The sequence below is a fragment of the Polaribacter sp. L3A8 genome (assembly GCF_009796785.1).
Classification (GTDB): Bacteria; Bacteroidota; Bacteroidia; order Flavobacteriales; family Flavobacteriaceae; genus Polaribacter.
Map to the genome: position 1 here is coordinate 3,673,604 of NZ_CP047026.1, position 57,671 is coordinate 3,731,274.

General features: G+C 31.2%; 48 protein-coding genes (2 of these 48 running past the window's edge). 39 read left to right on the forward strand and 9 right to left on the reverse strand.

Features of this window, described 5'->3' with window-relative positions:
* The 24 genes from GQR92_RS15210 to GQR92_RS15325 all read left to right on the forward strand — a co-directional run.
* Positions 1-4,635, forward strand: partial view of a LamG-like jellyroll fold domain-containing protein gene (locus tag GQR92_RS15210; protein ID WP_158841005.1) — the 3' portion only. It extends 3,975 nt beyond the left edge of the window; only the last 4,635 of its 8,610 coding nucleotides appear in the window; its start codon lies beyond the left edge, outside the window; it ends in the stop codon at positions 4,633-4,635.
* A gap of 7 nt (positions 4,636-4,642) precedes the next feature.
* Positions 4,643-10,519, forward strand: coding sequence for an MBG domain-containing protein (locus tag GQR92_RS15215; protein WP_158841007.1), 5,877 nt, complete (start codon positions 4,643-4,645; stop codon positions 10,517-10,519).
* A gap of 118 nt (positions 10,520-10,637) precedes the next feature.
* On the forward strand, positions 10,638-10,991 hold the full coding sequence (locus GQR92_RS18270; protein ID WP_158841009.1) for a hypothetical protein: 354 nt from the start codon (positions 10,638-10,640) through the stop codon (positions 10,989-10,991).
* Between the two features lie 341 nt (positions 10,992-11,332).
* On the forward strand, positions 11,333-11,893 hold the full coding sequence (locus tag GQR92_RS15225; protein WP_158841011.1) for a helix-turn-helix domain-containing protein: 561 nt from the start codon (positions 11,333-11,335) through the stop codon (positions 11,891-11,893).
* An 82-nt stretch (positions 11,894-11,975) separates the two neighbouring features.
* Positions 11,976-12,320 (forward strand): cupin domain-containing protein, encoded by a 345-nt coding sequence (locus GQR92_RS15230; protein WP_158841013.1) that lies wholly within the window; start codon positions 11,976-11,978, stop codon positions 12,318-12,320.
* A 116-nt stretch (positions 12,321-12,436) separates the two neighbouring features.
* Entirely contained in the window at positions 12,437-13,753 is a 1,317-nt protein-coding gene (locus tag GQR92_RS15235; RefSeq protein ID WP_158841015.1) for an APC family permease, read from the forward strand.
* A 358-nt stretch (positions 13,754-14,111) separates the two neighbouring features.
* The gene (locus GQR92_RS15240; protein WP_158841017.1) at positions 14,112-14,555 is read left to right on the forward strand and encodes a universal stress protein; all 444 of its coding nucleotides are present in this window, start codon (positions 14,112-14,114) and stop codon (positions 14,553-14,555) included.
* Between the two features lie 411 nt (positions 14,556-14,966).
* On the forward strand, positions 14,967-17,438 hold the full coding sequence (locus tag GQR92_RS15245; protein WP_158841019.1) for a plasma-membrane proton-efflux P-type ATPase: 2,472 nt from the start codon (positions 14,967-14,969) through the stop codon (positions 17,436-17,438).
* A gap of 596 nt (positions 17,439-18,034) precedes the next feature.
* Positions 18,035-18,475 carry a hypothetical protein gene (locus GQR92_RS15250; RefSeq protein ID WP_158841021.1) on the forward strand — a complete coding sequence of 147 codons (441 nt, stop codon included), beginning with the start codon at positions 18,035-18,037 and terminating at the stop codon, positions 18,473-18,475.
* Positions 18,476-18,917: 442 nt separating this feature from the next.
* Entirely contained in the window at positions 18,918-19,166 is a 249-nt protein-coding gene (locus GQR92_RS15255; RefSeq protein WP_158841023.1) for a hypothetical protein, read from the forward strand.
* A 102-nt stretch (positions 19,167-19,268) separates the two neighbouring features.
* On the forward strand, positions 19,269-19,478 hold the full coding sequence (locus GQR92_RS15260; protein ID WP_158841025.1) for a hypothetical protein: 210 nt from the start codon (positions 19,269-19,271) through the stop codon (positions 19,476-19,478).
* Positions 19,479-19,488: 10 nt separating this feature from the next.
* Positions 19,489-20,349, forward strand: coding sequence for a hypothetical protein (locus GQR92_RS15265; RefSeq protein ID WP_158841027.1), 861 nt, complete (start codon positions 19,489-19,491; stop codon positions 20,347-20,349).
* Positions 20,350-20,655: 306 nt separating this feature from the next.
* Positions 20,656-20,892 (forward strand): SHOCT domain-containing protein, encoded by a 237-nt coding sequence (locus tag GQR92_RS15270; protein ID WP_158841029.1) that lies wholly within the window; start codon positions 20,656-20,658, stop codon positions 20,890-20,892.
* A gap of 481 nt (positions 20,893-21,373) precedes the next feature.
* Entirely contained in the window at positions 21,374-21,760 is a 387-nt protein-coding gene (locus GQR92_RS15275) for a DUF302 domain-containing protein (RefSeq protein WP_158841031.1), read from the forward strand.
* Positions 21,761-22,070: 310 nt separating this feature from the next.
* Complete coding sequence (nhaA, locus tag GQR92_RS15280; protein WP_158841033.1) at positions 22,071-23,342, forward strand: Na+/H+ antiporter NhaA; 1,272 nt, start codon at positions 22,071-22,073, stop codon at positions 23,340-23,342.
* Between the two features lie 371 nt (positions 23,343-23,713).
* On the forward strand, positions 23,714-24,130 hold the full coding sequence (locus GQR92_RS15285; RefSeq protein ID WP_158841035.1) for an OsmC family peroxiredoxin: 417 nt from the start codon (positions 23,714-23,716) through the stop codon (positions 24,128-24,130).
* A 137-nt stretch (positions 24,131-24,267) separates the two neighbouring features.
* Entirely contained in the window at positions 24,268-24,735 is a 468-nt protein-coding gene (locus GQR92_RS15290; RefSeq protein WP_368074164.1) for a DUF6789 family protein, read from the forward strand.
* 566 nt (positions 24,736-25,301) lie between these two features.
* On the forward strand, positions 25,302-26,285 hold the full coding sequence (locus GQR92_RS15295; RefSeq protein WP_158841039.1) for an NADP-dependent oxidoreductase: 984 nt from the start codon (positions 25,302-25,304) through the stop codon (positions 26,283-26,285).
* A 264-nt stretch (positions 26,286-26,549) separates the two neighbouring features.
* The gene (locus GQR92_RS15300; RefSeq protein WP_158841041.1) at positions 26,550-28,286 is read left to right on the forward strand and encodes a thiamine pyrophosphate-dependent enzyme; all 1,737 of its coding nucleotides are present in this window, start codon (positions 26,550-26,552) and stop codon (positions 28,284-28,286) included.
* Between the two features lie 139 nt (positions 28,287-28,425).
* Complete coding sequence (locus tag GQR92_RS15305; protein WP_199269148.1) at positions 28,426-29,028, forward strand: YceI family protein; 603 nt, start codon at positions 28,426-28,428, stop codon at positions 29,026-29,028.
* A 186-nt stretch (positions 29,029-29,214) separates the two neighbouring features.
* Positions 29,215-30,054 carry a formate/nitrite transporter family protein gene (locus tag GQR92_RS15310; RefSeq protein ID WP_158841043.1) on the forward strand — a complete coding sequence of 280 codons (840 nt, stop codon included), beginning with the start codon at positions 29,215-29,217 and terminating at the stop codon, positions 30,052-30,054.
* 28 nt (positions 30,055-30,082) lie between these two features.
* Positions 30,083-31,054 (forward strand): FtsH protease activity modulator HflK, encoded by a 972-nt coding sequence (gene hflK, locus GQR92_RS15315; RefSeq protein WP_158841045.1) that lies wholly within the window; start codon positions 30,083-30,085, stop codon positions 31,052-31,054.
* 11 nt (positions 31,055-31,065) lie between these two features.
* On the forward strand, positions 31,066-32,010 hold the full coding sequence (hflC, locus tag GQR92_RS15320) for a protease modulator HflC (RefSeq protein WP_158841047.1): 945 nt from the start codon (positions 31,066-31,068) through the stop codon (positions 32,008-32,010).
* 214 nt (positions 32,011-32,224) lie between these two features.
* Positions 32,225-32,893, forward strand: a complete 669-nt coding sequence (locus tag GQR92_RS15325; protein WP_158841049.1) for a tRNA1(Val) (adenine(37)-N6)-methyltransferase — start codon at positions 32,225-32,227, stop codon at positions 32,891-32,893.
* Positions 32,894-32,974: 81 nt separating this feature from the next.
* Here the strand turns inward: GQR92_RS15325 and GQR92_RS15330 are convergent, their stop codons facing one another.
* The gene (locus GQR92_RS15330; protein ID WP_158841051.1) at positions 32,975-34,342 is read right to left on the reverse strand and encodes a saccharopine dehydrogenase family protein; all 1,368 of its coding nucleotides are present in this window, start codon (positions 34,340-34,342) and stop codon (positions 32,975-32,977) included.
* A gap of 70 nt (positions 34,343-34,412) precedes the next feature.
* Between GQR92_RS15330 and GQR92_RS15335 the strand changes: the two genes are divergently transcribed.
* From GQR92_RS15335 to GQR92_RS15355, 5 genes are all read left to right on the forward strand, one after another.
* Entirely contained in the window at positions 34,413-34,814 is a 402-nt protein-coding gene (locus tag GQR92_RS15335) for a DUF423 domain-containing protein (RefSeq protein ID WP_158841053.1), read from the forward strand.
* A 71-nt stretch (positions 34,815-34,885) separates the two neighbouring features.
* On the forward strand, positions 34,886-36,496 hold the full coding sequence (pckA, locus tag GQR92_RS15340; protein WP_158841055.1) for a phosphoenolpyruvate carboxykinase (ATP): 1,611 nt from the start codon (positions 34,886-34,888) through the stop codon (positions 36,494-36,496).
* Positions 36,497-36,651: 155 nt separating this feature from the next.
* Positions 36,652-36,984 carry a YtxH domain-containing protein gene (locus GQR92_RS15345; protein WP_158841057.1) on the forward strand — a complete coding sequence of 111 codons (333 nt, stop codon included), beginning with the start codon at positions 36,652-36,654 and terminating at the stop codon, positions 36,982-36,984.
* Positions 36,985-36,987: 3 nt separating this feature from the next.
* Positions 36,988-37,335 carry a hypothetical protein gene (locus GQR92_RS15350; protein ID WP_158841058.1) on the forward strand — a complete coding sequence of 116 codons (348 nt, stop codon included), beginning with the start codon at positions 36,988-36,990 and terminating at the stop codon, positions 37,333-37,335.
* A gap of 26 nt (positions 37,336-37,361) precedes the next feature.
* Positions 37,362-37,562 (forward strand): DUF6327 family protein, encoded by a 201-nt coding sequence (locus tag GQR92_RS15355; protein ID WP_158841059.1) that lies wholly within the window; start codon positions 37,362-37,364, stop codon positions 37,560-37,562.
* Between the two features lie 8 nt (positions 37,563-37,570).
* Here the strand turns inward: GQR92_RS15355 and GQR92_RS15360 are convergent, their stop codons facing one another.
* The gene (locus GQR92_RS15360) at positions 37,571-38,596 is read right to left on the reverse strand and encodes a helix-turn-helix domain-containing protein (RefSeq protein WP_158841060.1); all 1,026 of its coding nucleotides are present in this window, start codon (positions 38,594-38,596) and stop codon (positions 37,571-37,573) included.
* Positions 38,597-38,924: 328 nt separating this feature from the next.
* Between GQR92_RS15360 and GQR92_RS15365 the strand changes: the two genes are divergently transcribed.
* Positions 38,925-39,371, forward strand: a complete 447-nt coding sequence (locus GQR92_RS15365; RefSeq protein WP_199269149.1) for a ferritin-like domain-containing protein — start codon at positions 38,925-38,927, stop codon at positions 39,369-39,371.
* 185 nt (positions 39,372-39,556) lie between these two features.
* Complete coding sequence (locus GQR92_RS15370; protein WP_105047484.1) at positions 39,557-39,718, forward strand: DUF1328 family protein; 162 nt, start codon at positions 39,557-39,559, stop codon at positions 39,716-39,718.
* Between the two features lie 102 nt (positions 39,719-39,820).
* Here the strand turns inward: GQR92_RS15370 and GQR92_RS15375 are convergent, their stop codons facing one another.
* The 4 genes from GQR92_RS15375 to GQR92_RS15390 all read right to left on the reverse strand — a co-directional run bounded on the left by GQR92_RS15375 (position 39,821) and on the right by GQR92_RS15390 (position 46,883).
* A complete protein-coding gene (locus GQR92_RS15375; protein WP_158841061.1) occupies positions 39,821-42,205 on the reverse strand; it encodes a sodium-translocating pyrophosphatase in 2,385 nt (794 codons plus the stop codon).
* A 289-nt stretch (positions 42,206-42,494) separates the two neighbouring features.
* Positions 42,495-43,028, reverse strand: coding sequence for an inorganic diphosphatase (locus tag GQR92_RS15380; RefSeq protein WP_158842201.1), 534 nt, complete (start codon positions 43,026-43,028; stop codon positions 42,495-42,497).
* 141 nt (positions 43,029-43,169) lie between these two features.
* On the reverse strand, positions 43,170-45,677 hold the full coding sequence (locus GQR92_RS15385; RefSeq protein WP_158841062.1) for a DUF5686 and carboxypeptidase-like regulatory domain-containing protein: 2,508 nt from the start codon (positions 45,675-45,677) through the stop codon (positions 43,170-43,172).
* Positions 45,678-45,902: 225 nt separating this feature from the next.
* Positions 45,903-46,883, reverse strand: coding sequence for a pyruvate dehydrogenase complex E1 component subunit beta (locus tag GQR92_RS15390; protein WP_158841063.1), 981 nt, complete (start codon positions 46,881-46,883; stop codon positions 45,903-45,905).
* A gap of 425 nt (positions 46,884-47,308) precedes the next feature.
* On the opposite strand from GQR92_RS15390, the gene GQR92_RS15395 reads away from it, so the two are divergent.
* From GQR92_RS15395 to GQR92_RS15415, 5 genes are all read left to right on the forward strand, one after another.
* Entirely contained in the window at positions 47,309-48,055 is a 747-nt protein-coding gene (locus GQR92_RS15395; RefSeq protein WP_158841065.1) for an electron transfer flavoprotein subunit beta/FixA family protein, read from the forward strand.
* A gap of 103 nt (positions 48,056-48,158) precedes the next feature.
* A complete protein-coding gene (locus GQR92_RS15400) occupies positions 48,159-49,115 on the forward strand; it encodes an electron transfer flavoprotein subunit alpha/FixB family protein (protein WP_158841067.1) in 957 nt (318 codons plus the stop codon).
* Positions 49,116-49,442: 327 nt separating this feature from the next.
* Positions 49,443-50,054 (forward strand): bifunctional nuclease family protein, encoded by a 612-nt coding sequence (locus tag GQR92_RS15405; protein WP_158841069.1) that lies wholly within the window; start codon positions 49,443-49,445, stop codon positions 50,052-50,054.
* A gap of 17 nt (positions 50,055-50,071) precedes the next feature.
* Complete coding sequence (locus GQR92_RS15410) at positions 50,072-51,517, forward strand: NupC/NupG family nucleoside CNT transporter (RefSeq protein ID WP_158841071.1); 1,446 nt, start codon at positions 50,072-50,074, stop codon at positions 51,515-51,517.
* A 165-nt stretch (positions 51,518-51,682) separates the two neighbouring features.
* On the forward strand, positions 51,683-52,507 hold the full coding sequence (locus tag GQR92_RS15415) for a thymidylate synthase (protein WP_158841073.1): 825 nt from the start codon (positions 51,683-51,685) through the stop codon (positions 52,505-52,507).
* A 77-nt stretch (positions 52,508-52,584) separates the two neighbouring features.
* Here GQR92_RS15415 and GQR92_RS15420 read toward each other — a convergent pair whose 3' ends face one another.
* Positions 52,585-52,881 (reverse strand): isoamylase early set domain-containing protein, encoded by a 297-nt coding sequence (locus GQR92_RS15420; protein WP_158841075.1) that lies wholly within the window; start codon positions 52,879-52,881, stop codon positions 52,585-52,587.
* A 300-nt stretch (positions 52,882-53,181) separates the two neighbouring features.
* On the opposite strand from GQR92_RS15420, the gene GQR92_RS15425 reads away from it, so the two are divergent.
* Positions 53,182-53,676 carry a dihydrofolate reductase gene (locus GQR92_RS15425; RefSeq protein ID WP_158841077.1) on the forward strand — a complete coding sequence of 165 codons (495 nt, stop codon included), beginning with the start codon at positions 53,182-53,184 and terminating at the stop codon, positions 53,674-53,676.
* On the opposite strand, the gene GQR92_RS15430 is transcribed toward GQR92_RS15425, so the two are convergent.
* Positions 53,669-54,103, reverse strand: a complete 435-nt coding sequence (locus GQR92_RS15430) for a DUF6146 family protein (RefSeq protein ID WP_158841079.1) — start codon at positions 54,101-54,103, stop codon at positions 53,669-53,671. The genes GQR92_RS15425 and GQR92_RS15430 overlap by 8 nt on opposite strands.
* A gap of 230 nt (positions 54,104-54,333) precedes the next feature.
* Between GQR92_RS15430 and GQR92_RS15435 the strand changes: the two genes are divergently transcribed.
* Both GQR92_RS15435 and GQR92_RS15440 read left to right on the forward strand, forming a co-directional pair.
* Positions 54,334-54,891 (forward strand): DNA-3-methyladenine glycosylase I, encoded by a 558-nt coding sequence (locus tag GQR92_RS15435; RefSeq protein ID WP_158841081.1) that lies wholly within the window; start codon positions 54,334-54,336, stop codon positions 54,889-54,891.
* An 89-nt stretch (positions 54,892-54,980) separates the two neighbouring features.
* A complete protein-coding gene (locus tag GQR92_RS15440; RefSeq protein WP_158841082.1) occupies positions 54,981-57,020 on the forward strand; it encodes a dipeptidyl-peptidase 3 family protein in 2,040 nt (679 codons plus the stop codon).
* Positions 57,021-57,132: 112 nt separating this feature from the next.
* Here the strand turns inward: GQR92_RS15440 and GQR92_RS15445 are convergent, their stop codons facing one another.
* On the reverse strand, positions 57,133-57,671 hold the 3' portion of the coding sequence (locus GQR92_RS15445) for a PorP/SprF family type IX secretion system membrane protein (protein WP_158841083.1). Its footprint extends 424 nt past the window's final position; 539 of the gene's 963 nt are visible here — the last part of the coding sequence; its start codon lies beyond the right edge, outside the window; its stop codon occupies positions 57,133-57,135.

Genomic DNA, 57,671 nt, shown 5'->3' on the forward strand with positions numbered 1-57,671 from the left:
GGTGAGTTTAGTTCATCAATAAGTACTTCTTCTGTAGTGTCTAAATCTTATGAAAAAACAATTGATTTATCAGCAGACTTTAAAGCTCAATTAGGGGTTTTACAAAATAATGTTGGGTTAGTAGCTAATATTGCTAGTTCTCACTCTAATGTAAGCACAAGTTCTGCGCAATTCGATAAAGAGTATACTACTGCTATTTCTTATACTTTAAAAGACAATGACCAAGCCAATGTTTTAAGTGTAGATGTTGTAAATTTATTTGATGGTTCTGGGCCAGTTTTTATCACAAAAGGTGGGGCAACTTCTTGTCCTTTTGAAGGGCCAACATTTTCAAACTTTTATAAAAATGCTGGTTATGATGTTAATACTGTTGGCGAAGGTGGAGAAAAACTATCTGAAGGAACAACAAGTGTGTTTAAACCAGAATTAAAAGTAAACAAAACGCTAATTACAAATTTAGCAGAAAATGTAGGTGCCGTTTTTACTTTACAACTTAAAAATTTAAGTGATACAGGTACAGATTTAGAGCACATAATTTATGTAGATCAAACTACATTAAATGGTGCAAATACAAACATAGACCAAAATGGTTTCCCTGTGCTTTTACCTTATAATGAAACTGTAGAAATACCTTTTATAGTTACTAAAAACTCATCTTCAGATGTGTATAATTATGAAAATATTAGAGTTTATTTAGCAAATCCTTGTGTCGATTTAAATGATTCGGATGCATTTGTAGATGTTACTGTAGAGTTTAAAAAATCGTGTAGTAATGTTAGTCTTTCTGCGCCACAATCTAATTGGATTTATAACAGAACAGAAGCCTTTAATTATGATACACAAGGTAATTTATTAGGTACAAATGCTTTGCCTATAACATTTACAGACTTTAATACAGATTTTGCTGGTTTTAGAAAAATTACTTTACAGTATAGAAATGAAAATGCATCTAGTTGGACAAAGTTTAAAACTTATTATGGTAGCCAAGAATTAAAAGATGATGCTTCAGATCCTAAAGGAGTTGTCATAGATTCTGAAACTAAATTTACTTTCGATTGGGATATTGTAGGTACAAATATAGCAGATGGAACTTACGAAATAAGAGCCATTGCATTTTGTACAGACGACGTTTCTTTTGAGTCTGATGTTGTAAAAGGTACAATTAACCTTACACCACCAGTTGTTTTTGGTACGCCTTCACCAAGTGATGGTATTTTAGATATTGGAGAAGATATTAAAGTTCGTTTTAACGAAGAAATTAATAATCATATTTCTACAAATATCACGTTAAGAGGTTTACAAAATCAACAAAAAATAGACCATAGTGTAAGTATTGCTTTAGATGGTTCTATAAATCAAATAGAGCTTCCAAAACAAAACTTGCTGTCTAAAGCATTTAGTATTCAGTTTTGGTTAGATTTTGATGAAACAAGTAATGGAGTACTTGTAAGCCAAGAAGAAGGTCCAAAAGTTACTTTAAACGGAACAAGCCTATTGTTTGAGTTAGATGGTAAATCTATTGAAGCTACAATTGATGAATCGCAATATAATTTCTATTCATTAATTTATGGAGATGGTTCAAATCCTTATTTAGAAATTTTAGAAAACGGAAAAGTTTTAAAAACGGTAGCATTAGAGAAAGAATTATCTTTTAATAATAACAACCCAATTCTTTTTGGAGGAACAGGTATAAAAGGGAACGTTCACGACCTTCGTATTTGGAACAAAGCAACAACTTCTGCACAAGCTGCAGCAGAAAAAGATTTTACATTAACAGGTAAAGAGTTAAAGCTTTTAGGGTATTGGCCTTTAAATGAAGGGCATGGAACTTTGGCTGCAGAAAAAGTACGTGCTAGAAGTGCAAATGTTAATTTAAGTTGGACAATTAAACCAAAAGGACAAGGATATGAGTTTAGCAACAATAGTTACTTAACTTTTGATAATGTAGGTTTTGTACAACCCACAAATTATGAGGACATTACCATCTCTTTCTGGGTAAAAGCAGCTGCTGGTGATGTTGGAACTATTTTTGGAAATGGAACAGGAATAGATAATATTGGGGAACCAAAATTAACAAATGGTTTTAGAAACAAATGGGATATTAGTTTACTAGAAAACGGAACTTTAAATTTAAAAACAGAAGGTGTAGATTATAAATTAACTACAAATGCTATTACAGATTCTAATTGGCATCACATTGCATTGATTGTTAAAAGAGGAGGTAGTTTAAATACTTTTGTAGATGGAAAACAAAATACTACTGTTTCTTCTCAGAATATTGGAGGTATTGCAGGCGCTAAATTATATCTAGGTGCACGTTTTAATAGAAATATTCCTGTAGATAATGATGGAATTGCAACAGGTTCGCCAACAGAAACTATCGAAAATTATTTTACAGGTAATTTAGATGAATTTAGAGTTTGGAACTCTGCAAGAAGCTTCGAACAAATTAAAAGAGATCGTTATTTTGAATTAGACAGAGAAACTGCTGGTTTATTAATGTACGTTAACTTTAATGAAGAGGAAGCAACAGTTCTAGACAAAGGACCGCGTTATAATATTAGAAAAGGAGATGGAACTACGTTAGGTTTTGTAACGTTATTAAATGGTAATGCTCGTAAGTTTATAGAAGATTCACCAGCAATTAAACCAGTTCTTAAATACACTAACATACCTTATTCTACTATTATTAGTGGTGATGAAATGATTATTTCGCCAACATTAACAGCAGAAGAATGGAGCTTGTTTGAAGGACAAATATTGGACGTTTCTGTCGCAAATATGTACGACAATCACTTTAACAAACAATTATCGCCTTTAAGTTTCTCCGCATTTGTAAACAGACAAGAAGTTAATTGGTTTACAGAAGATGGTACTAAAACAATTGTATCAGAAAAAATTGTTGATGAAACGTATGATTTTGTGATGGATGTTGTTAATAAAGGAGGAAACAATAAAGACTTTACAATATCTGGCGTGCCAAATTACATGACAGTTTCTGTAAGTTCTGGTACTGTTGCCCCAAACTCTACGAAGCAATTAAAGTTTAATGTAGATAAAGAATTAGCAATGGGGACTTACAATGCTACCATCTACTTAAATTTAGATAATGGCTATACAGATAGATTAGATTTTGAATTAAGGGTAATACAAGACGCTCCAGATTGGGCTGTAAATCCGGCTGATTTTGCTTACAGTATGAATGTTATTAGTCAGATAAAAATCTATGATAATTTTTATAGAGATACCTATACTAAAGTTGGCGCTTTTGTAGATGGTGAAAAAAGAGGAGAAGCTTATTTAGTATATGACAGTGGATATGATTCTTATTATGCCTTTTTAACAATGTACAGTAATGTAAGTGCAAGTGAAGTTGTTACTTTTAAAATTTGGGATGCTTTAAATGGTAAAACCAGAGTTGCAACTATTAATGGAAATTCCTCTGTAATTTTCTTAGAAAATAATGTTATTGGAACGAAATCGAATCCAGCAATATTTAATGCAGGAAAATATGCTGAACAAGTAGTTTCTTTAAATAAAGGTTGGACTTGGAGTTCTTTCTTTGTTGAAGATGATAGATTTAACAATATTACAGAAACATTTAATGGTTTAGAACTTACAGATGGAGATATTGTTAAATTTGGAACTCAATTTACAAGGTATGAAAACGGTTATTGGTCTGGTAGTTTAACAACTATAGAAAATAGTAAAGCCTATAAAATTCAATTAGCGAAACAAAATATACTTAGCTTAAAAGGAGATGAGGTAAACCCAAGTAATTTAACGATTCCTATTGCAAAAGGTTGGAACTGGTTTGCATTTCCAATTCATAGAAATATTAGTTTAATAGATGCATTAGCATTTTATGAACCAACTGATGGTGATGTTATTAAAGATCAATATAGTTTTGCTGTATATGATCAAAATTCAGTAGAATGGTCTGGTACTTTGCGTTACCTACAATCAAATAGAGGGTATATGTTAAAGTCAGATAAAGAACAGTCATTTAGTTATCCAAACATCAATTTTGCTGAAAAGGGGCAAGTTAAAGAGCAAGTACATACAACAGAAATGATTAATAGCTTTGCTAGATATCAATTTAATATGGGAGTAATTGCAGAAATTACTACAGACGAAATTTTTGATGAGGTAAGAATATATGATCAGAATAATGTATTAAGAGGAAGCTCTAAAATTGAAATAATAAAAGGAAAACAGATGAGTTTTATCTCAATTTTTAGTGATGCATCAGAACAATTAAATTATGTTTTATCAAATACCAAAAAAGATATTAAATTATCAAAAGAATTGTTTTTCGTTTCAAATGAGGTTTTGGGAACTTTAAAAACACCAATAGAGTTAAGTTTAAAGTCTTTATCTGTTGATACAAGTTTTAATAACACTGTAAGTATGTATCCAAATCCATTTAGCGATGAGTTAATTTTAAATGTTTTAGGCAGCACAAATGTTACCAATTTAATATTCTATAATACTTTAGGTGTAAGAATAAAGGAAGTTAAGGTTACAAAGCCAAAGACAATAATTACTACAAGAGATTTATCAATTGGTGTGTTTTTTGTGAAAGTTATAGATGAAAATGGTATGCAAATAGTAAGAAAACTAATTAAAAAATAAATTATTTATGAGAAATAGTATATTATTTATATTCTTATTATTAGTAGCTAATGTTTACAGCCAATCTCCAGATTGGTCTGTAAATGCTAGCTCATATCAATATAATATGACATTTACAGTTTTTTTAAATGTAAATGGAACTGTATTAATAAATGCAAATGATAAAGTTGGCGCATTTGTAAATGGAGAAAATAGAGGAGAAGCAACAGTTGTTTATAATGCAAATGCCAAAAAATATGTTGCTTATTTAACTGTTTTAGCAAATACAGCAGCAGAAACAATTAGCTTCAAAATTTATGATAGTACAAATAATACAATTATTAATGTTCCAAAAACAGAAGTTTTTGAAATAAATAAAAATCTAGGAGGTGCGTTTCAATCATACAGTATTGCGAATCCAACGCTTAATTCTCAGGCAAAAATTAATAGTTTTTCGTATCAAGGAATTGCAATAGAAAATACTTTAATAACCAATAATACAGTTACTATAGAAGTATTATCTACAGTAGATATTACCAACTTAACCCCCGTTTTTACTACAGAAAATAATGGAAAAGTTTATTCAAACAAAACCCTGCAAGTTTCATCTAATAATACATTAGATTTTTCTAATGATGTAGTTTATGAAGTTTTATCTGAAGATGAATCTCAGAAAGTACTTTATACAGTTAAGGTTAAGAAAATAGTAAATACTAACAATCAAATTACTTTTACCGATGCAAATTTTACGTTTGATGGTACTGAGAAATCGTTAACAATTGGCGGCACTTTGCCAAGTGGAACAAGTGTTGCATACACAAATAATGGTTTAACAAATGTGGGTTCAAAACAGGTTACAGCAACTATTTCTGGACCAAGTTTTCAAGATGTAGTATTAACTGCTAATCTAACAGTAACCCAAGCTACAATTACGGGTGTTACTTTTTCTAATGCAAGTTTTACTTTTGATGGATCCGAAAAAAAAATAACAATTGTAGGGGCCATTCCAAATGGAACGACACTTAATTACGTTTTAAATACAAGAACAAATGCTGGGAATCAAGAAGCATTTGCAGTAATTACAGGAGACAATTATGTCAATTTAGTTTTAAAAGCCAATTTAATAGTAGAAAAAGCAATTTTTGGTGGGTTTACTTTTAGCGATAAAAGTTATATTTATGATGGAACATCAAAATCGATTTTAATTACAGAAAATTTACCGATAGAAACTACTGTTAATTTTACAAACAATAATAAAACCAATGCTGGTGTTTACGAAGTTGTAGCTACTATTTCAAAAGATAATTACAAAGATTTAGTTTTAAAAGCAAACCTAACAATAACTAAATTAACACTTAGTGGTTTTTCTTTTGAAGACGAAAATTTTATTTATGATGGAAAATCAAAATCCATTTTAATTGCAGGTGATTTACCTTTCGAAACTACCATTTCTTATTCGAATAATAATTTAACAGATACAGGTTCTTATGAAGTTACAGCCACCATTTCTGGGGCTAATTATCAAGATTTAATTTTAAAAGCCAATTTAACAATTACAAAAGCAACATTAAGTGGTTTTGTGTTTGATGATGAAAGCTTTGTGTACGATGGAACTTCAAAATCTTTGAAAATTTCAGGGGATTTACCAAGTGACGTATCTGTTTCTTATTCGAATAATAATTTAACAGATGCAGGTTCTTATGAAGTTACAGCAACCATTTTTGGAGCTAATTATAAAAACTTAATTTTAAAAGCCAATTTAACAATTACAAAAGCAACATTAAGTAATTTTACTTTTGAGGATGAACGTTTTGTATATAATGGTACTTCAAATTCGTTGAAGATTTTAGAAAGTTTACCAAGTGGCGTTTCGGTTTCTTATTCGAATAATAGTTTTACAAATGCAGGTTCTTATGAAGTTACAGCAACCATTTTTGGAGCTAATTATACAGATAAAGTTTTAAAGGCAACTTTGACAATTGTAAAAGCAACATTAAATGGTCTTGGTTTAGCGAGTGAAAATTTTGTGTATGATGGAACTTCAAAATCTTTGAATATTTCAGGGGATTTACCAAGTGGCGTTTCGGTTTCTTATTCGAATAATAATTTAACAGATACAGGTTCTTATGAAGTTACGTCCACCATTTCTGGAATTAATTATGAGGATTTAATTTTAAAAGCCAATTTAACAATTACAAAAGCATCATTAAATGGTTTTTCTTTTGATGATGAAAATTTTGTGTACGATGGAACTTCAAAATCTTTGAATATTTCAGGGGATTTACCAAGTGGCGTTTCGGTTTCTTATTCGAGTAATAGTTTTACAGATACAGGTTCTTATGAAGTTACAGCCACCATTTCTGGAATTAATTATGAAAACTTAATTTTAAAAGCCAATTTAACAATTACAAAAGCAACATTAAGTAATTTTACTTTTGAGGATGAACGTTTTGTATATAGTGGTACTTCAAATTCGTTGAAGATTTTAGAAAGTTTACCAAGTGGCGTTTCTGTTTCTTATTCGAATAATAGTTTTACAAATACAGGTTCTTATGAAGTTACAGCAACCATTTTTGGAGCTAATTATACAGATAAAGTTTTAAAGGCAACTTTGACAATTGTAAAAGCAACATTAAATGGTCTTGGTTTAGCGAGTGAAAATTTTGTGTATGATGGAACTTCAAAATCTTTGAATATTTCAGGGGATTTACCAAGTGGCGTTTCGGTTTCTTATTCGAATAATAGTTTTACAAATACAGGTTCTTATGAAGTTACAGCAACCATTTTTGGAGCTAATTATACAGATAAAGTTTTAAAGGCAACTTTGACAATTGTAAAAGCAACATTAAATGGTCTTGGTTTAGCGAGTGAAAATTTTGTGTATGATGGAACTTCAAAATCTTTGAATATTTCAGGGAATTTACCAAGTGGCGTTTCTGTTTCTTATTCGAATAATAGTTTTACAGATGCAGGTTCTTATGAAGTTACAGCCACCATTTCTGGGGCTAATTATCAAGATTTAATTTTAAAAGCCAATTTAACAATTACAAAAGCAACATTAAGTGGTTTTGTGTTTGATGATGACAGCTTTGTCTACGATGGCACACCAAAATCTTTAAAAATTTCAGGGAATTTACCAACAGGAATTTCAGTTTCTTATTCGCATGATATTTTTACAGATGCTGGTTCTTATGAAGTTACAGTCACTATTTATGGGCCTAATTATGAAAATTTAATTTTAAAAGCCAATTTAACAATTACAAAAGCAACATTAAGTAATTTTACTTTTGAGGATGAACGTTTTGTATATAATGGTACTTCAAATTCGTTGAAGATTTTAGAAAGTTTACCAAGTGGCGTTTCGGTTTCTTATTCGAATAATAGTTTTACAGATGCAGGTTCTTATGAAGTTACAGCCACTATTTCTGGAGCTAATTATACAGATAAAGTTTTAAAGGCAACTTTGACAATTGTAAAAGCAACATTAAATGGTCTTGGTTTAGCGAGTGAAAATTTTGTGTATGATGGAACTTCAAAATCTTTGAATATTTCAGGGGATTTACCAAGTGACGTTTCTGTTTCTTATTCTAATAATAATTTAACAGAAACAGGTTCTTATGAAGTTACTGCCACTATTTATGGGCCTAATTATGAAAACTTAATTTTAAAAGCCAATTTAACAATTACAAAAGCAACATTAAGTAATTTTACTTTTGAGGATGAACGTTTTGTATATAGTGGTACTTCAAATTCGTTGAAGATTTTAGAAAGTTTACCAAGTGGCGTTTCTGTTTCTTATTCGAATAATAGTTTTACAAATACAGGTTCTTATGAAGTTACAGCAACCATTTTTGGAGCTAATTATACAGATAAAGTTTTAAAGGCAACTTTGACAATTGTAAAAGCAACATTAAATGGTCTTGGTTTAGCGAGTGAAAATTTTGTGTATGATGGAACTTCAAAATCTTTGAATATTTCAGGGAATTTACCAAGTGGCGTTTCGGTTTCTTATTCGAATAATAGTTTTACAGATGCAGGTTCTTATGAAGTTACAGCCACCATTTCTGGGGCTAATTATCAAGATTTAATTTTAAAAGCCAATTTAACAATTACAAAAGCAACATTAAGTGGTTTTGTGTTTGATGATGAAAGCTTTGTCTACGATGGCACACCAAAATCTTTAAAAATTTCAGGGAATTTACCAACAGGAATTTCAGTTTCTTATTCGCATGATATTTTTACAGATGCTGGTTCTTATGAAGTTACAGTCACTATTTATGGACCTAATTATGAAAATTTAATTTTAAAAGCCAATTTAACAATTACAAAAGCAACATTAAGTGGTTTTGTGTTTGATGATGAAAGCTTTGTCTACGATGGCACACCAAAATCTCTAAAAATTTCAGGGGATTTACCAAGTGGCGTTTCTGTTTCTTATTCGAATAATAGTTTTACAGATGCAGGTACTTATGAAGTTAAAGCCACCATTTCTGGAATTAATTATGAGGATTTAATTTTAAAAGCCAATTTAACAATTACAAAAGCATCATTAAGTGGTTTTGTGTTTGATGATGAAAGTTTTGTCTACGATGGAACTTCAAAATCTTTGAAAATTTCAGGGGATTTACCAAGTGGCGTTTCGGTTTCTTATTCGAGTAATAGTTTTACAGATACAGGTTCTTATGAAGTTACAGCAACCATTTCTGGGTCTAATTATCAAGATTTAATTTTAAAAGCTAATTTAATAATTACAAAAGCAACATTAAAAAATTTTACTTTTAACAATGAAATTTTTGTGTATGACGGAGCACCAAAATCAATTAAAATATTAGAATGTTTACCAAGTGGTATTTCTGTTTCTTATTCGAGTAATAGTTTTACAGATGCTGGTACTTATGAAGTTACAGCCACCATTTCTGGAGCTAATTATACAGATAAAGTTTTAAAGGCAACTTTGACAATTGTAAAAGCAACATTAAATGGTCTTGGTTTAGCGAGTGAAAATTTTGTGTACGATGGTACACCAAAATCTTTAAAAATTTCAGGGAATTTACCAAATGGCGTTTCGATTTCTTATTCGAGTAATAGTTTTATAGATGCTGGTTCTTATGAAGTTACTACCACCATTTCTGGAATTAATCACGAGAATTTAATTTTAAAAGCAAACTTAACAATTACAAAAGCATCATTAAATGGTTTTTCTTTTGATGATGAAAATTTTGTCTACGATGGTACACCAAAATCTTTAAATATTTCAGGGAATTTACAAAGTGGCGTTTCGGTTTCTTATTCGAGTAATAGTTTTATAGATGCTGGTTCTTATGAAGTTACTGCCACCATTTCTAGAATTAATCATGAGAATTTAATTTTAAAAGCTAATTTAACAATAGCAAAAGCACAACAGACAATTACCTTTAATGAAATAAGATTTTCATCAGACCAAAATGAATTTAATTTAGAAGCTACTTCTAGTGCAGGGTTGCAAATTAAGTATGTAAGTTCTAATACAAATGTGGCAATTGTTTCTGATAATTTAGTTTTTTTAGTAGGAAAGGGTGTTGCTACAATAACTGCTAGTCAGCCGGGTAATAATAATTTTAATGCTGCGATAAATAAATCGCAAGAAATAAATATTTCAACTTTAGGAGCAAAAAATGAAATTTTTGAAAAAAAATCAATTTTACTTTATCCAAATCCAGTTAACTCTAATTTAAAGCTAAAACTAAATTCAGAACAAACTGAAGTCGTTTTAATTTATGACACAACAGGTAAAATGGTAAAAATGATAAAAGATTATCAATCGGAAAAAGATATTGATGTTAGCAATTTTACTGCTGGAAATTATTTTATACAATTAAGCGATACCAATGGTTTAATTTCTGTAAAAAGTTTTATTAAAAACTAAAACTTCTACTATTTAAAACACTCATAAAATATATTTTATGAGTGTTTTTTTTATCAATCTTGTTTTGTTTAAATTGATAAATAAAATTTAAAGATTATTAAATTAATATTTATCTTTTTTGAAATCAAAAACCACTTATAAGTGGTTAAAACGTAGACTTACAGCTTATAAAGTACCAAAATTTTATCAGCTAGTTATATGGAGGTTTATTATAGATTTACCGAAAAAGCAGCACGCTTATAGACCTATTGCTAAAGTCTGCGGTATTACTCAAATTGAAAGTAATATAGGGTTAGGTATGATGCATCAAGGGAAATTATGTATTAGAACAACATATTCTTGGATGAGCGAACTTATTTTAACAAGTTTTGTTTTAGAAAAAAACGCTTTCAAAGCAAATATATTTAATAGCTTAATCGTTAAAACGATGGAAGCTGACAAAATACTTCAACCTAAATTTATAAGTAATTAACTACTTACTTCCACAATAAATAATAGGAAGGGAGATGAAATTTTACTGACTATTTTTGATCATTAAGTCGAAATTTAAATTTATGTAGCCTTTTAAAGATGCGTTAATTTAGGAGATACTTTAGAACACTCCACAACAGCCACATTAGTGATATTTGTGTCTTTTATTACCACACTATTTCTAATTTACTGCCAATAGTTTTTTAAGTAACAAAAGAGTATTAATCATGTAACAAAGAAACAGGCAGAACTATGTAGTAGATTCTTGGATTTATATCCTTATCTTATAAAAATAATAATGTCAGCACTTACTTTTACAAGTTTAACAACTAATCTATTTAAATGAAAATATACATTAAAAACATGGTTTGTATACGCTGCCAAATGGTAGTTAAGAGTGAACTTGAAAAGTTTGGGATAGCATATACTTATGTGAAAATTGGAGAGGCAAATGTTAAAGAACAGGTATCGGAAGAAATATTGGGTAAACTAGATACAGCATTAAGAAAATCTGGACTTCAATTAATGGATAACAATAGAAGTATTTTGGTTGAACAAATTAAAAATGTTATTATTGATTTGGTGCATTATACCGATGATCAATTAAAGGTGAACCTTTCTGATTATCTAAGTGAAAAGCTTAATCATGAATACACTTACCTTGCTAATCTTTATTCTGAAGTTAAAGGAGTTACTATAGAACATTTTTACTTGAAACATAAAATTGAAAGGGTAAAGGAATTAATAGTGTACGATGAGCTTAATCTTACAGAAATTGCTTTTAAAATGCATTATAGTAGTGTCGCTCATTTATCTAATCAATTTAAAAAAATTACAGGTTTAACACCAACCCACTTTAAAAGACTTAAAAATAAAAGACGTGGAACGTTAGAAGATGTGTGAATGATGTAATTTAACTTACTAATTGTGTAAGTTTTTGTTTTGTTGGTTGCGCTACCTTTGTTTTATCTAAAATATAAAGCGTATGAAAACCACAGATTTAGAAAATTCAAAACCACATATATTAATTGAGATTATTGAATATGTTCCAAATTCAGTGGTTGCAAAAACAATTATTCGTAAAACTACAGGCAATGTAACTGTTGTTGCTATTGATATGGGAGAGGCGCTCAGTGAAAAAATTTCTCCATTTGATACATTTATTCAGATTATTGAAGGCAATGCCGAAGTAATAATAGATTCCAAATCCAATATATTAAAAGCGGGTGAAGGAATAATTATACCCGCACATACCTCTAATAATGTAAAAGCAAACGAACGTTTTAAAATGATTTCGACCATTATTAAAAGTGGGTATGAAGAATTCTAGATTCTTTATTTGTTTGTCTTATTCAAAATAGACCTAGTACCTTAATCTTGTTAGTTTCAATCACTCTTATCTTAATAGGAAAACCATTTATTTTAAGGAAGATGAATAAATAAAATATGGATAGATCAGAAAATAAAATTGGATTATGGTCGGCAGTTGGGTTAGGAGTTGGCGCAATGATTGGTGCTGGAATATTCGCATTAATGGGGCAAGCTGGGGATATTGCAGGGAAAGCAGTTTATATCTCTTTTATTTTAGGTGGAATTGTTGCAGCAATAAGTGGATATTCTCTGGCTAAGTTAGGAGCGCGTTTTCCTGCTGCCGGAGGTATTGTAGAATATTTAATTCAGGCCTTTGGTGTAAATGTTTTTACAGGAGGTATAAGTGTTATGTTGTATTTAGCATCCTTAATTTCCTTAGCACTTCTTGGAAAATCTTTTGGAAGTTACGGAGCTGCCTTGTTAAATTTTAAAGGATCGTTATTTTACACCAATATATTTGCAGTATCAATAATTGTATTGCTTGGATCAATCCAATTTTTTGGAGTTAAAAAAGTGGTGAAGTTTCAGAATGTAGCCATTATAATAACCATACTGATATTAGTTACTTTTTCCGTTGCAGGTTTAATCTATATGAAACCAGAACTGATGGCTCCGGCATTGTATCCATCTTCTAATAAAATATTGTTTAGCATTGCTATAACCTTCTTTTCTTATGAAGGATTTAGGATAATTACCAATACAGCCGAAGATATTGTTGATCCAGAAAAAAACTTGATGAAAGCTATTTTTATATCAATTGGTATAACGATGGTTATTTATACTGCGCTATCATTTGCTGTTTTTGGCAATCTTGAAGTTGATAAAGTTATTGAAGCTAAAGATTATGCACTTGCAGAAGCTGCTAGACCTGCGTTTGGAGTATTTGGTTTTACAATAATTTCTATAGCAGCCTTATTTGCCACTTCTTCTTCTATAAATGCCGTATTATTTGCAACCAATAATATTGCTTATCAAATGGCAAGAAATGGACAACTTCCAAGTTTTTTTGCAAACCCAATAGGAAAAACTAGAGAAGGTCTTTTAGTTAGTGTCGTTTTAACAGCCTTATTAATATTATTTTTAGATTTACTTCAAATTGCGGCAATCGGTTCTATTACTGTGTTATTTATTCATGCAATAACACATTTAGGGCATTTAAAGTTGCTTAAAAAAACGCATGCATCTAAGCTACTTGTCGTTTTAGCTCTAATTACTACACTAGGAGTTATTGTGTTGTTTTTACTATATTCAATAAAAGATTCTTATACTATTTTGCTATTATCTGGAGGCGTATTAATGCTGTCATTTTTAATAGAATTATTAATAAGAGCAATTACTAAACGTAAAGTTAATAAAACTAAAGAGGGAATATTTGGGGAAATTTTCCGATAAAATAAAGATGTTTTAAAACAGACCTTTTATCATTTAATGAATAAGTAAATCTATTTCCATTCTTTTCATAAAAGAGTAACCAATGAATTCCTTCTGGTAAAAAAAGGATGACGAGTAGATACAATATCCCTATAGGTGGAGTTTTACAAAGTCCAATTATTGCTGTTGACACCATGAGCTTTGGCTCAGTATCTGTTATAGCCAATGCTGCGCTTGATGACGAAATAATTTATCTTAAAAGTACTTTGATGTATATGTGTGAATGATGTAATTCTTATCAATAGTTTTGTAACACGTATCCTATTTGAGCTCCCTAACTTTGTTATCTAAACAATTTATAAACTTAAAAACAATAAAAATGAAAAAGATATTGATTGCAATAGATTATGATCAAACTGCACAAAAAGTAGCAGAAAAAGGTTTTTCGTTAGCGAAAACTATGAATGCTGAAGTTACATTATTACATGTAATTTCAAAACCTATATTGTATTATACTTCATACAATACCACACCTTTAGCACCAATAATAAATGTTGATGAATTAAAAGATGTTGCTCAAAATTTTCTTGATAAAACAAAACTTAATCTTGGAGATGAGTCTATTCAGACACTTGTTAAAGAAGGGGATACTTCAGTCCGTATATTGGAATCTGCAAAAACCATAAAAGCAGATGTTATTGTTATGGGCACTCATAGCCGTCAATGGTTAGAAAACATACTCATTGGGAGTGTTGCAGAAAGTGTGTTAAAAGATTCGACTTTGCCACTTTATATCATTCCTACAAAAAAAGAAGCCGAATAAAATGATTACTTGAATATCTCAACTTGGGGTTGTATTCCTTTGGAAGCTGGTTATTAAAAGATCAATTATTTTTGGTTGTTTAAACACTTGTTAATTAAGGGGTTTTCAAGAATAATGAATTGGAAGCAGCAAAAAATAGGGTATTGAAAATTGATTATCATACTATTTTCTACATGAGTTAGAATATATAAATATTGTATAGAAATGGCAATTTTGTAAAAGAAATGAAGGTTTACGGACTTTAATAGATTGTCATTTTTAAAGGGAAGGATAAAGAATTAGTATCTGTGTGTATGCTCGCTCTGGTTTATCTAGTTGCATACAAAGTTATATAAGATAAGCTTTACTGATTTAGTAATTAAATCGACACGGATGAAATTTCCATGAGACCAATAGTTTAAATATAAGTATATGATATTCAGTACAAAAAAATCAAAATCATCAGAACATGAACAAGAATCACAAGCTGATTTAAAATCTCTTTCCATGTCTGAGCTTCAGAAAAAATTGGGCACATCACCTAATGGTCTTACAAGTGAAGAAGCAAAGAAACGTCTAGCTCAATACGGCTATAATGATATTGAGGAAAAGAAGACCAACATGTTTCTGAAATTCCTTACCTATTTCTGGGGACCTATTCCATGGATGATTGAAGCAGCTATTGTCTTGTCTGCTTTTGCACGTCATTGGCCCGACTTTGGTATTATCCTAGTTCTGCTTTTAGCCAATGCCATCATAGGGTTTTGGGAAGAACGCGAAGCCGGAAATGCTATTGCCGCTCTTAGGGCAAATATGGCTATAAAAGCACGTGTTAAACGTAATGGAAAATGGATAAATCCTGATGCACGCGATCTGGTACCAGGTGATATCATTCGTCTTCGATTGGGAGACATTGTACCCGCTGATACGCGTTTATTGGAAGGAGATTCAGTTGAGGTAGATCAATCGGCATTAACAGGAGAATCATTGCCTGCTGAACGAAAATCTGGAGAAGTCGTTTTTTCAGGTTCCATTATTCGTCGTGGTGAAATTGAAGCACTGGTTTATGCTACCGGCTCAAATACCTACTTTGGAAAAACGGTTCAATTGGTACAAGAGGCAGGTACTATTAGCCATTTTCAAAAGGCAGTGCTTAAAATAGGAAACTATCTTATCATTCTGGCTGTTGCTTTGGTGGTGTTAATTATCGTTGTGGCATTATTTAGGGGAGATAATTTTCTAACTACCTTACAATTTGCATTGGTACTTACTGTGGCAGCCATTCCAGTAGCGATGCCAACAGTATTATCGGTAACAATGGCTGTTGGAGCGGGCCTTTTGGCAAAGAAAAAGGCGATAGTCAGTAAGTTGGTGGCAATTGAAGAATTGGCGGGTGTAGATATATTGTGTGCAGATAAAACCGGTACCCTTACCCAAAATAAACTAACTCTAGGTGATCCATTTAGCGTAAATAATATTCCTGTTAAGGATGTTATTCTCAATGGAGCGTTGGCATCAAGATCTGAAAACAACGACACCATAGATTTAGCAGTTCTTGGTGGTTTGGAAGATGAAGATTCGTTAAAGGAGTATAAAGTGCTTCATTTCCAGCCTTTCGATCCGGTTCATAAACGAACCGAAGCCAGTGTAAAAGATAGAGATGGCAAAGAGTTTAAGGTAACCAAAGGTGCACCTCAGGTGATTTTGGAATTGGTTGAAAATGTTGGAAAGGTAAAAATAGCTGTTGATAAAGCGATCAATGATTTTGCATCACGAGGTTTCCGTTCACTGGGAGTAGCTCGTACTGACGGCGACGGAAAATGGCAGTTTATTGGTGTTTTACCACTGTTTGATCCACCACGCGAAGATGCAAAGACCACCATTGCAACTGCACTCGCCATGGGCGTTAAAATTAAAATGGTAACAGGCGATGCCTTGGCTATTGCTAAAGAAACTGCTCAAAAGCTAAATATGGGTGCAAACATCCTTGATGCAAGCAGTCTGGGCGATTCAAAGAGAAAAGAAACGAAAGAGGTTGCTGAGTCTATTGAGAATGCCGATGGTTTTGCACAAGTGTACCCCGAGCATAAGTATCACATTGTAGATGTGTTGCAGAAACGTGGACATATTGTTGGCATGACAGGTGATGGGGTGAATGACGCCCCAGCATTGAAGAAAGCCGACTGTGGAATTGCGGTTTCAGGAGCCACCGATGCCGCACGAGCTGCCGCAGCAATCGTACTAACAACTTCAGGGTTATCAGTAATTATTGATGCCATCAAAGAGAGCCGTCGTATTTTTCAACGAATGAACAGTTATGCTATTTATCGGATTGCAGAAACGCTGCGAGTGCTGTTATTTATGACATTATCAATATTGGTATTTAACTTTTATCCAGTTACAGCAGTTATGATTGTAATACTGGCTTTGCTTAACGATGGCGCCATACTTTCCATTGCTTATGATAAGGTTCAATACAAGAATAAACCCGAGGCTTGGAACATGCCTATGGTACTTGGTATTTCAACAGTTCTAGGAGTAATTGGTGTTGTTTCTGCTTTCGGTTTGTTTTATCTGGGAGAGAAAGTTTTTCACCTTGATAGGGATATCATTCAAACGTTAATGTATTTAAAATTGTCTGTAGCAGGGCATCTAACTATTTTTCTTACACGTACACGCGGTCCTTTTTGGTCTATACGTCCAGCGAAAATTTTATGGGGAGCCGTACTTGGAACACAAATAATAGCAACGTTAATAGCTGTTTATGGAGTATTTATGACTCCATTAGGCTGGGAATGGGCTGGTTTTGTATGGGGATATGCACTAATTTGGTTTCTTATAAATGATCGAATAAAACTACTTGCGTACCGAATTTTCGATCCTGTAAAAAAAAGCAAACATTAATTAAAAAAATAACATTGCAGCCTAATACATTCATAATATATAACTAAAATAAAAATGAAACAATTAGGTATTGGTATGGTTCATTTAATTGCTCTTATCTTAATAGGAAGGCTGTTTTTTAGGAAGATGAAAAACTAAAAGGTATAAAATACAATGTCTAATAGTTGTAGAACATTCAAATGTTATACTTCTTCTCGATGGATATTAAATTTTAAAACAATCTTGAAAACCGTTTTAAACTCACGCTTACCTATACGAATAAGGAACGCTCTTTAATTTTGTATACGAAATTATCTAATTTACAGTTAATTACGGTTAAATGTATTCCCAAAGGTGAGAATGATGTAACTAATACACAGAACTGTGTAATGGTTTCTTTTACAGATAAGCTGACCTTTGAAAGGTAGAAAATAGATTTACTACAGTATTGCCACTTGCAACAATTAATAGTTAAAGGCATAAATAAAACGAAACTAAAAGGTAACTAGAATGAACAGAAAGGTAAACAGTAAGAGTTGTTTGGTAAACTGCAAATAAAGTGTCTTCTTTTATCTTATTATTAATCACAATTATAAATTTAATTAAAAATTACACTTATGAAAATTTCAATTTTATACATAATGAGTATCTTTTTGCTTTCTGGAACATTGCTTTCTGGGTGTCAATCAAAAGCTAAAAAAGTAGATAAAGCAAAAGAGAATGTACAGGAAGCTAAAGTGGACTTGTACGAAATACGATTAGACACAATTAGTAACTATGAGCAATTTAAAATAGAAGCTGAAAAGTTAATTACTACGCAAGAAAAAAATATTGTTGAATTTAAAAACATATTAGTCAGCGAAAAAAAGGAAGTCAATGCTGAATATCATAAAAAGTTGGATGCGTTAGAAGTTAAAAACAAGGAATTAAAAAAGAATCTTGTAGACTATAAAGATGATGGAGAAGACAAATGGAATGGATTTAAAAAAGAGTTTAACCATGATATGAATAAATTGGGCAAAGCTTTTAAAGATTTAACCGTTGAAAACGAAGAATAAACAGAAAAATCATGAAAAATCTCCTTTATGTAATAGCGGTTTTATTGGTGCTTATTTGGATACTCGTTTTTAAACCTTCTTCAAGTGTTCATTTGTGGCTTGCTGCGGCTGGCTTAATTGTTCTTATCAGAATCGTATTCGATAAAAAACTATCAAAAAGATAGAAAAAATAAATTATTTAAAAAGAAACGAACATAAATTTTTAGAATTCTAAATTCAGACAGAAGAATGATTAAAATTTATGTGAGTTCCTAAATGTGTTCAATTTTTTTTGAACATATTCTGAAATCAAAAAAAAAAATAAACAGATGAAAAATTCTAAAAAAAACTAGGTGTTTGGTTAGATCATACGCAAGCTCAGATTATTGAAGAAAAAAAAGGTGTTTATACTTCTTATAAAATAGAATCTCCCTCTGAAGAAGGAGAAAAGCAAAACTTTGGGGTGGATGAAAGTCTAGAACAAAATACAGAGCAAGACCAACTTTCAGATTTTTTTAAAAGGATAAGCGCAGTTTTAAAAGATTATACAGAAGTGCTACTATTTGGACCAACCAATGCTAAATCGGAATTGTACATCTTATTAAAAGAAGATAAGCATTTTAATAAAATTAAGATTGATGTTGAAACAACGGACAATTTAACCGAAAATAAGATGCATGAATTTGTAAAAGAATATTTTGAAAAAAAATAGATAATTAGAATCATTTTAAATTTAAAGTCAGATAACAACCAATAAAAATTATTCCGATTAGGTATTCTGTAAATATGAATCATTAAAAAAGAAATGTAAATTATGTGTATAAATCATGAAGAAATAAACAAAGAGATTTTTGAGTTACAGAAGGAAATTCAGGAAAAATATCCTGAACTAATGAAATACCTCACAGAAATGCCAGATACACTTCCGGTAGAAGGAAGCGTTAAGGTCGATTCTAATGCTTTATTGAAATACCTTAATTCATTAAAGGAGATGGTTTTAAATTATAAAAACAACCATAAATAAAAAACATAAAATGAAAACGATTTTAATTAGCGATGTTGGAGGAAAACAAGAAACAATAATACCTTATGCTTTAAATTTAACAAAACATATAGATAATAAAATAGAGATTGTTCATGTGGTTGATTCTAGAGTACAACAGGGAGTTAGTAGTGCTTATTCCGATTCGCAGAGTTTTCAGGTTGGCGAAAAACTATCAACTACAATGATTATTGAACGAGAAGTATCCTTAGTAAAATCGAGACTCGACAAACTGCTAAGTGTTGAGGCTTCAAAGTTAAATTTTCCGTTAAAGGTTTATACAATTGTAGAGGAAAACTCTATTGAAAATTTGTTACAAACAATATTTAAAGTTGATGAACCATCTATAATAATAAGTTCTTCTGCACTAGAAGGCACTATTTTAAATGATATTGATGAGTCTCTTGAATTAGCAAAAATATTTAACAATTTATCACTAATTATTACACCTGGTAGTAAATTTACTATTCCTAAAAAAATACTGATTCAATATGATTTCGAATTAGAGATTAATGATGGTGTTTTTAGAGTATTAGACTATTTAAAACCACTTAATATACCTATTGATGTTGTTGGTGTAACAGAAATAGATAAATATCCAGAAATGGTAATAAAAAGTGAAGCTTGGCAACAGGATGCTAGTAATTATATGAATTCTTCGCTTCCAATTACAACCAATATACTTACAGGAAATCAACAAGCTGAGGTTCTTTCTAGTTTTATTCAAACAAATAATTATGATTTGGTAGCTATCCCAAAAGACATGAAAACATCTCCTAGTATAAATGTGTTTTCTAAAGACCTATCCAAACAACTGCTAGAAAGTCTTGATATACCTGTTATTATTTATTAAAAAATGTATTTAAAATTTTAAAAGAACGATGGTATTTGTGATGGAAATTAGAATGTTAACAGAAAAAAAATTACAATCCATAATTATTTAATAGATCATTAAAACAATGAAAAAGGATGAAGATTTACTTGTCTGCCAACGAAGAACAAAATGTACCTGTTAAATAGGGGTACTTCTATTATCAAAGAACGGAACAGGCTGCATAAACAAAATCCTATGCATCAATAGTTATAAAAAAAAACCCTTTCAGAAATATATAAATGGGAAAACAATGTAATAAACAATTTAAAAAAAGGATAATTTATTATGATGGATGAATATGGAGCACACAATTGGGGGATGGGTAACGTCATGGGATGGATGTGGCTGCTTGGAATTATAGTTTTTGTTTTGATTCTTTGGTTTATACTTAAAAATAAAAATATTAGAAACAGGCCATACTATCCAGGTAATAAATCAGCCATGGATTTGCTAAAAGAAAGGTATGCCAGAGGAGAAATAGACAAAAAGGAATTTGAAGAATGCAAGAAGGATTTAACCTAAAATAGCAATCAACATTAATATTTATGGATTAAAAACATAATGGTCGAAAACACGAAGACAACGATCATTATGCTATAAATATTTTAGAAAACGTTTCTAGATTTCGCTTGTTTTTACTATTCCCATTTTAGTCTTGTCCTCAATAATCTAAGGATTATTGGGCTATAAATTTTCTGCTTTTCAAGGAGCTGATAATTACATCCTTTTTGAAATGTCAACCATTGTTTTCTTCTATGGCGGGTGGCTGTTTCTAAGTGGATTAGCTGATGAGTTTAAGAAAAAACTACTTTCTAATACTTAAACAACAACTGCAAAATGTAAGATTGCAATACAAATAAGAACATTTTGAAGACCATCTAGCGTTGATTGAAAAAGTATGGTTTAAAAATATCGCCTTTGTTTTTGTGGATAAAAAAGTAGTATCAGTAGGGATGGTGGAACATCTTATAATCACATAATTAGAAAATAAAATCAAAACATCATGAAATATTATATCGAAAAAACAATAAACTACTCTTTCGACAAAGCTGTTGAAAAAGTAACAGAAGAACTTAAAAAAGAGGGTTTTGGTATATTATCCGAAATTGACATTCACGAAAAATTAAAAGAAAAATTGAATGTTGATTTCAGAAAGTATAAAATACTTGGGGCATGCAATCCTGCAAAAGCCTATGAAGCGCTTCTAGCCGAAAATAAAATTGGAACGATGCTCCCTTGTAATGTAATTGTTCAGGAGCTGGAAAATGGAAAAACTCAAGTGGCTGCGGTTAACCCAGTTGCGTCTATGCAAGCCGTTGAAAATGACGACTTAACTGCTATTGCTAAAGAAATTACCAAAAAATTGGAAATAGTAATTCTCGCACTGTAAAAGACTATTCTGGTTATACCGGCACAATATCTTGTTGCTATTTGCAATTTGAAGAAATGGAATTTTTAACAGGATTATCTACCTTATCGTCTTAGGGTAGATTATTTGTGTGGTTACTACATATACCCAGATATTATTTTTAAGATTATTTAACGAAACCAAAGATCTTAGAGTTATCATATAAAATCATAAACAAGGAAACATATTTAGAGCTAAGGGTTTCTGAATGGTAAGGTTAAAATATTTTGAAATGATAAGTGAACAAACAAAAGAACTAGCAAAGACCGTTTAGAGTCCATTCGAGCGATTCTTGAGAAGACAATCATCAAGCGGAATATTACTGTTGATTGCAGCGGTTATCGCTATGTTATGGAGTAATTCACCATATACTGATGTGTATTTCGATTTTTGGAATAAAGAATTAACCTTAGGGCATGGAACACTTCAGGTTTCAGAACCATTGATACTTTGGGTAAATGATGGTCTGATGGCTTTATTCTTTTTTGTAGTCGGTTTGGAAATCAAACGAGAAGTAATGGCTGGAGAATTGTCAACAATAAAGGAGGTAATTATGCCTTTTACAGCAGCTATTGGGGGAATGGCAGTGCCTGCGATAATTTTTATATTAATTGCAGGAAATACTCCAATTGGTCATGGTTGGGGCATTCCTATGGCTACAGATATTGCTTTTAGCTTGGGAATCTTAAGTCTTTTGGGGGCTATGGTGCCAATAGGGTTAAAGGTATTTCTTACTGCTTTGGCTATTGTAGATGATATTGGAGCAATACTGATTATTGCATTTTTTTATAGCAACGATATTCAATGGGGGTATCTACAAGTAGCAGCTGGTTTGTTTCTGCTATTACTGATTTTTAATTATTTTAACCTACGTATTGTTGCCCTATACCTTTTCGTTGGATTGTTTGTTTGGTTTTGTTTTCTAAAATCAGGTGTACATCCAACTGTAGCTGGCGTTTTAGTTGCTTTAACAATCCCTGCAAGAAGAAAAATAAAAATGCAAGATTTTATCAAGCAAACTAAATCTAGTTTAGTATTATTTGATAAAGCTAAATGGCTAGACTCAAAAGTTTTGCTAGGAAAAGAACAGATTACAGCAGTAGACTGCATCGCAGAAAATGTTAAAAAAGTACAATCGCCTGTTCAGAGTTTAGAAAATTCACTGAGTACTTTCACTGCCAATTTGGTGATGCCAATATTTGCGCTTGCAAATGCCTCCATTGTTATTGTTGCAAGTGAATTTAATTTGTTAAACAGGGCAACCTTTGGTGTAGGGCTTAGCTTATTGCTAGGAAAGGTAGTAGGTGTTAGTTTGTTTTCTTGGCTAAGTGTTCGTTTGGGATGGGCAAAATTACCAACTGGCGTTAATTGGACACAAATAATAGGAGTAGGTTTTTTGTCCGGAATAGGATTTACCATGTCTTTGTTTATCACAAATTTAGCATATGCAGACGCAACAGTAATTACCGCTTCTAAAATAGGAATAGTAATCGGTTCATTATTAGCAGGGGTGATCGGTTTCATTATCCTGAAAATTAATTTCAGGAAAATGGAAAGTACCTAAAAGACCAAGACTTATAATGATTGTTCATAGAGAATACACGTCAAAAAGAAATCTTCTTTCAGTTTGTGAAGTTTTGTTTTTTAATATTTAAAACTAAAATATTTTAATGATGTAACTTATTCATGAAATGATGTAACGCTTAAAGCTATTACTATAATGATCTTTGTAAACTAATAAATGATTAATTATTGGTGAAATTTAAGCGAGCAAAATATGAAGACAATCTTTAATAAATAGTGTCTTAATTGGGGAACTAAAAAATAATGGAGCTAAAAGTACCAATACTTATAGTGCCCTTTTTGTACTTATAAAAAACCAAAAAGTTTGAAGTAAATAACATTTTTTTTTAACTAAATACTAAAAAGTAAAAGATGAAAAGAATAACAACAGCCAATTGGCAAGGAAGCCTTAAAGAAGGTAAAGGATCATTAAGTACACAAAGTAAAATATTAGATAAAACCAATTACAGTTTTAAAACCCGTTTTGAGGAAGGTGAAAAGGGAACTAATCCAGAAGAATTACTGGCTGCCGCTCATGCGGGATGTTTTACAATGTCAGTAGCATCTATTTTAGATAAAAAGGGTTTAACTCCTGATAAATTAGATACAAAAGCAATTTTAACGTTAAAGGGATTAGATATAACGGATATACATTTATCTATAACAGGTGCTGTAAAAGGTATCGATGCAGATGCTTTTGCAGTAATTGTTAAGGATGCTGAAGGAAATTGTATCATCTCTAAAGCATTAAAAGTAACAATTACATCTGAATCTCATTTGGATGCTTAATAAATTGAAAATAAGAATTCTCAGAGTAAAGGAATTACGAGTTTGTGAATAAGAAACTGATTCGTGTAAATGGACTGAAGCATCCGTTTTAAACCTATAACAGCATAAAAATAAATAATTAAAAAACATTTAATACTATGAATACTAAAATTAAACAAGGACTAATCGGTGGCGTTGTTGCCACTGTTGTAATGACTGCATTCATGATGATTGCTGCTATAATAGGGATGCCAAAAATGAGTCCACCGAAAATGCTTGCCACGATGATGGGACTCCCTATTTTAGTTGGGTGGATTATGCATTTTATGATAGGTGTAATATTTGCTTTAGTGTATGCATTCTACTTTATGAATTTGCTAAAAAGTATAAATAGTAATGTTCTTAAAGGAGTTATTTTTGGAGTTGCTGCATTCATCTTTGCACAAATTGCCATGGCAATATTAGGGGCTATAAAGGGAGGTATGCCTGCATCTGAGGATAGTGTGCTATTAATTATGGTTGCTGGTATAGTTGGTCATATTGTTTTTGGAATTGTTGTAGCTCTTCTTGTTAAAGATGTTGGTAGCACTACCAATTTTGAGTTAGATCAGAAAAAAGGGGTCTGATAAAGAAATGATCCTTTGCAATTTGACTAACAAATGTCAATAAAATAGCTCTTTTAAAATTGGATCAATATAAGTTGGTACTTGTAAATTCATTATAAAAACCACATGCTAGTTCATCAATACGTTAATAAAATAGAGCTAAAAAAGAGGTAGACATCTCGCTAACGCAAAATGTTTTCAGCATACAATTGACTCTTTTTATGATCTATGCTGGATTTAGCCCTCTTACTTTTAATAGAATCGATTATCAGGCTTAAGTTCCTGATTGGGTCTATTGAGTAAGGATTTAGTGGTCTAGTTTACTGTTGTGTAAAAAGCAACGTGTAAATATTGGTTAGACCTTAGCCACATTCTTTGTCCTGGTTTTTCCAGTGAATATAGCTCAATACCTTGATGGAAAAGATGCTTTTTGAGACTTTAAATTCTGATAGCGCCAGATTAATCCGACTTTTCTTTAACCAGTTTTCATTGTTTGGGCATTGTGGTCTTTTGGTGCTTCTAAATCATATAGAAAGGCTGAGAAATAACAGCTTTTTTATCAAAAATTAAATTAAAACGTAACTATTATGAAAGTATTACAAATAATAAAATATGGAGAACTTAAAGATAGTTTATCAATAAATGAAATAGAGAAACCATCCATAATGCCTACGGATATTCTTATTGAAACCAAAGCAGCAGGATTGAACCCTATAGATTATAAAATGGTGAGTGGTGCATTAAAAGATATGGTTCCATTGTCACTTTCCTGCACAATTGGTTTTGATGTGAGTGGTGTAATTGTGGAGAAAGGAGCGGAAGTGACCAAGTTTGAACTAGGTGATGCTGTGTATACCAGAGTGCCTCAACAACAAATGGGTACTCTTGCAGAATATGTGGCTGTTGAGAGTAGTGTGGTTTCTAAAAAACCCGATAATATATCGTTTGTAGAAGCTGCCGGTTTACCATTAGTAGGTCTTACCTCAATTCAGGCTTTGGAACGTGTTGGTATAAAAAAAGGAGATAAAGTGCTTATTCATGCAGGATCGGGAGGTGTAGGAACTTTTGCAATTCAATATGCCAAAGCAAAAGGAGCCTTTGTGTACACTACCACTAGCACTACAAATGTTGATATGGTTAAGGCGCTTGGAGCCGACCGTGTGATAGATTATAAAACGGAAGATTACAAAACGATTGCTAAAGATTTAGATATTGTTTTTGATACCCTAGGTGACAACTACACATTAGAAGCCTTTAAATTAATTAAAGAAGGTGGAAAAGTAACCACTATAGTGGGGCCACCAGACAAAGAAACGGCTATAAATATGGGGATGAGTGATTATGTTTTACCTGAAGAATTGGCAAAACTGATCAGTGAAAAATCTGCGATCTATAAATTAAGCTGGATGCAACCTAATGGAGAGCAATTAGACAAACTCTCAGTTATGGTAAAAGACAAGAAGATAAAGCCAGTGGTTGATAGAGTTTTTTCTTTTGAAGATAGTATTGAAGCTTATTTGTACTTATCTACAGGCAGAGCAAAGGGTAAAGTGATTGTAAACCTATCCTAATCGATTTATAAAATTGAACTACTAACGAATATATTTAGAAAAAAGATAAAATATTATGATGAAAGAAAAACAGCATGTATTAGTTGCCGGAGCGAACTGTACTACGGGAAGAACCATCATCAATTTATTAGTAAAATCAGAAATCTATCAACCAATTGCTATGGTTCGGAAGCAGGATCAACTCTACATCATTTGAAGCTGCATTAAAAATTTGCTGAATATGTTACAGTAAAAATAACAGAAGTAATTATAGAAATAAATATTATGAGCAAAAATATATCTGACCAACTGGTTGAAACATTAGTAGATGCTGGAATTCAAAGAATTTATTCTGTAACGGGAGACAGTCTTAATCATGTAAACGCAGCAGTTCATCGTAATGGAAAAATTAAATGGGTTCATGTACGTAACGAAGAGACAGCCGCATTTGCTGCTAGTGCAGAGTCTCAGTTAAATGGGTTGGCATGTTGCGCTGGTAGTAGCGGTCCCGGACATGTTCATTTGATAAACGGTTTGTATGATGCGCACCGTTCATCTGCATCGGTGTTAGCCATTGCTTCTACGATACATACCAATGAGTTTGGAACAGGTGCTTTTCAGGAAACAAACACCATTAAACTTTTTGATGATTGCAGTTACTATAACCAAATGGCCACAACACCAGCACAGTTGCCACGTATGTTACAGGCTGCTCTACAAAATGCAGTGCATAAAAAAGGTGTTGCAGTTATTGGCTTGCCAGGTGATATTACCAACCAGCGAGCAGTAGAAGCGGAAACAACTACTTTACTATTCAGAAATACGCCTGTTGTTAGGCCATCGGAAGGCGAATTAGTTCAACTAGCAGAATTGATAAACTCGCATAAAAAAGTTACTATTTTTTGTGGAATTGGAGCAGCAGAGTCACACAAAGAAGTTGTTCAATTGGCTGAAAAGCTTAAAGCTCCCGTAGCCTATTCTTATAAAGCGAAGATGTCAATTCAGCATAATAATCCATATGAAGTAGGGCTTACAGGATTGTTGGGTATTCCATCGGCTTATCATGCAATGCACGAGTGTGAGTTACTAATATTACTAGGTACAGATTTTCCCTATACCTCTTTTATGCCTAGTAAGAATAAGATTGTTCAAATAGATATTAAACCAGAAAACCTTGGACGAAGAGCAAAACTAGATTTGGGACTGTGTGGCGATGTAAAAGATACTTTGCAGGTATTATTGCCTTTGCTAGAGATAAAAGAGAACAGCTCTTTTCTTGATGAGCAATTGGAGTTTTATCAAGAAGTAAAAAAGAACTTACAGTCTTATGTAAAAGAAACCGGAAAACCTGATGAAATTCACCCAGAATTTGTTGCTTCTGTAATTAATAAGTTGGCTGCCGACGATGCCATTTTTACGGTTGATACCGGAATGTGTTGCGTATGGGCTGCACGCTATATTGATGGAACTGGAGAACGTAAAATGTTGGGTTCATTTAATCATGGTTCTATGGCAAATGCAATGCCACAAGCAATAGGTGCTGCATTTGCACGTCCAGATCAACAGGTTGTTGCCTTCTGTGGTGATGGAGGGATTTCTATGTTATTGGGCGATCTTATAACCATTGTTCAATATAACTTACCTATAAAGATTATTATTTTCAACAACCGTTCGTTGGGAATGGTAAAGCTTGAAATGGAAGTAGAAGGAATTCCCGATCAGGAAACGGATATGTTAAATCCCGATTTTATAAAAATAGCAGAAGCTATGGGAATGAAGGGTATTGGTATTGATGATCCGGATGATGTACAGGCAGGCTTAGAAAAAGCGTTTATCCATGAAGGTCCTGTATTGGTTTCTATTAAGACCGATCCGAATGCTCTTGCTATGCCACCAAAGTTAGAATTTGACCAAGCAAAAGGGTTTGCTTTATATATGGGTAAAATGATGTTAAACGGGCGTATGGATGAGGCCTTTAAGGTTATCTCGTCTAATTATAAGCATTTGGGAGAGGTTATTTAATTTAACCTTTAATGACTACTCAAAAAATATACTATAATTATATAACGAATAAAGAAAGTAGTTTAATGGGTTCTGCAATTTTCTTTATTCAACAACCAGAAAAATTATTTTTTAGAACCCACCTTAAAAATTAAATACAATGGTACAATCATTTAAAAAATTTGGCTTTGCAGTTTTGGTAACTGTATTTGGTGCATTTTCAGTAAATGCACAAAGCGATTTAATGTGGAAAATAGACAAAGCTCATACTTCAGTAAATTTCTCTGTTAATCACTTCTTTTCATCCGTTACCGGAAAGTTTACAAGCTTTGAAGGTGATATTAATTTTGACCGCAACAACTTAAAATCTAGTAAAGTAGACTTTACTGTTCTGATTAATAGCGTAAATACTGATGACAAAAAAAGGGACGAACATCTTCAATCTTCCGAATTTTTTGATGTACAAGTTTATCCTAATATGACATTCAAATCAACTAAAGTTGAAAAGAAATCAGAAAAAGAATATTCGGTTTATGGTAAATTAACCATCAAGGATATAACCAAAGATGTTGTTTTACCAATGAAAATCACTGGCGAAATGGAACACCCAATGATGAAGGGTAAGATTATTTTGGGTGTTTTAATAGATACAACTTTAAACAGAACTGTTTATGGCGTAGGTACAGGAGATTGGGCAACAACAATGGTAGTGGGCGATGAAGTACGAATACAGATTCCTATGGAACTCAACCGCATGAAATAAAAAAATAAATTTTCAGCAATTTAAGGGCAGTATATGTAAGCTGTACGATAAAAAAATCGCTAGAGCTTAGTCATACCAATACATTAATCGAAGTATCACGATAAAGTTCTCGTTTCGTTAAACTTGGAATAGAATAACAAGTTTTAAATTTTTGATCATTTGAAATGAGATGTTTTAAAAATAATTATGGCAAAGGAAGTAAACGCACTAAAGGAAGCTTTAAATAAACCCAAGCAGATTGATGAAATTCTTGATGAACAGATTCAAACTGGTCTTCGAGAATACAAGCGGTCAAATCAGGCCTTGTTTCTTTCTGCAATATCAGCAGGCTTAGAAGTAGGGTTTAGTGTATTTCTTATGGCTACTATTTATAGTTTGTTTAATGGTGTTATTCATCCATCAATACTTCATGTTTTGTTGGCTATTGCCTATCCTCTTGGTTTTATATTTGTAGTGATTGGTAAATCAGAACTCTTTACAGAGCATACTACCTTATCTGTAATTCCTGTTTTAAATAGAAACGCAACAATAAAGAGCCTGTTAATTCTATGGGGTCTGGTGTATGCGGGAAATTTATTAGGAGGTTATTTTTTTGGATACATTCTATCTGTTTTACCAGAACGACTGAACGCTATAGATAATGGAGCATTCTATGGAATCGCAAAAAAATTAATCGATCACCCGTGGTATATTATTTTAGGAAGCGGAATTCTTGCCGGATGGTTAATGGGCTTGTTGTCATGGTTAGTTACTTCTTCACAAGATACCTTAAGCAGAATTGTGATAATTACTTTAATAACTTCTGTAATTGGAATAGGAGGACTGCACCACTCCATCGTAGGATCTATCGAAGTGTTTACAGCTTCTTTAACAAGTGTTAAAATAACCTGGGTAAATTATTTACATGTTCAAACATGGGCAACACTGGGCAATATTATAGGTGGAGTTGTATTTGTAGCATTCCTGAAATTTAGCCATGCAAACCAGCATAATAAACATTACATATCGTCTCTTAATAAGAAATAATTTAAAACGCTTAAACACTTAAAAAAAAATGAAAAATAGTTTTAACATTAATAAAATTGAATCGCCACTTTTAAAAAACATACTAAATTATAGAAAGACAATTATCATTGTATTTCTTTTATTGCTGGGGTTTTTTAGTGCATTTTTTCAAATAGAGCCCGAAGAAGTTGGTGTTATTACCCGCTTTGGTAAGTTTGTAAAAAAAGTAGAACCAGGGCTTAATATGAAAATACCTTTTATAGATGAGCTGTATAAAGTACCTGTTGAAAGACAACAAAAACTAGAATTTGGTTTTAGAACAGTAAAAGCGGGTGTTCATACTCAATACTCGAAATCTGTTGCAAAAGATGAGTCTTTAATGCTTACCGGAGATCTTAATCTTGCCGATGTGGAATGGGTTGTACAATACCGTATTAATGATGCTTATAATTATTTATTTAAGGTAAGGAATCCTAAAAATACATTACGAGATGTATCAGAAGCGGCACTTAGACAAATTATTGGAGATCGAACTGTAAATGAAGTTTTAACTGTTGGCCGTACAGAAATAGCAACCAAAATGGAAGCGCTTGTAAACCAAATATGTAAGGAATATTCATTAGGTATTAAAATTGATCAGATTGTACTGCAAGATGTGAATCCGCCACAACCGGTAAAAGCCGCTTTTAATGCAGTAAACCAAGCACAACAAGAAAGAGAAACTTTGATTAATCAAGCAAAATCAGAGTATAATAAAGTGATACCTAAAGCAAGTGGACAAGCAGAGGAAACCATACAAAAGGCCGAAGGATTTGCTACCCAGCGGGTGAATAAAGCACTCGGAGAAGTTGCCCGTTTTAATGCTATTTATAAAGAATATATGAAAGCTCCTGGGGTTACTAGAAGCAGAATTTATCTGGAAACAATGGCATCTGTTTTACCAAAATTAGGCAATAAAATTATTATAGATGAACAAGGAAACAATGTATTGCCTTTATTACAAATGCAGTTAAACAAATAAACATTAAAATAATGAAGAAAAATAAAATTATATTTTTAGGCATCACTTTGATAACATTGCTGATCGTAATATACCAAAGTGTTTATATTGTAAAAGAAACAGAACAAGTTGTGATTACTCAATTTGGTAAACCTGTGGGAGAAGCTATAACAGACCCAGGATTAATGTTTAAAATCCCTTTTATTCAAAAAACCAATTATTTCGAAAAACGCTATATGGAATGGGATGGAGACCCAAACCAAGTACCTACAAAAGATAAAAAATTTATATTTGTGGATACTTATGCCCGATGGAAAATTACAGATCCATTGCAGTTTTTTATAAGAATGACCAATGAAAGAGGGGCGCAAACCCGTTTGAATGATATTCTTGATGGTGAAACCAGAGATTATATTGCAGCTCATGATCTAGAAGAAGCTGTACGTTCTGAAAACAGGGTTCCGGCTTCTTCAGGCGCAACTGGTCAAATGATTTCAGATTCGCTTGTTAACATATCTGTTGGACGTCAGGAATTACAACGTATGATACTAAAGTCTGCGAATATAAAAACCAAAGATCTAGGTATTGCTATACTCGACTTTCGGTTTAAACGGATTAATTATGTTGAAGAAGTAAGTGAACAGGTTTACGAGCGAATGAAAAGTGAACGTTTTCGTATTGCTGATAAATTCAGATCTGAAGGACAAGGAGAAGCTTCACGTATTAATGGAGAGAAAGAAAGGGAACTAAAAAAAATCCAGTCAGAAGCCTTTAGAGAAGCGGAAGAAGTAAAAGGAAAGGCCGATGCCGAAGCAGCATCTATATATGCTTCTGCTTACAACCAAACAGCAACTTCACGCGAATTATATGTTTTTTTGAAATCTATGGAAACTTTTGAAACAACATTCGATACCACCACAACGGTGATTTTATCTACTGACAACGAGATTTTTAAATACTTGAAAAAGATGAAATAAAGAAAGATTTACTAAATTAAGAATTGCGAAGAAACTTTAATGATTCGTCAACATACAATTCTTAAAAAAAAAATAGTATTGATTGGTTTAAACTAGGATACCTAACCTTTTTGATGGAAGTATATGTTAGTTCTTATTATATTTGCTAAAAATTAAAGCTATCAAAAAACCATTCAAATTTAAAGAATTTACAATCCATCAAGATAAAACTGCCATGAAAGTAGGTACAGATGGCGTTTTACTTGGTGCATGGTGTTCTGTTGATAATTATCCGGATACTATTTTAGATATTGGTGCTGGCACAGGCGTAATTTCTTTAATGATTGCACAACGTTCTGACGCCATGACAATAGATGCTGTTGAGGTTGATGAAAATGCATACGAGCAAACAGTTGCCAATTTTGAAGAATCTGATTGGGGAGATCGTTTGTATTGTTACAATGCAACTTTTAGCGAGTTTGCAGAAGAAATTGCAGAGGAGGAAGAAACGTATGATTTAATAGTTTCTAATCCGCCATTTTATACGGATGCCTTTGAGACAGAAGATGCTTCTAGAAATAAAGCACGTTTTACATCTTCGCTTTCTTTTAAAGATTTAATTATAGGCGTTTCAAAAATTTTATCAAAAACCGGAAAATTTTCTGTAGTTATTCCTTATAAAGAGGAGGTTAATTTTATCGCCTTGGCGAAAGAAAATAATTTGTTTTTGAATAGAATTTGTAGAGTAAAGGGAAACGAAATATCAGAAATTAAAAGATGTTTACTAGAGTTTTCTTTTGATGTAATGGAATTAAAAGAAGAAAGTTTAACTATTGAAATTGGACGTCATCAATATACAGAAGCGTATATTAATTTAACAAAAGATTTTTATTTAAAAATGTAATATTCTTATATCATTGAGAGAAACGAAGCAATCTCTAAAAAATAGACTACTTCGTCCTTCTCCCTCATAATACCTGTGTTTTTATCCAAATACATGGTTAGGATTGTAACCTAAATAAGGTACTTGTTTTTCTGTAAATTTAATTCCGTAATTTTCTAACTCTTTTAAAATAGGTTCATATACTTCTTTGGTAATTGGTAGTTGAACTCCCGGAGTTTTAATTTGGCCTTTTAATATTTTTAAAGCAGCAATACCCACAGGTAAACCTACAGTTTTTGCCATTGCTGTATACGTTTGGTTTTCTCCAATAACCACTAAACTACTTTCGGTTTGATATTTTTTTCCATCAATTTCATAACCAAAAAGATGCTGCATTACTATCATATCTTTATCATCTTCTTGTAAAGTCCAAGAATCTTCTAATATTTTCTGTAGCATTTGTGCAGGAGTAGCATCTATGAGTCCAATTTTTTTCTTTCTGTTAAAAATATCCAATTCAATTAATTTTTCCCACATTATGTCATCTTGATCTATTTTTAAGTAAGAACGTAACTTTAACTCTACAGAATCAGAAGGAGAATACGCTAAAAATAAGTTTACAAAATCTCTATAGCTCATGTTTTCAGAATCTTCAATAATGTAAGAATCATCTGTCATACCTAATTGTACAAAGATGTTCCAAGCCCTAGAAAACCCTACTTTTCTAATAGTCCCTCTGTACATAGTTGGTATATTATCTAAACCATAAACACTTCTGTATTTTAGAGAATCTCTATTTGCATAGGCTTCATATTTATTGTTATTAATTTTTAAAAACTCGGTTCTTCTAAATAATTTATGATACGGAATGTATTTGTATGTACTTTCTTGAATAAACATTGCAGCACCTCCTTGACCTGCTAAAACTACATTTCTCGGATTCCAAGTAAATTTGTAATTCCAAAGGTTATTGTCACTTTCGGGAGCCACTAATCCCCCACAAAAAGACTCGAACAATAACATTTTAGCACCTTTGCTTCTAATTTTATCTATTACTTGCATAGCACTCATATGGTCTATTCCTGGGTCTAGCCCAACTTCATTCATCAACACTAAATTTTTGACTTTTGCTTCTTTATCTAAAGTTTTCATTTCTTCGGATATGTAAGAAGCTGTTACCATGTGTTTACCAAAATGAATACAATCTTTAGCAACTTCAATATGAAATCTTGCGGGTAGCATCGAAATAACAAGATCGCTTTTTTTGATGAGTTCTTGACGCTGTTTTGTATTAAAAATATCTAAAATAATACTTTTGGCATTTTTATGATTATTGATGAGTTTATCTGCATTTACGGTAGAAATATCTCCAATAATTATACGTAAGTTTTCTTCATCAGATTTTTCTAGCAAATATTTTATGAGAAAAGAACTCGATTTTCCTGCACCAATAATTAGAATGTTTTTCATCAATATGTCTTATTTTTGTAGTCTTACGAAGATACTAATTTTGTTTAAAATTTAACAAAAACCATAAAAAATGTTTAGGAATTTAATTATTACATGTACTTTAGGAATGTTAGCGATTGTTTTAGGAGCTTTTGGAGCACATGCTTTAAAAGAAATTTTATCAGCTGCAGAGTTATCTAGTTTTGAAACAGGTGTACGCTATCAGATGTATCATGTAATTGTGTTATTATTTGTGAATACTTATGAAGGATTTAGCATTTCTCAAAAAAATAAAATTAGTTATATATTCTTTTTTGGTATTTTACTTTTTTCAGGATCTATTTATGCAATTAACTTAACATCAATAACAGCAAAATCTATTTGGTTTGTTACTCCTTTAGGTGGTTTGACATTGATGATTGGTTGGGTTTTTATGATTGTCATATTCTTAAAAAAATATTCAAATAACAGTAAAAAGTCAATTTTAATGTAAATATTGATGTCGTTTCAAAATAATGTGTAATTTTGCTAGTAATTAATCTATAAATAATTAAAAATATTGATATGGTAGATACAAGTACGAAATCGATTTCGTTAAATAGTCTAGGAATCAAAAATGCAACAGTTCGTTATCAGTTAACTTCAGATGAGTTACATGATTTAACTGTTATAAAAGGGCAAGGTGTTGTTTCTTCTCTAGGTGCAATTGCTGTAAATACGGGTGAGTTTACTGGGCGATCTCCTAATGATCGTTTTATTGTAAAAGATAAAGTAACCAAAGATGAGGTTTGGTGGAGTGATATTAACATTCCTTTTGAAACTGAAAAGTTTGATGCTTTGTATACTAAAGTGGTTAATTATTTATCAGAAAAAGAAATTTTTGTAAGAGATAGTTATGCGTGTGCAGATGAAAATTATAAATTAAATATTAGAGTTGTAAACGAACACCCTTGGAGTAATATGTTTGCGCATAATATGTTTTTACGTCCTACAGAAAGGGAATTAGAAACTTTTTCTCCAGAATGGACCGTTGTAAATGCTCCTGGTTTTATGGCAAATCCAGAAGTAGATGGAACTCGTCAGCATAATTTTGCAATTTTAAATTTTAGCAAAAAAATAGCATTGATAGGAGGAACAGGTTATACAGGAGAAATTAAAAAAGGAATTTTTTCTGCCTTAAATTTTATTTTACCAGTGTACAAAAATACTTTACCAATGCATTGTTCTGCAAATGTGGGTAAAGATGGTGATACTGCTATTTTCTTTGGATTGTCTGGTACTGGTAAAACAACGTTATCTACAGATCCAGAAAGAAGTTTAATTGGTGATGATGAGCACGGTTGGACTGCAGAAAATACGGTGTTTAATTTTGAAGGAGGTTGTTATGCAAAAGTAATTAACTTATCAAAAGAACAAGAACCAGAAATTTTTGCAGCAATAAAAAAAGGAGCAATTCTAGAAAATGTGGTTATGGATGCTAATGGGGCTATCGATTTTGCAGATACTTCTATTACCCAAAATACAAGAGTTAGTTATCCTATTTATCATATAGATAATATTCAAGAACCATCTATAGGTAAAAATCCGAAGAATATTTTCTTTTTAACGGCAGATGCTTTTGGAGTTTTGCCTCCAATATCTAAATTAACACCTAACCAAGCGGCTTATCATTTTATTTCTGGTTATACGGCTAAGGTTGCAGGTACAGAAGCAGGAGTAACAGAACCAACACCAAGTTTTTCGGCTTGTTTTGGTGCTCCTTTTATGCCTTTACATCCAACAAGGTATGCAGAAATGCTAAGTAAGAAAATGAAGGATGCTGGAGTTAATGTTTGGTTGATTAATACAGGTTGGTCTGGTGGTCAGTACGGAGTTGGTAGAAGAATGCCTTTAAAATACACAAGAGCAATGATTAATGCTGTTTTAAATGGTGATTTGGGAAGTTATAGATATGAAGATTATCATATTCACTCTGTGTTTGGAGTTGCACAACCAAGATCTTGTCCTGGTGTGCCAACAGAATTGTTAAGTCCGAGATCTACTTGGAATGATGATGAAGCGTATTATAAGACAGCTTTTAAATTGTCTAATGCTTTTAGAAATAATTTTACGCAATTTGAAGAGATTGCAAGTGAAGACATCCGAAGAGGAGGACCTCAACGGTATGCACTTTAGTGATTTTTTGTTTTTAGGAAAACACCTCATTTTGAGGTGTTTTTTTTGTTTGCGTTAATAATAGAACTTATAGAGTTAAACTTAGAGTTATTAATAGTGTAATTTTGAACCAGTGAAACACACATAATTAGTTTAACATTAAAAAATATAAAAACATGAGCAATAGTAGCAATACAGTAGTAGGTTTATTAGCAGGAACAGTAATAGGTGCCACTTTAGGAGTTTTATTTGCACCTGCAAAAGGTAAAAAAACTAGAAAAAGAATATCTGATGAAGCTTTAGCGGCTAAAGAAAAGTTGGTAGAAACAGCAAGTGATTTAACAGAAAAAGTTTCATCAACAGTTTCTACAAAAAAAGAAACCTTAGATGAGCAAATAGAAGAGGTAGTCTCTAACGTTAGTCATAAAGCAGAAGATGTTATTTCTACACTAGAAAAAAAATTAAAAGAGTTGAAAGAGCAAAATAAAAAATTACAAAAATCTGCCTAATAAATGAGCATATTCGATAATTTTAAAAATTCTGCAGATAAAGGAGCTGATGTTGGTAAAGAGTTTGTTTCTAAAACTTTTGAACACGCAAAGTTAAAAACTTTTCAGATAACAACCCTAACGGTTAGTATGATTGTAAAACTTTTTTTTATAGGAAGTTTAACTGTTTTAGGGTTTGTTTTTTTGGCAGTTTCTAGTGCAATTGCTCTGGGAGACTATCTAGAAAATATAGCTTTGGGATATTTATTTGTGGGATTATTTTTTTTAGTTATTTCTCTATTAATTTATCTTTTTAGAAAATATCTTGATAAGAAAGTAATTTATAAAATAGCTAAAATATTTTTTGATTAATTCATAAAACTTAATAAAAACAGCAAATGAAAACATATCAAAGTTTTAAAGAAATAGATAGAGATTTAAAGAGACTATCACTAGAAAAACAAATAGCTTTAGAAGAACTGAAAATGGTTAAAAACGATTTTCAAGAAATTCTAGAGCCAATGAGTCTTGTAAGTAACGCGCTTAGTGCTTTTGGTAAGTTTGGGACTTTTATGTTTATTAAGAAAATGTTTAAATAATATTTTATTTAAACAACAGTTAATAATTTTTTCTTAAATCCGTTTGGGGTAATGCCATACTTTTCTCTAAAAATTTTAGAGAAGTAACTTCTACTGCTAAAGCCAATTGTATAAACAATTTGAGAAATATTTAAATCTGTGTTTTTTAATAGATCTCTTGCAGACTCTAGACGTATATGTCTTATATATTCTGTAACAGTTCTATTGTATAAAAACTTAAACCCATCTTGTAATTTAGCTTGGGTTAATCCAGAATCTAAAGAAAGCTCTTCTAGCGTATAATTTTTAGCAGGATTTTTTACAATTTGTTTTCCTAATTTACGTACTATTTTTAATTCCTCTTTAACAAGAGATGTTGGCAATGGTACGCCTTCTAAAAGTCGATTGTGTTGTTGTATGTGTAAAGATAATATTTCGTAAACTCGTGCTTCAATTTTAAGAATACGCAACATTCCTTTTCCTTTTACCTTCTTTATTTGCGATATAATGTCTGCCATTTTTAAATTTAGCGTTCCATAATTAGCAAAACGATAATCATGATCTGTATCTACAAAAACTTCGTATAGTTTTTCATTTAAAGTAGAAACGTTAGTGGTTCTTTTCTTTAAAAATTTCTTTCTAACAATTTCTATAAGATTAATTTCTACAGTTTCATTTTTAGGAAAATGTAGGTAATTATAGCCGCCTGTTTTATTGGTAAAAATTAACGATTGAAATTGTTCTATTTTACTTTCTTTATTATCAACACCAAATCGATGTTTAAAAGAACCAAGCGATGGGTAAATAAATCGAAGTGGATTGAATTCTGGAACTGCCTGAATTTTAAAAATAAACTCTTTGTGTAGTTTAATGTCAAAATCTAATAAATTTACACCCCAATCAAAAGGTATAAAGCGAATCTTTCCAGTACCATTTTCATTATTAATGGTAAGTACACTTTCGCTCCAATTACCAGTAATAGAACCGCCTATTTTTTCGGCAATCTGCTCGATCAAGTCTTTGTCACTATCCGCAATTATTTCTATTTCAATCATTGTGATAAAATCATTTAAACAAACTGTTAATATGCGCTCCAAATAAAAAAATAAAAATAGTTTAAATTTTTAATAAATCGGTTAATAATTATACGAATAGAATCATAAAAATAAAGGAGGCTAATTATTGTGCTGATAATCTTTGTCTAAGAATAAATTTAAATGAGTTAAACATTAGATTATATGCATTCATTAGAATCTTAAAACAGCCATATTTTTGTGTAACAGAAAGTTGTTACCTAATAATTAATTACAATTTTTTTGTTAAAGATGTACATCGTTTGACATCTATAAAGGAAACAAACGTTCATATAAAATACTTATCATTATGACGTATACAGAACAAGTAGGAGAAAAACTAAATGTAATTTTAGAAAAAACCTTTGATGCTGAAAAAGGATTTAATAAAGCCGCTGAAAACATAGAAAACAAGGCGCTTAAAAATTATTTTAAAGCAAAATCTCAAGAAAGAAATATTTTTGGGCACGAATTAAAAGAAGAAATTAAAAGCTTTAATCAAGAAATAGATAAAGGTGCTAGTGTTGCAGGTGCTGCCCATAGGGCTTGGATGGATATAAAAAGCCTTTTTTCTTTAGATGATGAAGAATCGATGTTAGAAGAAGCTATTAGAGGAGAAAAAACAGCAGTAAAAGAATACGAAGAAGTAATTAATGAAACCCAATTGCCTTCTAGCACAAAATCTTTATTAGTATCACAAAAAAATAAAATTGAAAATGGGTTATATAGTATTAAAACTTTAGAAGATATAAGTTAATAGTTTTAGTTTAGTTAATTGGTTGTAGGTTGTCTGAAAAGGCAACCTTTTTTTTTATAATGATTTTGTTTGAGTTCAAATGTAATGTATAAGAGTTAACTGCTAGTTGATAAGTGTTTTACATTTGTAGTGTAGGAAATAATTAACCAAATTATTTAATTTATTAACCATTAAAACTTAAAAATATGTTACGTTGGACAGTCACTTTTATAATAATAGCATTAATTGCAGGTGTTTTAGGATTTGGGGGAATTGCAGGAGCTGCAGCCGGAATTGCTAAAATAATTTTTATAATCTTTATTATTCTTTTTTTATTATCTCTAATTACCGGTAGAAAAAAAGTATAATGAATTACACTATAATTTTATTTAGATTAGATTTTAGATAATTTATAAAATAAAAAAAGCATCCAAATTTGGATGCTTTTTTATGTATTAGCTAAAAAAGTACTAGTTTGTTTTTTCTGCAATCACTTCGATATTTTTAGCGATTTCTTTTTTTGTCACATTTACAGAAACAATGTTTCCTGTTTCTTTAGCTTTTTGTTCAATTTCTTCTATGGTTCCTTCTATTTTTAGAACCTCTTCAGTTACAACACCGTTCATAATTTTAGTAGTTGTAATAGTTGCTGCTGCTAAATCTCCAGTAGTTTGTGTAATTTCTACTCTAACATCTTTTTTAGAATTGTTGTAATCAGAAACGGCATTACTATTTAAAGCAATACTCGGTGCAATTACAAGTGCAACAACAGACATTAATTTTAAAAGAATGTTTAAAGAAGGTCCAGAAGTATCTTTAAAAGGATCTCCAACAGTATCACCTACAACAGCAGCTTTGTGAGCATCTGTTCCTTTTTTACCTTGCTCTTCAATTGTTTTTTTAGCGTTATCCCAAGCACCACCTGCGTTAGATTGAAAAATAGCCATTAAAACCCCACAAGTTGTAACACCTGCAAGAAGTCCTCCTAACATTTCTGCTCCACCAATAAAACCAACAGCAACAGGAACAACGATTGCTAATAATCCTGGTAATACCATTTCTCTAATAGATGCTTTTGTAGAAATATCAATACATTTTCCATAATCTGCAACACCATCTGCGTCGTCAAAAATAGCTCTGTCTTCTTTAGAAGCTTTTGTCATATCAGAATCGTACTTACGCATTATTTCTAAGGCAGCTTTTAATTTTGGAATGTCTCTAAATTGACGTCTAACTTCTTCTATCATTGCCATTGCAGCTCTACCTACGGCATTCATAGATAATGCAGAAAATACAAAAGGTAACATACCACCAATTAATAAACCTGCCATAATTTTAGGTTGAGAAACATCAATAGCAATAACGTTTGCTGTTTTCATAAAAGCAGCAAATAAAGCCAAAGCCGTTAAAGCAGCAGAAGCAATTGCAAATCCTTTACCTACTGCTGCAGTTGTATTACCAACCGCATCTAATTTATCTGTACGTTCTCTAACTTCACTTGGTAATTCTGCCATTTCAGCAATACCACCCGCGTTATCACAAATGGGGCCGTAAGCATCTACGGCTAATTGAATACCTGTATTAGCTAACATGCCTACTGCTGCAATAGCAATACCGTATAAACCTGCAAAATGATGAGAAACCATAATTGCAGCTGCAATTAAAAGAATAGGAATCATGGTAGACATCATACCAACCCCTAAACCAGCAATAATATTTGTTGCTGCTCCAGTTTCAGATTGTTTTACAATAGACATTACAGGTTTTTTTCCTGTTGCAGTATAATATTCAGTTATTTTACCAACCCCTAAGCCTGCAGCTAAACCAGCAATTGTTGCCCAAAACACACCCATTGCCCCGAAAGGTAATTCAGAATGAGACTCCGGAATTAAAGTGTTAATAATAAAATAAGAAGCGATTACCATTAAACCCGCAGAACCAAATTCGCCAATATTTAATGCTGTTTGTGGGTTGCCACCATCTTTTACTTTTACAAAGAAGGTACCTAGTATAGACATTATAATACCAACAGCCCCAAGTACTAAAGGTAAGTACACAGCTCCTAAGCCATCAAAAGTAGGTGTTATAATAAAAGCACCTAATACCATAGTACCAATAATAGAACCTACATAAGATTCAAATAAATCTGCACCCATACCAGCAACATCACCAACATTATCACCAACATTATCTGCAATAGTTGCAGGATTTAAAGGGTGGTCTTCTGGAATACCAGCTTCTACTTTACCAACTAAATCTGCACCAACATCGGCAGCTTTTGTATAAATACCACCACCAACACGTGCAAATAATGCAATTGATGAGGCTCCTAATGAGAAACCAGATAGTACATTTAAGACCATTGATAAATTTTCAGCTCCAGGCCACATACTTTGATAGAACATAAATAGCCCACTTAAACCTAAGATACCTAGACCTACAACCCCTAAGCCCATTACAGCACCTCCTGCAAAAGCAACTTCTAATGCTTTACCTAATGATGTTCTTGCAGCTTCTGTGGTTCTAACATTTGCTTTTGTTGCCACTTTCATACCAATAAAGCCAGCTAAGGCAGAACAAATAGCACCAATAATAAAAGAGACTGCTACCATTCCGTTAGAGCCTACTTCATTTGCTCCTTTAAAGAATAGCAAAATAGCTACAGCAATTACAAAAATTGCTAAAACCTTGTATTCTGCTTTTAAGAAAGCCATTGCACCATCTGCAATGTTTTTTGCTATTCGAGACATTTTCTCGTCACCAACTGCTTGTTTTGAAACCCAACCGCTTTTTAGAAAAACGAAAATTAATGCTACCACACCAAATAGTGGGAGAAATTTTACTATTACTTCCATATTTACTTATTTTGTAATTTAACTTATTTTTTCTTGATAAGCTAAAGTAAGAAAATATATCTCACAAAAAAAACCTATGTAAATTAAAGATATCGTATTTTACACCCTTTTAAATTATATTATCCATACTATGACTTTTGTCAGTTTTTTATAGATATAATTAAATTTTGATATCATAAACAAATAGTTGATAACTATAATCAATATTAGAGAAGTAGACTGGGATTTAAAAATAAAAAAACCATCTTAATAGTAAGATGGTTTTTTATGTTGCTTTTTTAGTTTTCTATTATATAGTAAACGTTCTTTTTTTCTTGTGTTCGCTATCATCATAACGTTTAACACATTCATCATATATTTTAATTGCAGCTGTTGCGTCTCCCCATCCACCTGTATCAACTTTTTTCTTTTCTAAGTCTTTATAAACTTGAAAAAAGTGTTCAATCTCTTTTAATCTGTGAGGATTTAAATCTGCAATATCTTCTTTATTACTCCAAATAGGATCAGAAACGGGTACACAAATTATTTTTTCATCAGGACCTTTTTCGTCAGTCATATAGAAAACTCCAATTGGTCTAACTTCCATAACAACCATTGGGTAGGTTGGTTGATGCCCTAAAACTAATACATCTAATGGATCTGCATCTAAGGCTAAAGTTTCTGGAATAAACCCGTAATCACCTGGGTACATCATAGATGAAAAAAGCATTCTATCGAATCTAATTTTATGTAATGTAAAATCATATTCGTATTTATTTCTACTTCCTTTAGGTATTTCTATAAGTACGTCAAAAGTTACTTGTCTTTTTGGTTCTTTACTCATTGCTTTTGGTTCTTTCATTATTTGGATTTAGACAAAAATAGTTATAAATTAAATTTTATTTTAGATTTTATGACATAAATTTACGCAAAGGTTTTCGATTAGGTTAATATCATTACAAAAAAAGTATTCACTTTTGGTATTTTAAAAATTAAATATTAAACCAGCAGTGATGCCAAATTTCCTAGCTTCTGGATTATCGAAGTAGTTTCCTCTAAAATTAAAGTCTACTCTTAATATTTTAAAAATGTTAGCAACCCCTACACTGTATTCATAATATGGTTCTTTAGAAGGAGCTCTTAAAAGTATTTCATTACTATTGCCAGTTGTATTTAATGCTATGTTTTTGTTAGAAATGTCTCCTATAAAAGTTTTAAAGCCTATTACAGTTCTTAATTTTGTCTTTTTTAACAAAGGAATTCTAGAAAATATTCTTCCATTAAAATTATGTTCTAAATGAAAAGAAGCATATTTATCTGTGGTAAATTCATAAAAATCTAACAGGTTAAAAGTATTGTTAAATATAAAGTAGGTTTGGTTTCCGGGAGCAACACTTAACAAGCCTAGGGGAACTTCTCCAAATGTTTGACCTGTTTCTAGGGATGTTTTTAATCGACCAAGACCTCCAATTTCCCATAATTTAAAGAATGAAAATTGAACCTTTGTATAATTAAAGTCACTATCAAAAATATCTTTACTACCTCTAGTTATTTGGGTAAAGTATTGCGTAAAATCTGTATTTGCAGCATCTCTTTGAACTCCAAAACCAGACATTTTTCTTTTAGGGTAGTAACCAGCAGAAAATACAGTTTCTAATTGTCTTATTCTAGATGAAATCCCTTTTGTTGCATCAGGGTCATTATAATCTAAACTGAAACTGTCTGAAGCAGAACTAAGTGTTTTGTAATTTGTAGAAAGTTTTAAGATTAAGTTAGGTGTTGGCTCAATTTCTCCTGTAAGTGTGGTAATATTAATTTTAGTTAGTTTGTCATTTGTGCCAGTTCCTATTAAAGAAGAGGATCCGTCGCTTCTACCTAATACGTCTGTAGTAGCAGTTAAAGTTGCTCCAATTTGTTCTATATCATTCTTTTTACCACCAGTAATTATAAATCTATTTTTTTTATTTACAAGCCATTTTCCCTGAAAACCATATTTTAGATTTTTATCTTTAAAACCATAAGCGGTATAAGCCTCTAATCTAAATAAATCGTTTGTAGATTTATAGGTTCGTCCTCCAACACGTACACGCAATCCTTCTACATCATTAAAACCAAAAGTAGAAAAAATAGGTCCGTAATCTATGTTTAAAGCATCGATTTCAAAATATCCAGAATAAGCTGTTTGAACGGCTTTGTTTATGTTTTTAAACTTTTTAACGGTTTTTAAGGTATCTATTAGTTTGTAAATTCCTTTTTCGTTTTCATTTAACTCCTCTAATCTGTTCTCATTCCAAAACTCTTTAGGTTTACTATAGGAATCTTGATTAGCTGTAAAAACTTTTTTATCGTAAAAATTGTCATCTTTTAAAGGTTTGTTAAAAATATAATCTTTGTAGATGGTTGTTTTTTTACCGTATACTCCTCTAGATTTTTCTTTTTTACTAAGCGCAAAATCAGATAATAAATAATCTCGCTTTAAGACAAAAATAGAGTCGTTTAGTAATTCAAACTCTTGTTCTATGTAAACGTCTTTCACCCAGTTTATGTTCGCGTTTTTTACTACTTGTAAGTTAATTTCTTTTACGGCAAAAGTGGAGTCGTTTACCCAAAAATTTCCTTTAAATGTAAGCTCGTTTCTTCTTCTAGGATAATAAATAATATTATAACACCATTTTTTACCAATAAAAGTACTATCAGCTAAAACATAATTGTAATTATTTATTCCTGTTTTAGACAATGGACTCACAAAGCTTTTATCAAAAATTTTTAAGTAGTTGTCATATATATTATATTCAGCATATAAATCATCAATATAATTTATAAGTTGTTGATCTTTACTAAAACCAGAGTTTTGATTGGCGATTAAAACTTCTTTTTCTTTTTTTAAAATATTATCACCATACACTTCAGAAAGTCCTTCATTTAAAAAAACGGGTAAAAAAGTTTTTCCTGTTACGCTAGAGGTGTCTATATCTTTAAAAACAAATTCTAATCCTTTAAATATTTTTTTCTCCTGTAGTTTTTTATCAATTGTATTTAAATCGAATTCTACTTTTGTGTATTTTTTATACTGATATTGATTAAAATGACTTAATCCGTTTTTACGTTTTTGCGCCCAAATTTTTCTAAGAATGTCTATTGCAGGGTTATTTTTTTTAGGTTGTTTTCCTGTAACTATTACAATTTCGTTTAAAGAATTTGCTTCCTCTTCTAGTGTAAGTTTTAAATTGTAATTAATTTTTTTATCTAAAGTAACCACTAACGTTTTAAAACCAATAAAAGATATTACTATCTCATTCCAGTTCTTATCTGACTCTAAATAAAAACCACCATTTTCATTACTAGTAGTTCCTTCTATAGAACCTTTAAATTGTATGCTGCAATAAGGGATTGGTATGTTGTCTATGTCTGTAATAACACCTTTTACTTTGGTTTGTGCTATTATAGTGATAGAAAAAAAAAGTACGATAATTAATGTTAATTTTATTTTCATGATTAAAAATAATCTTTGTTATGTTTCTAATGAATGTAGATAACGAGTTAGTTGATGTATTATTTTTAAGTCGAAATTTTACTTATTTTATTACATACTAAAAGTCTATTTCAAATAAAAAAAGATTGAAGAAAGTAGTTAAGGGTTTAGGCTATTTTAAACAAAAAAAAAGACTAATAAACTGATGTTTAAAAGTCTTTTTTGTTTAAGATATATTATCTGTATTTATTTTAAATACATTACTTCTTTAACAGCTGCAATTACATCGTTAGAATTTGGTATCCATTTCTCAAATAATACAGGAGAATAAGGAGCCGGAGTATCTGCGGTTGTAATTCTTTTAATTGGAGCGTCTAAATAATCGAATGCTTCTTCTTGAACTCTATAAGTAATCTCTGTAGAAATACTTGCAAATGGCCAAGACTCTTCTAAAATTACTAATCTATTTGTCTTTTTTACTGATGTTAAAATAGCAGCATGATCCATTGGACGCACTGTTCTTAAATCAATAATTTCAACAGAAATATTTTCTTTTGCTAATTCATCAGCAGCTTTGTAAGCTTCTTTAATAATTTTCCCAAAAGAAACAATAGTTACATCTGTTCCTGCTCTTTTAATGTCTGCAACTCCAATAGGAATAATGTATTCCCCTTCAGGAATTTCCATTTTGTCACCATACATTTGTTCAGATTCCATAAAAATTACGGGATCATTATCTCTAATGGCCGCTTTTAATAAACCTTTTGCATCATAAGGGTTAGAAGGTACAATAACCTTTAAACCAGGTGTATTTGCAAACCAGTTTTCAAATGCTTGTGAGTGCGTTGCTCCTAATTGACCAGCAGAACCTGTTGGACCTCTAAAAACAATAGGACAATTAAATTGTCCGCCAGACATTTGTCTAATTTTTGCAGCATTATTTATAATTTGATCAATTCCAACCAAAGAGAAGTTAAAAGTCATATACTCTACAATCGGCCTAAGACCATTCATAGCAGAACCAACTGCAACTCCTGCAAAACCAAGTTCAGCAATTGGTGTATCTATAACACGTTTAGCACCAAACTCATCTAACATACCTTTAGATGCTTTATAAGCACCATTATATTCTGCAACTTCTTCTCCCATTAAATAAATGCTTTCATCTCTGCGCATTTCTTCACTCATGGCTTCACAAATTGCCTCTCTGAACTGAACTGTTTTCATTGAATCTAAATTATTGTTTGTTTTCGATAGGCAAAAGTAAGGAATTTATGAGTAAAACAAATGTACTTTTATATCAAAAATAGAAGAAGTTTATATTTTGAGTGAGTTTTCTTATTTAGTTAGCTTTCAAAAATTATTTTTAGCTTTAAATTTAATTATAAATTCACTTTTAATTTAAAGTGTTTCAAAGAAAAGACCTGTTTACATATTGCATTTTATACTTTTATTTATCAATCTAAAGATTGATGATTAAGCCTAAGTGTATATAGATTATCTGCTTTATATTTTTTAAAAAAGTTTAAAAAGCAAAATAACAGTTTATCTAATTAATTGTTAAATAAATAAAAAATTTACTATGCATGCATAGTAAATTTAAAAAAAAGACGTAATTTCGTCAACAAGAAAAGAATATAAAATTATAATTTATGAAAATATTAGTTTGTATTAGTCACGTTCCTGATACCACGTCTAAAATTAATTTTACAGAAAGCGATACAAAGTTTGATACAAATGGAGTTCAGTTTGTAATTAATCCTTACGATGAGTTTTGCTTAACAAGAGCAATGTGGTTTAAAGAAAAACAAGGAGCTACAGTAACCATTGTAAATGTAGGTGGTGCAGAAACAGAACCAACATTACGTAAAGCTTTAGCTATTGGAGCAGATGATGCAATTCGTGTAAATGTAAATCCTACAGATGGGTTACAAGTAGCAAAAGAATTGGCCGCAGTTGTTAAAAATGGTGGATACGATTTAGTATTGGCAGGTAAAGAATCTGCAGATTATAACGGGCAAATGGTTCCTGGTATGTTAGCTGCGTTAACAGATTTTAATTTTATAAATGGTTGTGTAGGTATAGAAGTAGACGGAACAACCGTTTCTGCAACAAGAGAAATTGATGGAGGTAATGAAACTATATCATCAAGCTTACCTTTAGTTATTGGAGGGCAAAAAGGAATTGTAGAAGAAAAAGATTTACGCATACCAAATATGCGTGGAATTATGATGGCGCGTAAAAAACCATTACAAGTTATAGATCCTGTAGGCGGAGAAGCATCAACAAATGTTCAGTCTTTTGAAAAACCAGCACCAAAAGGAGCCGTAAAATTAGTAGCTGCAGACAATGTAGACGAACTAATTAGCTTATTACATAACGAAGCGAAAGTAATTTAAAAAGGTGTAACTGTTAAAACGTTTAATTGTTTAAGCGTTCTCAGTTCAACAATTACACAGTTTAAGAATTTAACAATTACACGTTTAAAAAAATATAAAAAATATGTCTGTTTTAGTTTTTGCCGAATCATCGGAAGGAAAATTTAAGAAAACTGCTTTAGAAGTAGTTTCATATGGAAAAAAAGTTGCAGAACAATTAGGTACTAATGTTGTTGCATTAACAATAAACGCTAGCGATTCATCAGAATTATATACATACGGAGCAGAAAAAGTAGTTGCAGTTTCTAACGATTCATTAAATACTTTTAACGCAAAACAATATGCAGCTGTAGTTACAGAAGTAGCAAAAGCAGAAAACGCAACAGTTGTAGTTGTAGATTCTAGTATAGATGGTTTGTACTTAGCACCAATAGTAGCTGTAAATTTAGAAGCAGGTTGTGCATCTAACGTAGTTGCTGCACCATCAAATGTAAGTCCGTTTACAGTAAAAAGAAAAGCATTTTCTAACAAAGCATTTTCAAATACAGTAATTGCTACAGACCTTAAAGTTATTGGTTTAGCAAAGAATTCTTACGGAATTCATGAAAACGCAGTTGCAGGAACCACAGAAGCTTTTGAAGCTACAGTTGTAGAATCTGGAGTAAAATCAGAAAAAATAGAAAGAGTTACCGGTAAAGTAACCATTGCAGATGCAGACATTGTAGTTTCTGCAGGTAGAGGATTAAAAGGACCAGAAAACTGGGGCATGGTAGAAGAGTTGGCAGAAGTTTTAGGCGCTGCAACCGCATGTTCTAAGCCAGTTTCAGATTTAGGTTGGCGTCCACATTCAGAACACGTTGGGCAAACCGGTAAACCAGTAGCGGCTAATTTATATATCGCTATAGGTATTTCTGGAGCAATACAACATTTAGCAGGTATCAACGCCTCTAAAGTAAAGGTAGTTATTAATACAGATCCAGAAGCACCTTTCTTTAAGGCGGCAGATTACGGAATTGTTGGAGACGCTTTTGATGTTGTGCCTAAATTAATCGAAAAATTAAAAGCATTTAAAGCCTCTTAATGTTTTTTGGGCGTGCCCAAATTATTTTAAGAATAGCATTTTAAGAAACCTATCGAAATTAAATTTTGGTAGGTTTTTATGTATCAATATTTATAAGATTTACATCAAATAATTTCGTCAGGCTTTTCGCACTCGCTTTTTTATTTAGAAAAAAATAAAAAGAGCTCAAACAGTTGCTTCAATCCTTCACGCAAGAGCATTCGTCACTTTTTAAAGAAATTTCAGTTTAAAGCTATTATTTTTATTAAATTGTGCCCTCTAAAAAGTTTGTAAAAATCAACTTCAAAATTTTACAAACAATTTTTTTAGATTTACGTAAATAAATTTATGAGTTTAATACAATTAACTATAAAAGGTATTTCTTACAGTCAAACTCAAAGCGGTGCTTATGCATTGGTTTTAAGTGAGATGGAAGGATCTAGAACCTTACCTATTATTATAGGAGCTTTCGAAGCACAATCTATAGCCATCGCTTTAGAAGCAGAAATTAAGCCACCAAGACCCCTTACGCACGATTTGTTTAAAACATTTTCAGACCGTTTTTCTATCACAATAAAAGAGGTGGTTATTCATAAATTAGTAGACGGAGTCTTCTTTTCTAGTTTAATTTGCGAAAGAGACGGTATAGAAGAAACATTAGATGCTAGAACTTCAGACGCAATTGCAATTGCAGTTCGTTTTCAAGCTCCAATTTATACCTATGAAAATATTTTAGAAAAAGCAGGTATTTTTCTAAAAATAGAAGAAGAATTTGGTATTGAAGATAGTTCAGAGTCAGATGAAATTTCATTAGAATTAGAAGATTTAGTAGTTAAAAAAGAAGCACCATTTTCTGGCGTATCTTTAGAAGAGCTAAACAATCAATTAAATAATGCTGTTTCTGATGAAAATTACGAATTGGCAGCAAAAATTAGAGACGAAATAAGTAAACGCTCTTAATAGTATATATCTACATTATGAAAAAAATATTTATTGCTATTTTTTGTTTTTGTTCAATTTCAATTTTTTCTCAAAGTACAGAAACAGTTTCTGCTATTACAGAAATATTACCTAGTCAAGGTTTTTCTTTTAATAGTTTATGGAGAGGAGTTTTAGGTATGTCTTCTTTAATTATAATAGCTTTCTTGTTTAGTGCAAACAAAAAAGCAATTGATTGGAAAAAAGTAGCGATTGGTTTATTCTTACAATTAATAATTGCTATTGGCGTTTTAAAAGTAGAATTTATTCAATCTATTTTCGAGTTTGTTGGAGGTATTTTTATAGAAATATTAGCCTATACAAAAGCAGGTAGTGAGTTCTTATTTGCAGGTATTGTAGGCGATATGAATAAGTTTGGTTACATATTTGCTTTTCAAGTATTGCCAACAATTATATTCTTTTCGGCCTTAACATCTTTATTATTCTATTTAGGTATTATTCAAAAAGTAGTAAAGATTTTAGCCATCGTTCTATCTAAATTTTTAGGTATTTCTGGTATGGAAAGTCTTTCTGTAGCAGGTAATATTTTCTTAGGACAAACGGAAGCACCACTTTTAATAAAAGCTTATTTAGAAAAAATGAATAAGTCAGAAATGCTATTGGTCATGATTGGCGGTATGGCAACTGTTGCAGGTGCTGTATTGGCGGCTTACATTGGTTTTTTAGGTGGAGGAGACAAAGAATTAGAATTGGTTTTTGCAAAACATTTATTAGCAGCTTCTGTAATGGCAGCTCCAGGAGCTATTGTAATTTCAAAAATATTATATCCACAAACAGAAGAAGTAAATTCTGATGTTACAGTTTCTCAAGAAAAAATAGGCGCTAATATTTTAGATGCTATTGCAAATGGTACCACAGAAGGTCTTCGTTTAGCAGTAAATGTAGGAGCGATGCTTTTAGTTTTTGTGGCTATTATTGCAATGTTAAATGGTATTTTAGGAGCTGTTGCATCTTTTGATGGTTTTACAATTGAATATCTAAATCTAGAATGGCGTATTACTTCTCTAAACGAGATTATTGCAGAAAACACGCTTTATGATGGTCTTTCTTTAGAGTTTATTTTAGGTTACACGTTTGCTCCTTTAATGTGGCTTATTGGTGTTGCTAAAGAAGATATGGCGCTAATGGGACAATTATTGGGTATAAAGTTAGCCGCAAGTGAATTTGTTGGGTATATACAATTAGCAGATTTAAAAAATGCAGCAAGCGCTACGCACTTAACTTTTAACAAGTCTATTATTATGGCAACTTATATGTTATGCGGCTTTGCAAACTTTGCTTCTATAGGTATTCAAATTGGAGGTATTGGTTCTTTAGCTCCAGGGCAAAGAAAAACATTGTCAGAATTTGGAATGAAAGCTTTAATAGGAGGTACTATTGCTTCTTTAATGTCTGCAACAATTGCAGGTATGATTATAGGATAGTGGCGAATCGCCACAGATAATCATAAAATGTTATCTTCAATACGTTAATAACTTTTATACAATATTTAAAAAGCATCAAGAAAAATTATTGATGCTTTTTCTATTTTTACAGAAGTTTATTATTGACGCTTACACAAATAAACAATAAAACGCTTACACATTATAATGAAACAATATCACAACTTAGTACAACACGTTTTAGAAAACGGAAACGAAAAAGGAGATAGAACAGGTACAGGAACAAAAAGTGTTTTTGGGTATCAAATGCGTTTCGATTTAAGTAAAGGTTTTCCAATGGTAACCACCAAGAAATTACACTTAAAATCTATTATTTATGAATTGCTTTGGTTTATAAAAGGAGATACAAACATTAAGTATTTACAAGAAAATGGTGTTAAGATTTGGGATTCCTGGGCTGATGAAAACGGAGATTTAGGACCTGTTTATGGTCATCAATGGCGTAATTGGAATAGTGATGAGGTAGACCAATTAAAAGATGTAATTACTTCTTTAAAAAACAATCCTAACTCAAGAAGAATGTTGGTTTCTGCATGGAATCCCTCTGTTTTACCAGATACCTCTATTTCTTTTTCAGAAAACGTAGCCAACGGAAAAGCAGCGTTACCACCTTGTCATGCTTTTTTTCAGTTTTATGTTGCAGACGGTAAATTATCTTGTCAGTTATATCAAAGAAGTGCAGATATTTTTTTAGGAGTTCCTTTTAATATCGCTTCTTATGCATTGTTTACAATGATGATTGCGCAAGTTTGTGGTTATGAAGCAGGAGATTTTATTCACACTTTTGGTGATGCTCATATTTATAATAACCATAAAGAACAATTAGAATTGCAATTGTCTAGAGATATTAGGCCACTTCCAAAAATGAAAATTAATTCAGCTATAAAAGACATCGAAAGTTTTACTTTCGATGATTTTGAGTTATTAGACTATAATCCTCATCCTCATATTAAAGGAAAAGTTTCAGTTTAAAATAAACTACATTTTATAACAAAAAAGAGCTTTCAATTAATTTGAAAGCTCTTTTTTTATCTTTTTACTACATTATTTTATAAGCTTAATACGCTGTTTTCTGTATTTGCAAAATCACTCCAAGCAAATCCGTCAGCATCTTCTTCGTTTAAATAAGCACCATCAATTAGGTATTTAAATTCGTAAGATTTTCCTGATTCTAAATCTAAAGTACCTTTGAATGATCCATTTTTCAATTTCTTTAAAGGAGCAGCTGTTTCATTCCATTCATTAAAGCTTCCTACAACTACTACTTTTTTAGCCTCTGCAGCAGGTACAGTAAAAGTTACTTTACAAACTGGTTTACTTTTTAAAAATTGTTTTTTTATTGCCATAATTCTTGTATTCAAAATTTTAAGTAAATGTAAATAAGAACCATCTTAAAACAAACAATATGTTGTAAGAATATTAAAGAATTATGAGTTTTGTAAAATGAATATATAAAATATTGATAATTCCAAATAAAAGGGAATCTAAATTGAGTTTAATTGAAAACAAGTCAGCTTTCTTTGAGCTTGATTTTCAGGTGTTTTAGGTTAAAAACGTGTTTTAAAGCCTCAAAAAATATCTTAAAATCTTGTTAAAAGGTCAAATCTTCAGAGAATTACTTTAATTTTGTTAAAAAATAGGATTCTATGATTACAATAATAGCGGCAATTGCAAAGGATAATGCTTTAGGAAAAGACAATGATTTAATTTGGCATTTACCTGCAGATTTAAAAAGGTTTAAGAAGGTAACATCTGGTCATCATATATTAATGGGTAGAAATACGTTTGAATCTATAGGGAAACCTTTGCCAAATAGAACCACTATTATTATTACTAGAAATAAAAATTATTTTAAAGAAGGGTGTTTAATAGCGCATAGTTTAGAGGAAGCAATAGCTTTGGTAGAAAATGATGATGCTATTTATATAATTGGTGGTGCACAAATTTATAAGGAGGCCATTAAAAAGGATTTAGTAGATCAATTAGATATAACTAAGGTTCATCATCATTTTGAAGCAGATGTTTTTTTTCCAGAAATAGATGTAAATATTTGGCAAGAAACAAATAGAGAAGATTTTAAAGCCGACGAAAAAAATAAATTTGATTATAGTTTTCTAAGTTTTCAAAAGAAAGCTATCTAATTCTACCAGATCTAAATCCACCTCCTAAATTCATTTTATATTTTTGTTGCGCAAATAAAAAGTAATTAAACAGTTTGTAATTTACTTCGTAGCCATAATCTATGTTTGGTTGATAATCAATTATGTTTTCATAAATACTAGCATTAAATTGACTCGGATTTATGGCTCTATTATTCCAAGTAGTTACCCAAAATTGGTTTCTAGTTTCTAAGTATTGCTGAGAATAATACCCTTCTGGCTGCGCTACAGAATTTAAGAATAAATTAAAACCAGGGTCAATTATTATAACCTGGTATTCTAAACTATCATTTGCAATAATAACAGGTTTTTCTTCTTGCGTACTATTATTTTTTAAGTTTGATGAACCACAAGCCCAAAAAAAGATTGCTAGAGAAAATAATAAAAGTATTTGTTTAAGTAGTTTCATAATATTTAAAGATATTAAATTTATATAAGTTTTCCTTGTTCGTAAATGAATATTTTCTTCATTTGCTAACACTGATGTTCAAATTTAGTTTAGTAAACACACTTTAAAAAACTAAAATGAGGGAATGCAATCACTTATTGAGTAAACGAGTATCGTTGATACAAACTTATTTTAATAAGTATTAAGTATCAATTTTAATAACCTTATTTTTCAACCTTAAAAATAAAAACATGAAACAAAGATGCTTTTGGGTAACAGATAGTAAGTTGTATAAAGAATACCACGATTGCGAATGGGGAACGCCAGTTTATGATGATGAAACGTTGTTTGAGTTTTTAATTTTAGAAACCTTTCAGGCAGGTTTAAGTTGGATAACAATTTTAAATAAAAGAGAAAACTTTAGAAAAGCTTTTGATAATTTCGATTATAAGAAGATCGCAATTTATCCAGAAAGTAAGTATGAAGCATTGCTTCTAGATGCAGGTATTATTCGTAATAAGCTAAAAATAAGGAGTGCCATTACCAATGCCAAATTATTTATAGAGATTCAGAATGAATTTGGTTCATTCTCTAAGTTTATTTGGGGGTATGTTAATGAGAAACCTATTCTTAATAAGTTTGATAAAAGAGCAGATGTACCTGCCACAACTGCTTTGTCAGATAAACTTTCTAAAGATTTAAAAAAAAGAGGATTTAAGTTTGTCGGTTCTACGGTAATGTATGCATATATGCAAGCAGTTGGTCTGGTAAATGACCATACTACAGATTGTTTTAAATACCCAAAATAAAACTAATAATTACTTTTAGAATAAAAAAATATCTGTAAAATGCGTATCTAAAATTTGTACATTTATACTTCAATTATAAATTAAATATAATGAATATAAAACAGATAATTTATGCTTTTTCAGCAGCTGTATTATTGGTGTCTTGTACAGCAGAAACTAAAAAAGAGACGAAAAATGAAACCTTAGAAGTAGCTACAGAATTTAATCATTTTGTAGAACAATTTTCAGATATTAAAGTATTACGTTACAAAATACCCGGTTTCGAAGAACTTTCCTTAAAAGAAAAAGAACTTGTGTATTATTTAACACAAGCGGGTTTGTCTGGTAGAGATATGATGTGGGATCAAAACTATCGCTACAATTTAAGTATTAGAGAAGCTTTAGAAAGCATCAACAAAAACTACAAGGGCGATAGAGAAAGTGAAGATTTTAAATTGTTTAAAACCTATTTAAAAAGAGTTTGGTTTTCTAACGGAATTCATCATCATTATTCTAATGATAAAATAAAACCAGCGTTTACAGAAGCGTATTTTACAAACGATTTATTAAAAAACTCAAATACTGAATTGTCATCAGAAATTGTAGCTATTTTATTTAATGATGTTGATGCTAAAAAGGTAACTAAAAAAGCAGGAATTGATAATGTTTTATCTTCTGCAATTAACTTTTATCAATCGGATATTACAGATAAAGAAGTATCAGATTTTTATAAAACAGCTTATAAAGGGCCAAAAGAGCAGCCAATTGAGGCAGGTTTAAATTCTAAACTAGTTCGTGAAAACGGAAAATTAGTAGAAAAAGTATGGAAATCTGGCGGGATGTATGGTACTGCCATTGACCATGTTATTGGTTGGTTAGAAAAAGCAAAAGCTGTAGCAGAAAACAACAAGCAAGCAAATGCTTTAGATTTGTTAATTGAGTATTATAAAACGGGTAGTTTAGATGTTTGGGATCAATATTGTATTGCTTGGGCAACATCAACCGAAGGTAATATCGATTGGATTAATGGTTTTATAGAAGTGTATAACGATCCAAAAGGGTATAGAGGTTCTTATGAAACGGTTGTTCAAATAAAAGATTTTGATATGTCTCGTAAAATGAAAGTTTTGTCTGAAAATGCACAATGGTTTGAAGATAATGCTCCGCTAGATCCAACTCATAAAAAAGAAAATGTAGTGGGGGTTTCTTACAAAACTGTAAATGTTGCTGGTGAAGCAGGAGATGCGTCACCAAGTACACCAATTGGAGTAAACTTACCTAATAATAATTGGATTCGTCAGCAACATGGTTCTAAATCGGTTTCTTTAGGAAACATTATTGGAGCTTATAATAATGTTGGAGGAACAGGTAGGTTAAAAGAGTTTGCAAATGATGATGAAGAAATTAGAATAGAGAAGAAATACGGAAAAATTGGAGATAAATTACATACGTCTTTACATGAAGTTGTTGGGCATGCTTCTGGTAAAATAAACGAAGGCATTGGGCAGCCTAAAGAAACACTTCAAAATTATGCTTCTACTATGGAAGAGGGACGTGCAGATTTAGTTGGTTTGTATTATTTAATGGATGTTAAATTGCAAGAATTAGGCTTAACGGATAATTATAAAGAATTAGGTATGGCTGCGTATGATGGTTATATTAGAAATGGATTAATGACGCAATTAGTGAGAATTAATTTAGGTGATGATATTGAAGAAGACCACATGGTAAACAGACAATGGGTTTCTGCTTGGGCATTTGAGCAAGGAAAAAAAGACAATGTAATTGAGAAAATTACAAGAGATGGTAAAACATACTTTAATATAAATGATTACAATAAATTAAGAGAAATTTTTGGTCGCTTATTAAAAGAATCACAACGTATAAAGTCTGAAGGGGATTTTGAAGCAGCTAAAAATTTAGTTGAGGGTTATGGTGTAAAAGTAGATCAACAGATACATAAAGAGGTAATTGAAAGAAATAAACAATTTACTTCTGCCCCTTATAGTGGTTTTGTAAACCCTGTTTTAGTACCTGTTTTAGATGAAAATGGAAACATTTTAGATGTTAAAGTAACACAACCAAAAAGTTTTGAAGAACAAATGGTATTCTATTCTAAAAATTATAATTTTTTAGGAACAGAAAATTAATTTTTAGAACTTCTGTAAAAGCAGAAATTTATATAAACATCAAAACCGATTCTAATAAGAGTCGGTTTTTTTTATGCTTATAAAAAAGAATTATTGTAATAGATTGTGTATTTTAAAAGTAACAACGGTTATGATATAACCAATGTGTGTTTCTGTTTAAGTTGAAATCAAAGGTGAGTATAATTTCATGAGAACTTAAATTACTACCAGAGCTAGCTAACTTGTAATCATAAGAATAGCCTACTCTATATTTTTTATTAAAGACGATGGCAAATAAAGCACTAACAGAATTTTCATAACGATAAGACAATCCTGCTTCAAATCTATCTTTATAAATTAAATTAGAATTGATGTCTATAGAAAGAGGTAAGCTAGGACTGTATTTTATAATTGTTGATGGCTTAAAAATAAAATCTTGAGATAAATCGAAAATCATTCCTGTAGCTAAAAAGTAATTATGATTACTTGCTCCATAATTTTCATCGACATTTTCAATCGTTTTAAATTGATTCGATTTTAAGATGTTAGGTATTGATAACCCAATAAAAAAGGTCTCTTCATAGTACAATCCTCCAAAACCTATATTAGGGAATCTTCCACTCGTAGAAGCATAAGATTCATTATCGGTTGTTATCGCATTTGCTAAGTTAT

Excerpts from the sequence above, each read along its gene's own strand:
- GQR92_RS15215 (WP_158841007.1), top strand. The coding sequence starts at position 4,643 with ATGAGAAATAGTATATTATTTATATTCTTATTATTAGTAGCTAATGTT.
- GQR92_RS15225 (WP_158841011.1), top strand. The coding sequence starts at position 11,333 with ATGAAAATATACATTAAAAACATGGTTTGTATACGCTGCCAAATGGTA.
- GQR92_RS15230 (WP_158841013.1), top strand. The coding sequence starts at position 11,976 with ATGAAAACCACAGATTTAGAAAATTCAAAACCACATATATTAATTGAG.
- GQR92_RS15235 (WP_158841015.1), top strand. The coding sequence starts at position 12,437 with ATGGATAGATCAGAAAATAAAATTGGATTATGGTCGGCAGTTGGGTTA.
- GQR92_RS15240 (WP_158841017.1), top strand. The coding sequence starts at position 14,112 with ATGAAAAAGATATTGATTGCAATAGATTATGATCAAACTGCACAAAAA.
- GQR92_RS15245 (WP_158841019.1), top strand. The coding sequence starts at position 14,967 with ATGATATTCAGTACAAAAAAATCAAAATCATCAGAACATGAACAAGAA.
- GQR92_RS15250 (WP_158841021.1), top strand. The coding sequence starts at position 18,035 with ATGAAAATTTCAATTTTATACATAATGAGTATCTTTTTGCTTTCTGGA.
- GQR92_RS15260 (WP_158841025.1), top strand. The coding sequence starts at position 19,269 with ATGTGTATAAATCATGAAGAAATAAACAAAGAGATTTTTGAGTTACAG.
- GQR92_RS15265 (WP_158841027.1), top strand. The coding sequence starts at position 19,489 with ATGAAAACGATTTTAATTAGCGATGTTGGAGGAAAACAAGAAACAATA.
- GQR92_RS15270 (WP_158841029.1), top strand. The coding sequence starts at position 20,656 with ATGATGGATGAATATGGAGCACACAATTGGGGGATGGGTAACGTCATG.
- GQR92_RS15275 (WP_158841031.1), top strand. The coding sequence starts at position 21,374 with ATGAAATATTATATCGAAAAAACAATAAACTACTCTTTCGACAAAGCT.
- GQR92_RS15285 (WP_158841035.1), top strand. The coding sequence starts at position 23,714 with ATGAAAAGAATAACAACAGCCAATTGGCAAGGAAGCCTTAAAGAAGGT.
- GQR92_RS15290 (WP_368074164.1), top strand. The coding sequence starts at position 24,268 with ATGAATACTAAAATTAAACAAGGACTAATCGGTGGCGTTGTTGCCACT.
- GQR92_RS15295 (WP_158841039.1), top strand. The coding sequence starts at position 25,302 with ATGAAAGTATTACAAATAATAAAATATGGAGAACTTAAAGATAGTTTA.
- GQR92_RS15300 (WP_158841041.1), top strand. The coding sequence starts at position 26,550 with ATGAGCAAAAATATATCTGACCAACTGGTTGAAACATTAGTAGATGCT.
- GQR92_RS15305 (WP_199269148.1), top strand. The coding sequence starts at position 28,426 with ATGGTACAATCATTTAAAAAATTTGGCTTTGCAGTTTTGGTAACTGTA.
- GQR92_RS15310 (WP_158841043.1), top strand. The coding sequence starts at position 29,215 with ATGGCAAAGGAAGTAAACGCACTAAAGGAAGCTTTAAATAAACCCAAG.
- hflK (WP_158841045.1), top strand. The coding sequence starts at position 30,083 with ATGAAAAATAGTTTTAACATTAATAAAATTGAATCGCCACTTTTAAAA.
- hflC (WP_158841047.1), top strand. The coding sequence starts at position 31,066 with ATGAAGAAAAATAAAATTATATTTTTAGGCATCACTTTGATAACATTG.
- GQR92_RS15325 (WP_158841049.1), top strand. The coding sequence starts at position 32,225 with ATGAAAGTAGGTACAGATGGCGTTTTACTTGGTGCATGGTGTTCTGTT.
- GQR92_RS15330 (WP_158841051.1), bottom strand. The coding sequence starts at position 34,342 with ATGAAAAACATTCTAATTATTGGTGCAGGAAAATCGAGTTCTTTTCTC.
- GQR92_RS15335 (WP_158841053.1), top strand. The coding sequence starts at position 34,413 with ATGTTTAGGAATTTAATTATTACATGTACTTTAGGAATGTTAGCGATT.
- pckA (WP_158841055.1), top strand. The coding sequence starts at position 34,886 with ATGGTAGATACAAGTACGAAATCGATTTCGTTAAATAGTCTAGGAATC.
- GQR92_RS15345 (WP_158841057.1), top strand. The coding sequence starts at position 36,652 with ATGAGCAATAGTAGCAATACAGTAGTAGGTTTATTAGCAGGAACAGTA.
- GQR92_RS15350 (WP_158841058.1), top strand. The coding sequence starts at position 36,988 with ATGAGCATATTCGATAATTTTAAAAATTCTGCAGATAAAGGAGCTGAT.
- GQR92_RS15355 (WP_158841059.1), top strand. The coding sequence starts at position 37,362 with ATGAAAACATATCAAAGTTTTAAAGAAATAGATAGAGATTTAAAGAGA.
- GQR92_RS15360 (WP_158841060.1), bottom strand. The coding sequence starts at position 38,596 with ATGATTGAAATAGAAATAATTGCGGATAGTGACAAAGACTTGATCGAG.
- GQR92_RS15365 (WP_199269149.1), top strand. The coding sequence starts at position 38,925 with ATGACGTATACAGAACAAGTAGGAGAAAAACTAAATGTAATTTTAGAA.
- GQR92_RS15370 (WP_105047484.1), top strand. The coding sequence starts at position 39,557 with ATGTTACGTTGGACAGTCACTTTTATAATAATAGCATTAATTGCAGGT.
- GQR92_RS15375 (WP_158841061.1), bottom strand. The coding sequence starts at position 42,205 with ATGGAAGTAATAGTAAAATTTCTCCCACTATTTGGTGTGGTAGCATTA.
- GQR92_RS15380 (WP_158842201.1), bottom strand. The coding sequence starts at position 43,028 with ATGAGTAAAGAACCAAAAAGACAAGTAACTTTTGACGTACTTATAGAA.
- GQR92_RS15385 (WP_158841062.1), bottom strand. The coding sequence starts at position 45,677 with ATGAAAATAAAATTAACATTAATTATCGTACTTTTTTTTTCTATCACT.
- GQR92_RS15390 (WP_158841063.1), bottom strand. The coding sequence starts at position 46,883 with ATGAAAACAGTTCAGTTCAGAGAGGCAATTTGTGAAGCCATGAGTGAA.
- GQR92_RS15395 (WP_158841065.1), top strand. The coding sequence starts at position 47,309 with ATGAAAATATTAGTTTGTATTAGTCACGTTCCTGATACCACGTCTAAA.
- GQR92_RS15400 (WP_158841067.1), top strand. The coding sequence starts at position 48,159 with ATGTCTGTTTTAGTTTTTGCCGAATCATCGGAAGGAAAATTTAAGAAA.
- GQR92_RS15405 (WP_158841069.1), top strand. The coding sequence starts at position 49,443 with ATGAGTTTAATACAATTAACTATAAAAGGTATTTCTTACAGTCAAACT.
- GQR92_RS15410 (WP_158841071.1), top strand. The coding sequence starts at position 50,072 with ATGAAAAAAATATTTATTGCTATTTTTTGTTTTTGTTCAATTTCAATT.
- GQR92_RS15415 (WP_158841073.1), top strand. The coding sequence starts at position 51,683 with ATGAAACAATATCACAACTTAGTACAACACGTTTTAGAAAACGGAAAC.
- GQR92_RS15420 (WP_158841075.1), bottom strand. The coding sequence starts at position 52,881 with ATGGCAATAAAAAAACAATTTTTAAAAAGTAAACCAGTTTGTAAAGTA.
- GQR92_RS15425 (WP_158841077.1), top strand. The coding sequence starts at position 53,182 with ATGATTACAATAATAGCGGCAATTGCAAAGGATAATGCTTTAGGAAAA.
- GQR92_RS15430 (WP_158841079.1), bottom strand. The coding sequence starts at position 54,103 with ATGAAACTACTTAAACAAATACTTTTATTATTTTCTCTAGCAATCTTT.
- GQR92_RS15435 (WP_158841081.1), top strand. The coding sequence starts at position 54,334 with ATGAAACAAAGATGCTTTTGGGTAACAGATAGTAAGTTGTATAAAGAA.
- GQR92_RS15440 (WP_158841082.1), top strand. The coding sequence starts at position 54,981 with ATGAATATAAAACAGATAATTTATGCTTTTTCAGCAGCTGTATTATTG.